The organism is Fictibacillus sp. B-59209 (assembly GCF_036216745.1).
GTDB lineage: Bacteria > Bacillota > Bacilli > Bacillales > Fictibacillaceae > Fictibacillus_C > Fictibacillus_C marinisediminis.
Genome location: NZ_JARMMC010000007.1, coordinates 1 through 57,310, shown reverse-complemented (window position 1 = coordinate 57,310; position 57,310 = coordinate 1). Strand labels below are relative to the sequence as shown.

Below are 57,310 nucleotides of genomic sequence, written 5' to 3'. Positions count from 1 at the left end.
TAAAGATTAAGGCAAAGATCGGACTTCCGATAATCGCTGTCAAGACACCGATTGGCAGCTCCGTCGGCGCGATGATCGTTCGGGCGATGAGATCAACCAGAACGAGAAACACCCCGCCCAGAAGCGTGGACAGCGGCAGCAGATGGCGATGATCTACTCCCCATATCATGCGGGCCATGTGGGGGATGACAAGGCCGACAAACCCGATGGTGCCTGACACCGCTACTGCAGATCCCGTCAGAAGCGAGGCCCCGAACAGTACGAGTGACGTATGTTTTTTCACGTCAACACCAATGGTTTTTGCATCCTGCTGGCCAAAGGAAAGCGCATTTAATTCACGAGCACTTGCCAGAAGAATCAAAAGCCCCGCGGCCAAAAACGGAGCGATGAGCTGAACATACGGCCATCCTCTCATGGATACGCTGCCGAGCAGCCAGCCGATGATCTGCCTTAATTCATCACCGGTCAGAGCGATTAAAAGAGACGTTACAGCACCTATAAATGAGCTGCTTAAAATCCCTGCCAAAATAATCGTCTCAACAGACAGGCTGCGCTGCACAAGGCGAGCAAAATATATAACCCCAACAAGGGTAAGAAAGCCGGTAATGATGCTCACCACCGGAAGTGTAAAACTTCCCAGTATAGGCAGCTGAATGCCAAAGAACAGCACAGCCACAGCGCCCAAAGCAGAACCGGATGAAACACCCAGCGTATAAGGATCGGCCAGAGGATTTTTCAGCAGCCCCTGAAATGCCGTTCCCGCCAGCGCCAATGAGCAGCCGACAAGCATAGCGAGCACGACTCGCGGAAAGCGGATCTCCATGACGATATTAACAATCGAAGAATCAATGGATGCTGGTACGGGATAGTGGAAAAGCTTCGCTCCTAAAATCTGCACCACATGAAAAAGGGGGATAGGTATAGAACCTACCGATATCCCCAAGGCAACAGCTAAGCCCAACAGCAGAAACACTGCTGTATATGAAACGATGATTTTACTTTTTGTATACTTCCGGATAGATGGCTTTTGCAAGCTCCTCCACTCCTTCAATCAATCGCGGTCCCGGACGTGTCACCTTATCAGAGTGCACATCATAAATTTCTTTGTTTTTTACCGCAGGAACGTCCTTCCAGGCTTTACGGGCCATAATCTGTTCCACCGGCTTTTTGGAGTAATAGCCGTACGTTGTGACGATCGCGTCCGGTTTGTATTTGACAGGCTGCTCTTCAGATACCTTCGCCCATCCCTTCAATTCCCCTGCCGCATTTTTGGCATGAATGGCGTTCAGCATTTCATCAATGAATGTACCCTTGCCGGCAGTAAAAATCTCCGGAGCTGGAGCAACCTCAACCCAAACTTTTTTTTCTTTCTTTACTTGTTTTGCTTTTTCCTTGATCGCTGACAGATCATCCTTCATGGATTTTACAATCTTGTCACCTTGTTTTTGAGTGCCCGTTGCTTTAGCGATCATGTCGATGGACTTGTATGTATCCGTAAAGTTCTGCGCATCATTGATCACAACTACTTTGATGCCGGCATTCTTAAGCTGATCAATTCCCTGCTTGGAAGTATGCGCACTGGAGGCATGAGCAAGGACGAGATCAGGCTTTAAGCCAACAATCTTTTCCACGTTAAAATCCAATCCGCCGATTTTAGGCTTTTTCACAGCTGCTTCTGGATAGTTGTCAAAGTCAGAAACGCCGACAATTTCTTTATCCAAGCCAAGTGCAAATGCGACCTCTGTATTACTCGGTATGAGCGAGACGATTTTTTTGGGTTTCTTATCAATTTTTACATTCTCGTTCGCCGCATCTTTTATCGTTACGGGAAATTCACTCTTTACCTGATTGGCACCGTTTTCCTTTTTGTCTGTTGACTGATTTCCAGCCGAACAACCGGCAATGATGGCGATTACGAGTATCAGCATCATCGCAATTTGTGTAAACTTCTTCAATTCCTTCACGCTCCTGTATGTATCATTTAGCTGGGATTGTGCAAAACAAAAAAAGCCCTCCCTTCGGAGAGCGAATCAACAGTTAATCAATAAATGATTACAATTGCTTCACCTTTTCCTCGAAGGTTCGCACAGGCAATTAAGGCAGGTCTCCTGACTCTCGATCAACAATCTTCTTTTCCTTCCCATCCTTTGACAGAACAGTGGAAACATAAGAAGATTTCCCGATTACAGTGGCGGGACCGTGCTGGACTTGAACCAGCTTCCCTTTTAACGTTTTATTTGAAATAAAACGGACCTTAACCGCATATTCAGCTATATCCATTATACCTCTTACCGGCAAAATGAAAAGTTTAATTTATGTTCAATGATGCCCGGGACTTCGGGCTGACTTCCAGCCAGTCGCTCTTGAGCAGGCCCATAACATGTATATCAAAATACTGATCTTTGTCAAAGTAGGCTTGCCTTCTGACGCCTTCCTTTTGAAACCCCAGGGATTTCAGGAGCTTCAGGCTTTTTGTGTTATATTCGTAGACCTCAGCATCAATCCTGTAGGTCTCATGCTGAAACAGGTGCTGAAAGATGCCTGCAAGTGCTTCCCCCATGTATCCTTTTCCTTGTTCGGCACCGAGTCCGAACCGAAGCCAGCCATAACGCTGCGAGCTTCCCATCCAGTTGAAACGGACGTACCCAACAGGCTGCGAGCTCCTCTTTTCGATGATCATCAAGTAAGATTCGTTCAGCTGGCTTAAGCTTTTCTCAATATCCTGCCTTTGATTGCCTTCATTAATTATGGTCATAGAACCAGTAGACATTTTCCGAAAGAGAGGGCCGCTTTTCCATTGTGCGATGACAGAGGCATCACTCACCGTAATTTCCCTGATCTTCAGTCTTTCAAATTCAAGCTTCATTTTCGGCATGTTCCAAGCCTCCCCGTTTGTACCGAGTATGAAATGATTTATTTTATCATAATATGCAGCTCCTCAAATTTAAAGATGATATCTCCTGTCTTTATAGGTTCCCGTGTGAGGGAGGTTTAGAGATTTGAGGATTTTCGCTGAAATAGAGGGAGAAGTCAATCCTAAAAATCCCCTGAGGTCTCGATTTGTAATTGTAGAGCTTACTAGAAGCTTATAGTCATCTAATGAATGGAGATGAGCGATCTTGGAGGAATGATCACACAAAGAGCAAATCCAGTTCGTATACAGCTTTTTCATACCTATAGAAGAACAAACTGGACAATGAACGCCCGTTAAGAGCTCATTAGGCTGTATTTGAAACTTTGATAGTATGTCAGGATTGAAGGGAATATGTTTTTTGTTGAATTGCTTTGCGGCTCTATTGACCTCTTTATTTGTCATAATTTGAGTTGTGTAACGGGCTTGTAAGCTGCTGATTACCGATGGGAGGTTGGCGCCATGGATAATATTGCGGGACAAATCAGGGGTAAGAGGATTTTTAATGAGGGTATAAGGACTGCTTACGACTATAAGGGACTCGATGGGAATGGGAGGTAGTTTTCTTACAGCTAACCAAGATGTTAGCTGGTTCTGCTGACGCTCTACCTGCAAAAGCGGATCAGGAAAAGCTTCTTCTTTTTCATTATTTACACGGATTAATTGTCGGTAATTTGTATCAAAGGTAAGAATGCCGGATAAGTTTTTCACTTCTAAGATTAAAAAGAAGAACGAAGATAGGATTAGGTAATCCATTTGAAAGTAATAGGATCCCTCTAGAAGCCGCAGCCCATGAAAAATTGTATACTCCTTTTTGGGAAGTCGTTCAAGGTAATATGCGATTGCCTTTTCACCCTTGTATCCTGCCATTTGTCTGGCATAACTCTGTTCAATTTTCGTGCGTTTTTGGTGATTTATCGGAAGCCTTCGTAATAAAGCCTCTAATTTCCGAATATATATGGGCAGTTTTTGTTCATTCACAATTTAGGGATCACATCCTTCATATGTTTTTTCCAGTTTATTTCGCTAAAAATCGCTGTTTCTCCTCTTCTGCTGTCTCATCAAATTTGTGTTTTGTAAATACGGTCCATTCTTGAGGATTTACATGCCGATCTCTCAAAAATACATGCCAATCTTCCTGAAATACATGCGGATCTCCCTAAAATACGCGCCAATCAACAAAAAACCGCTTGAGACTGATCAGGTCTCAAGCGGTTTACGTAAAATAGCTTATTTTTGAAGATTGTAGAATGCGCTCAATCCAGGGTAGCGGCTGATGCTTGCCAATTCGTCTTCGATACGAAGCAATTGGTTGTACTTCGCTACACGGTCAGTACGGGAAGGAGCACCTGTTTTGATTTGTCCAGCGTTAGTCGCAACAGCGATGTCAGCGATTGTGCTGTCTTCGCTTTCACCAGAACGGTGAGAAATTACTGCAGTATAGCCTGCGCGTTTCGCCATTTCGATCGCGTCGAATGTTTCAGTCAGCGTACCGATTTGGTTAACTTTGATAAGGATGGAGTTACCCACACCTTGCTCGATGCCTTGAGCAAGTTTGTTTGTGTTCGTTACGAAAAGATCGTCTCCTACAAGCTGGATTTTGTCGCCAAGACGGTCAGTCAATAGCTTGTGGCCTTCCCAGTCGTTTTCATCTAAGCCATCTTCAATGGAGATGATTGGGTATTTAGAAACAAGATCTTCGTAGAAAGCAACCATTTCTTCAGATGTTTTAACAACACCCTCACCAGAAAGATGGTATTTTCCGTCTTCTTTGTTGAAGAGCTCAGAAGAGGCAACATCCATTGCAAGACGAACTTCTTCACCTGGTTTGTAGCCAGCTTTTTCGATCGCTTCCATGATCGTTTGAAGCGCTTCTTCGTTAGAAGAAAGGTTTGGTGCGAATCCGCCTTCGTCTCCTACAGCTGTGTTTAATCCTTTTTCCTTTAACACAGATTTAAGGCTGTGGAAGATTTCAGCTCCCATACGAAGTGCTTCAGAGAATGTTGGTGCGCCGACTGGCATAACCATGAATTCTTGAATGTCAACATTGTTATCAGCATGCTCTCCGCCGTTTAGGATATTCATCATTGGAACTGGAAGAGTTTTTGCGTTGAATCCTCCAAGGTACATGTACAAAGGAAGACCAAGTAGATCAGCAGCAGCACGTGCTACAGCCATGGAAACACCAAGAATAGCGTTTGCTCCGAATTTTCCTTTGTTTTCTGTTCCGTCAAGATCGATCAACGTTTTGTCGATGCCGACTTGATCCAATACATCATATCCGATCAATTCTGGAGCGATTAGTGTGTTTACGTTCTCTACTGCTGTTTGTACACCTTTTCCCAGGTAACGGCCTTTGTCACCGTCACGAAGCTCAACTGCTTCGTATTCACCAGTGGATGCACCGCTAGGCACGATCGCACGGCCGAATGCACCGGACTCTGTGTAAACTTCTACTTCTACTGTTGGATTCCCGCGGGAGTCCAATACTTCACGAGCATATACTTCAATAATTGCTGACATGAATTTTCTCTCCTTATCAAACAAGATTTTATGGTGAGGAACAAGGCTGTTCTGCAGGGGCCCTCTTTCGATCAGCCTTTTCCTGATTTCAAAAATTAGCCTTTGATTAACGTTTCCCCAGTCATCTCTTTAGGCTGTTGGCCGCCGAGAAGTGTCAGGAACGTTGGTGCGAGGTCGGCAAGTTTGCCGCCGTCGCGAAGTTGGATATCTTTTTTCGTAACGATGACCGGCACCGGATTAGTCGTATGAGCAGTCATTGGTTTGCCTTCCATCGTTATCACTTCGTCTGCGTTTCCGTGGTCAGCCGTAATGATAGCATAGCCGTCTTTTGCAAGGATCGCATCCACGACTTTCCCTAGGCACTCATCTACTGCTTCAATCGCTTTAACGGTTGGTTCAAGCTTGCCTGAATGCCCGACCATATCCGGATTGGCAAAGTTCAAAATAATCGCATCATGGTTTTCGGCTTCGATCTCTTTTACAAGAGCGTCCGTCACTTCATAAGCACTCATTTCAGGTTTTAAATCATAGGTCGCCACTTTCGGCGAATCAATCAAAATCCGCGTTTCACCTTCAAACTCAGCTTCGCGTCCGCCGCTGAAGAAGAAGGTAACATGCGGGTATTTTTCAGTTTCTGCAATACGCAGCTGTTTATAATTTTGTTGAGAAAGAACTTCTCCCAGCGTGTTGTCCAAGTTCGTAGGTTTGAACGCTACGTCACCTTTGACGGTTTCACTGAAGTTCGTTAAGCACACAAAGTGAATGTCTTTCGGAAAATGATCTCCCCGGTCAAAACCGCGGAAATCTTCATTCGTGAAAACCTGTGAAATCTGAATGGCTCGGTCTGGACGGAAGTTGCAGAAAATGATGGCATCTCCGTCTTGGATGGTAGCAACCGGAGAACCGTCTTCTTTCTTCAGTACAGAAGGAAGCACGAATTCATCATAGATTTCATTTTTGTAAGAGTCTTCCACCACTTCGATCGGATCAGTGTAATCCGGACCTTCACCATAAACCATGGCACGGTAGGATTTCTCCACACGATCCCAGCGTTTGTCACGGTCCATAGAGTAATAGCGTCCGGATAATGTCGCGATTTGGCCTAAGCCCAGCTCGTCCATCTTTTTCAATGTTTGCTCGATATAGCCTTTTGCCGATTGCGGAGGAACGTCCCTGCCGTCCAAGAAGCCGTGCAGGTAAACATTTTCTACTCCTTGCTTTTTAGCCGTTTCAAGCAATGCAAAGATATGGTCGATGTGGCTGTGGATCCCGCCGTCAGAAAGAAGTCCGAAAATGTGAAGGTTTGTCCCCTTCTTCTTCACTTCATCCATTGCTTCAATAAAGGTTGGGTTTTCATAGAAATCCCCTTCCTTGATCGAAAGATTCACACGGGTAAGGCTTTGGTAAACAATACGGCCAGCACCAATATTCAAATGTCCGACTTCAGAGTTCCCCATCTGGCCTGGAGGAAGCCCTACAGCTTCTCCGCATGCCGTTAAATGGTTGTGAGGATATGTTTCCCAATATCGGTCAAAGTTTGGTTTTTTCGCATGGGCTACAGCATTTCCTTTTTCTTCGCTGCGGCATGCAAAACCATCAAGAATAATCAGTGCGACAGGTTTCTTAGGCATTGTTTACACCTTCCAAAAGCTGAAGGAACGATTGTGGCTCAAGGCTTGCTCCTCCAACGAGAGCACCGTCGATATCAGACATGCCCATTAGTTCTTTGATGTTGCCTGGCTTCACGCTTCCGCCGTATTGAATGCGAACTTGGTCTGCTGCTTCTTGTGAGAATTGTTCAGCGATCACGCTGCGAATGTATCCGCAGACTTCGTTGGCATCTTCAGAGGAAGCTGTTTTTCCCGTACCAATCGCCCAAACTGGCTCATAGGCAACAACAGTACGTTTAACTTGTTCTTCGGAAAGACCTTGAAGTCCTTTTTCCGTTTGTGTTTTTACAACGTCTTTTGTTTGATCTGCTTCACGCTGTTCAAGTGTTTCACCGACACAAACGATTGGAGTTAATCCGTGGTTAAAAGCAGCATGCGTTTTTTGGTTAACGAGCTCATCTGTTTCACCAAAGTACTCGCGGCGCTCGGAGTGTCCAAGAACAACATAGCCAACACCAAGGGCCTTCAGCATAACAGGGCTGATTTCACCTGTGAAAGCTCCATTATCCTCAAAATGCATGTTCTGTGCCCCTATACCGAGGTCTGTTCCCTTAGATGCGTTTACGAGTGCGTCCAAGAATAAAGCTGGTGCACAAACAACAGAATCTACTGTATCTGAAGAAGGGATCAATCCTTTCACTTCTTCAACAAAAGATTTTGCTTCAGAAAGGGTTTTATTCATTTTCCAGTTTCCTGCAATAATTGGTTTTCGCATGTTTTTCACCTTCCTAAGAACATACAGCATCCCCATAAAGTTCAGGGGACTTCACGGAAAGCTGTACTGCTCTTCGTCGATTTCTTTTCAAACGAGTTTTACTTGTCGTTTAATGCTGTAACGCCAGGAAGCTCTTTGCCTTCCATGAATTCAAGTGAAGCACCGCCGCCTGTTGAGATGTGGCTCATTTTGTCTGCATAGCCAAATTTCTCAACTGCAGCTGCTGAGTCACCGCCGCCGATTACACTGTATGTGTCTTTGGCTTCAGCAAGTGCTTCTGCAACAGAACGGGTTCCTTTAGAGAATGCTTCCATTTCGAAAACACCCATCGGTCCGTTCCATATTACAAGTTTCGAATTCTGAATGGTATTTCGGTACTTTTCAATCGTTTTAGAACCGATATCAAGCCCTTCCCAATCAGACGGGATGGCATCGATGCCCACAACCTTCGTGTTTGCATCGTTTGAGAAGTCATCGGCAACAAGAATATCTTCAGGAATGAGGAAGTTAACTCCCTTTTCCTTCGCTTTTTCCATGAAGCCTTTAGCTGTTTCAATCTTATCTTCTTCCAATAAAGATTTACCTACATCGTGGCCTAAAGCTTTGATGAACGTGTAGCCAAGCCCTCCGCCGATGATCAGGTTGTCCACTTTATCTAGCAGATTATTGATCACGTCGATTTTGTCTTTAACTTTGGCACCGCCAATGATAGCAGTGAAAGGACGGTCAGGATTGGATAGAGCCTTTCCAAGCACATCAAGTTCTTTTTCCATCAGGAATCCTGCAACAGCTGGAAGGTGTTTTGCAACGCCTTCAGTAGATGCGTGCGCACGGTGGGCTGCACCGAATGCATCGTTCACATACACGTCAGCGAGTTCAGCAAATTTCTGTGCTAATTCAGGATCATTTTTTTCTTCTCCAGGATAAAAGCGGACGTTCTCAAGAAGAATGACGCCTCCGCTGTCAAGGCTTGACAGCGCACTCTTCACTTCTTCGCCGTATGCTTCGTCCGTTTTTACAACTTCTTTGCCAAGGAGATCGCTTAAGCGCTGTGCCACTGGGGTCAAGCGAAGCTCTTCAGCCACTTGGCCTTTCGGGCGTCCGAGATGGCTCGCCAATAAAACTTTGGCACCTTGCTCTGTTAAGTATTGAATCGTTGGGAGTGCCGCACGGATTCGAGTATCGTCGGTAATTTTCCCATTTTCCATCGGAACGTTAAAGTCAACGCGGCAGAAGACCACTTTTCCATTAACATCGATGTCACGAACTGTTTTCTTGTTCATAAGTATAACCTCCTGACAGTCTTAAATTAGAGAAGAAGAGAATCCCTTTTACACACCCTAGTTTAACCTAAAATGCGCAGGTGAAAACGGGAAGTTCAGGTACTGCGCCCGGCTTCCGTAAATCTTAAGTTTAAAAGAAAAGCTTTTAGCAACATGAAACTGCTAAGAGTTCCTTACAAGGGAAAGAGGGTAAGGGCATCTTTCAACCCTTCCCCTCTACTTTAAATCTCTCTATTATTAAAGTCCTTTTTTAGCAATAAAGTCAATAAGGTCTACAACACGGCTGGAGTATCCAGTTTCGTTGTCGTACCAAGAGATCACTTTAACCATGTTGCCTTCCATAACCATTGTAGAAAGACCGTCAACTGTAGAAGAGTTAGTGTTGCCGTTATAGTCAGTAGAAACAAGCGGCTCATCGCTGTAGCCAAGAATGCCTTTTAGTGGGCCTTCAGCTGCTTCTTTCAATGCTGCATTGATTTCTTCTGCAGAAACTTCTTTGTCGAGTTCAGCAACAAGGTCTACTAATGATACGTTTGGAGTTGGAACACGCATTGCCATACCGTTTAGTTTTCCTTTTAGTTCAGGAAGTACTAGAGAAACAGCTTTTGCAGCACCAGTTGTTGTAGGAATGATGTTTTCTGCAGCAGCACGTGCACGACGGTAGTCTTTATGCGGAAGATCAAGGATTTGCTGATCATTTGTGTATGAGTGAACAGTTGTCATCATACCGCGTTTGATACCGAATTTTTCGTTTAGTACTTTAGCGAAAGGAGCTAGGCAGTTTGTTGTACAAGAAGCGTTAGAAATTACATCGTGGCTTCCAGCATCGTATTTGTCTTCGTTAACACCCATTACTACAGTGATATCTTCGTCACTTGCAGGAGCAGAGATGATAACTTTTTTAGCGCCAGCTTCTAAGTGTTTAGCAGCGTCAGCACGTTTTGTGAAACGTCCAGTAGATTCAACAACTACTTCTACACCAAGGTCTCCCCATCCTAATTGAGCAGGGTCACGCTCAGCCAATACTTTGATTTCTTTGCCGTTTACGATCAGCGCATTTTCGCCGACTTCAACAGTCGCATCAAGCTTTCCGTGTACAGTGTCATGCTTCAATAGGAAAGCAAGCATGTTTGCGTCTGTTAAATCATTAACAGCCACCACTTCTACGTTAGGGTTGTTTAGCGCTGCACGAAATACGTTACGGCCAATACGACCGAATCCATTAATACCAACTTTAGTTGCCATTTAAAATGACCTCCTTATAATTAGAAAGAAAAATATAGTTAAAGGGAAAACCCTTTAGTCACACAATAAGTTACATAGTCTTTCACAAGCTTGCAAGAAGTTTGTTTGCTGCCCCTTCATCGGTGATCAGCACCTTCTTGGGGCCATGCTTCATGAATGCCGCGATCGCTTCTGCTTTCGAAGCACCACCTGCAACAGCCATGATGAAATCACTATTTTTCAGGTCATTCAATTGAAGACCGATCGTTCGAACACGATGCACTACTTCTCCATGATGGTCGAAGTAATAGCCGAAAGCTTCCGCTACCGCTTTTTCGTGTTCGAGTTTTTCCAGCACAGCAGAAGAAGAATTCCTTCTGTTGGCCATTGTTTTAGCATCGCCAATTCCATGGATGACTATACTTGCTGAACGGATCAGCTCCATGACTTCTTTTACCCCGGGTTCCTCAATCAGTGAAAGGTAAGTTTCCTTACTAAGTTGATCCGGTAAATGAAGCAGACGGTACTCACCTCGTGCTTTTACAGCCATCGTTGAACAGATGGTGTTTGCCTGATTTTCTACCTTTTCGCCTAGACCGCCTCTGGCTGGGACAAACAGAAGGTCTTGGTCCTTGTTTCCAGGAGTCATCATTTCAGCAACAGCAGCGATGGTTGTGCCGCCGGTCACTGCAATGACATTATTGCCTGTTAACTCCTGTTTCAGCCTCATTACTGCCGCCTTGCCCATTTCACTTTTAATCCAAGGATCTTCATCACTGTCGCCAGGAACGATAATCACTTCAGACAGGTTTAAGTTTTCCCTTAACTTCATTTCTAAAACGCGAAGTCCGGCGAGTTCATTCATTAGAACTTCCAGCCGTTCAAGAACATCTAATCCATCAGGAGTAAGCGACATACCGCCCGGCAGGATGGAAAGCAGCCCCTGGTCTTTCAAAAAGCTGACCTCCGCACGGAGAACCCTTTCCGTCATATTGAGGTTGATGGCAAGGCTTCGTCTGCCGATGGGTTCATGAAAGCGAACAATTTTAAGTATGCTGTATCGTTTTCTCATAACCTCCAGAAGATCAGGCAAAAGCTTCTTCTGTATTTCTATCAAATCGTTCATCATGCATTCCCCTTGTCTTTTTGTACGGCAGAACATAAGAGGAGCCCAATACTTCTAGGGACATTTATCGTCCCGGTTAGCCATTTTACGTCCCAATGATGCTATAAAAAAATGACTATGTTTAAGTCTCCTTCATTCTAACAAAACATGTGACAACATTTCAACAAAAATTACTTATCAATTGTAAGTAAACGCTTTCTTAATGATTCCTTATGAATCTGCCCGTACTGAATCTCTTCATCCGCTACCGTAATCACCGGGATCATCATCCCATATTTTTCGATGAGTTCATCTGATCGGTAAATATCAACTTTTTGGATCTCCATCGGAATTTCCTCTTGAAGTTCCTCTAATATAGTATGCGCTTTATCGCAGAGCGGACAATGGTGTTTTGTATAAAATGTGATCGAAAGTGGACTCATACTCAACATTCCCTTTTCATCTTTTTTTATTCGTACTCCTGTTATCATTATAAATTAAAAACAAAGCACCTGGCTTGGCTTAATAAGAAAAGCGCAGGCGCCCAGTTTAGGTCCGACAAGCGCTGGAACTATTGCCCCGCAACACGCTTTTTGTGTTGAAGGGCAATAGTGAAGCATCGCTTCTACTCTCGGATGTCAGGAATATCTTTTCCGCTTGGAAGAGGAAGCGATGTTCAGCTCCTCTCTGTACTTGGCGACCGTACGCCTTGAGATGCTCAAGCCCTTTTCGCTGGCAAGCATTTCGGCAATCGCCTGATCAGACAGCGGCTTTGCTTTATCTTCTGCTTCAATTACTTTTCTTATGGCAAGCTTGGCGGTTTGTGCAGAAGCGTTCTCTCCGTTTACCGTTTCGATTTTTGCTGTAAAAAAATATTTCAGTTCGAATGCGCCTTTCGGTGTTTGAATGACCTTGTTTTTAACCGCCCGGCTGACTGTTGATTCGTGCATGCCGATCCGTTCAGCTACTTCCCTTAAGGTAATCGGAATGAGATGTTCAGGGCCCCTTTTTAAAAAGTTCTGCTGAACTGAGACGATCTCTTTGGCGATCATGATGAGCGTGTTCTTTCTTTGTTCAAGGCTCTTCTGCAGCCATTGAAGCTTTTGATAATGTTCCTGCAAGTACTGTGCAGCACCGCTGGCCTTTGATTTTAATAAATGAGCATAGCTTTCATTCAGCTGCACTTTGGGCGTGAAATGATCGTTGATGGCGAGTTTGTACGTTCCATTATCTTCAAAGACGGAAAGGTCTGGATACAAGTATCCCAGTTCACTGTGGCTGGACAGTTTTTGCCCCGGCTTCGGATCAAGAGTCAGAATAAAGTCGGCAGCCTGTTCTACAGCCTGTACATCCGTTCCAAGAGCAGCAGCAATCTGCTTAATTTTTCGGTCTGCGAGCTGATCAAGGTGAGTATCAGCGATAAGGTAGGACAGATCATCCTCCATGCCAAGCGATTTCAATTGCAGTAGAAGACATTCCCTAAGGTTACGGGCTCCAATGCCTGCCGGCTCCAGCTGATGAAGCCAATCTATGGCTTCTTCATATCTTTCGGTGCTGATTCCGAAACGCTGTTTAATCTCATCTTCCGTTATATCCAGGTATCCGGCCTGGTCTATATTTAAGATGAGATAGCGGACAACAGCTGCAATCTCATCTGATGCAGGTATGGCTAACGCTTGATGAAGCAGGCGGTCGTGCATGGTTTCTTCAGCAGGCTGCATCATCCCGATCACATCCGCATCTTGCGTTGTTTTACTTTTTTGAAGCGCTTTCTTTTTATCGGTATTAAAAAAGACTGGCGAATCCGCCAACTCAATGAGGGGATTTTCTACCGCTTGTTCTTGTAAAAATTGAGAAAGTTCATAGCAAGGATATTGCAGGATGGCAATGGCCTGGCGAAGCTCTGCAGTCATGACAAGACTTAAATTTTGTTGTTGAAATAATCCCAGCTCCATTATAAATCCCTCCTGTTACTATGATACTATAGAATGTCAGCAGGCAACACTGAAAAAGATTTGAAGTTCCTTCCATCAGGTTAACACTGCTGGAGTTTGCGATTTTTGGGCACAAAAAAAAGGACCATTACTGGCCCTTTTATCACGCTATTAAAGTTTAGTAACGTTAGCAGCTTGAGGTCCGCGAGCACCATCAACGATTTCAAAAGATACTTCTTGACCTTCGTCTAAAGATTTGAAACCTTCAGATTGGATAGCAGAAAAGTGTACGAATACATCGTCTCCACCTTCAACTTCGATGAAACCGAATCCTTTTTCTGCGTTGAACCATTTTACTTTCCCGTTTTGCATGGGTATATCCTCCTGTCGGCGCGTTAAAGCGCTTTAAAAATTGGAACCATGTGACAATGCTACAAAAACTAAAAGAAAACACATATTGTTTACATCCAGTCATAATAACACGTATATGGTCAGCACCACTATATCATGGTAATTTCCAATTGTCAAAACAAGGCGCTTAATTTATTCTTGGTGCCTGGCACCAAGAATATAATTTTCTGTTTTGGTGCCTGGCACCGGAATCTGATACTATATAAACAGTTGAAACGAAGGAGTGCTGCAACCATGGCTGAACAATTTTCAGTGGCTTTTTTTGAAGAAAATTTCAAACAATACATCGAACGGAACAAAGACGTGTTTACGAAATCGCACGCAATGAATGCCTATTACCGATCCATTGTCGGAACCCTCATCAATGACCATCTCAACAAAAACGCAGAAATCGTCCGCCGGATCCGAAATCTCGAAACAGCTTATACAAATGTAAAGAATAGCTGATCCTCTTTAACTATAAAACTTTTGACGTGCCATACGTTTAAAACCTGGTGTCGCGGGAATGATGATGATAGTCTAAACATATTGTTAAATAAAGGATTGTGAAGCCTCTACATAGAATTATTAACAAAGAAGCTTTTCGTTTGACCTTTTTTGACCTTTTTTGTATGATGTCAGTAACACATGAAAACACACCATAAAAGGAGGATTATTCATGAATTTAATTCCTACAGTTATTGAACAAACGAACCGTGGCGAACGTGCATATGATATTTACTCCCGTCTGTTAAAAGACCGTATTATCATGCTTGGAAGCGGCATTGATGACAATGTATCCAACTCTATCGTAGCTCAGCTGCTCTTTCTTGCTGCCGAGGACCCTGAAAAGGATATCTCCCTTTACATAAACAGTCCTGGCGGATCCATCACAGCAGGTATGGCGATTTATGATACGATGAACTTCATCAAGCCTAACGTTTCCACGATCTGCATCGGTATGGCGGCTTCCATGGGAGCATTCTTGCTTGCAGCCGGTGAAAAAGGAAAACGCTATGTACTTCCAAACTCTGAGGTTATGATTCACCAGCCTCTAGGCGGAACACGCGGACAGGCAACAGACATTGAAATTCATGCTCGCCGTATCATCCAAATGCGCGAACAGCTTAACAAAATTCTTTCTGAAAAAACAGGCCAGCCTCTTGAAGTAATCGAGCGCGATACAGACCGTGACAACTTCATGCTAGCTGAGGATGCTGTAAAATACGGACTTGTTGACCGTGTCATCTCTTCCGTAGAAGATCCTAAAAACATTTAATGAAATGAAAACAAGAAAGCCGCTCATCTTTTTACGAGCGGCTTTTATTTTGGGGAGATGATCATGAATCTATACAATGTCCTCGTTTCCATCGGAGTCATCGTCATCGTAATTTTAATATTGGCGATGTTTGCCCGGACAAAACGGTAAAGCTTCTTCGGTATCCGGGCTTTCAAGCAATGGAAGACAGTTTACATAATATGTGTTTGGCCAGTAACCGGCAATCTGCGAACCCTACATGCGGCAAAACGCCCCATAACAACACAAAAAACAGGGCAAAAGCTCTTCGATGATGATAGGATCATATCGAATCCGCTTTTGCCCTTTTACTTCTTCTATTTTCTTCAATAAAACCTAGTTCTGCTCCGTAATGAAGGCTTCAAGCCCCTTGATCGCTTCTTCTTCATCATGTCCGCTAACAGAAATGGTAATATCGACGCCAGATCCGATGGCCAGGCTCATGATTCCCATAATACTTTTTGCATTGACTCTTTTTCCGTCTTTTTCTACAAATACTTCAGAGTTGTAACGGTTCGCTTCCTGCACAAATAAGGCAGCCGGACGGGCTTGCAATCCGGTTTTCAATTGAACAGTTACCTTCTTCTCGATCATTGCTGTTCCTCCTTTTAAAGATTAGTGTGTAGTTTTGTTTTTATTTCGAAATGGGTTGTCCTAACCGAATTTTGTCAGCGATTTCATCAATTTTCCGAAGCCTGTGGTTGACGCCCGATTTGCTTACTGCGCCTGAAGAAACCATCTCACCTAGCTCTTTCAGGGTAATTTCCTGATGGGCGACGCGGAGTTCAGCGATCTCGCGGAGTTTGTCAGGAAGAACTTCGAGACCAACCTGGTTTTCAATAAATTTGATATTCTCGACCTGCCTCATTGCTGCACCCACTGTTTTGTTCAAATTGGCGGTTTCGCAGTTTACGAGGCGGTTGACGGAGTTTCTCATATCCTTCAAGATCCTGACGTCCTCAAAATAGAGCATAGCGTTGTGCGCTCCAACTAAAGTAAGGAACTCAGATATCTTTTCCCCGTCTTTCAAATAAATAATGTATCCTTTTTTGCGTTCAAGCATTTTTGCCTTTAGATCAAAGGTGTTCATCAGCTCGCACAGGGCTGCTGTATGTTCCTCATACATTGAAAAAATCTCAAGATGGTAACTCGTTTCCGGATGATTGATAGATCCTCCGGCAAGAAAAGCACCTCTCATGTATGATCGGCGGCAGCAGGAATTCTTTTGAATGTTTTCTGCGATCCCCCTGTTGAACGTGAAGGTTTCATCTATGATATTTAAATCCTCTAGAAGAGCTCTTGCTTCCTGAGTGAGCCTGACGATGTACACGTTGTTTTTCTTCAGCCTCATTTTTTTACGGACCAGGAGTTCCACATGAAAGGAATACACTCTCTTGATCAATGTATAGATAAGGCGGGCAATGGCGGCATTCTCAGTTGGAATATCCAGAACGATCTGGCGGTTCGAAAAAGAGATAGAACCATTCATTCGGATCAGCGCTGCCAATTCCGCCTTTGCACAGCAATCTTTCATCTCCAGTTGGGTCAGTTCTTTTTTTGTTTCTGCCGCAAAAGACATCTTTTTCACCCCTCTTCTATCCACTACGGTAACGTGAGGGTTAGATAGCTGTTATTCAGCCTTCAATTTCTGAAAAAACTACTCCTTTATCCCAGTAATGAAAGAAGCAGTTCAGATACACGTTTCGCATCATGGCGCACTAAAGTGCCATATTGAATTATATTATCACTAATGATCTTAAAACCAAAAGAATTTAAACGATCCATATCGCAGGTAACCTGTTCGGCTCCCTCTTCGCGATAGAGTTCCAAAAATTCTTCAGGAATAATTTCATTGTTAACGATCACGACATCAACAATTTTTTCGCCGACGTGATCAATCAGTGCCTGGACATGGTCACTTGCTGAAAAGTGGTTCGTTTCCCCTTTTTGAGTCATGGCGTTACAAACATAAACTCTAGGCACCGTTGACTTGAGAACGGCATCCCGAATACCGCCAACCAATAAATTGGGCAGGATGCTCGTATAGAGGCTTCCGGGTCCCACAACAATCAAGTCAGCCTCATTGATCGCGTTTACGCTGGCCTCTAATGGTTCGATATGGTCTGGCGTAAGAAACACACGCTTAATTCGTTTATTGCGGAGAGGAATTTTGGACTCCCCGGTAATAAATGAACCATCTTCATATTCTGCGTTTAAGATGACGCTTTTATTAGCCGCCGGCAGCACTTGCCCTCGGACATTCAGCACCTTGCTCAGTTCCCTGATCCCCATGACAAAATCCCCGGTGATGTCATGCATGGCAGCCAGCAGTAAATTCCCCAGGGAATGGCCGGTAATGCCGTCACCTGTCGTAAAACGATGCTGAAAAAGCCGTTCCACTAGAGGTTCAACCTCAGAGAGTGCAGCAAGGACGTTGCGCACGTCTCCCGGTGGAGGCATATCGTAATCTTTTCGGAGTCGGCCAGAGCTGCCTCCATCATCAGCAACGGTAACGATCGCCGTAATGTCTACGGGAAAGCTCTTTAAGCCTCTGAGAAGAACGGAAAGCCCGGTGCCTCCTCCCAGAACGACTATTTTAGATATAGGTTTCATTTAAGACTTATCCTTTCCCATGTCACGATGGCTGCTCAATGTAACAAACTCTTTGGACAAAGCATTCTTAATGTACTCTGCCAGAGCAACCGAGCGGTGTTTTCCGCCTGTGCAGCCAATTCCGATAATCAGCTGGCTTTTCCCTTCCCGCTTATATTGTGGAATCATAAAATTTAATAGATCGATAAGCTTTTCAAGAAAAGTCTTTGTTTCAGGCCACCGCAATACATATTCTGAAATATCCGGTTCTAGTCCAGTCCTTGGCCGCATGTGGTCAATGTAATGTGGGTTCGGCAAAAATCGCACATCAAATACGAGATCGGCATCGATCGGCATCCCGTATTTAAAACCAAATGACATGACATTTACGGTAAATGGATGGGACTTTTCCGAAGAAAATCGTTCAATAATCTTTTCGCGGAGCTGAATCGGTTTAAGGTCCGTTGTATCGATCACTTGCTGTGCACGGCCTTTTAGCTCTTCCAGCATTTCACGTTCCTGCATGATTCCCTGAAGAGGATTTCCGCTTTTCGCCAGGGGATGCGACCGTCTTGTTTCTTTGTATCTGCGGACGAGCGCTGCATCTTTGCTTTCAAGGTAAATAATCTGTGGCTGAATGTGAGAGTGGACTGGCAGCTGATCAAGCGTTGAAAACAGCTGGTCAAAAAACTCGCGTCCCCTTAAGTCCATGACAAGTGCCACTTTATTCAGCTTTCCATGTGACTCCTCCATAAGCTCAACAAACTTTGGCAATAATGCGGGAGGAAGATTATCAACACAAAAGAAGCCCAGGTCTTCAAAACTCTGCATCGCTACTGTTTTTCCTGCCCCGGACATCCCAGTTATAATTACCATTTGAACGTCCTGCTGCTCCATAACCGTTCCCCCCTCTTATTCTAAAAATCGTTAAAATATCGTTGATGTATTGTATGTGTTTAATCCTGTCGCCGTGTAAACTGCCGATCAAGCCGGATCGAGGCGATAGGACAGCAGTTCAAAATCCGGTGTATACGTGAACGTTCCAAAAATCATTCCCGTCCCGGTGAGAACATAATCCAAAATATGATGATCTCCAGGCGCCATCGGCAATGAACGTATTTCAGAGGCCTTTTTCCAAGCTAGAATCCCTTCATCAGACTCTTCCAGTGCCTCTCCTTCAGCTTCGGTTGCCAAAAAGGTGAACATCATCCATTCAGAAATAATCTTGTCTTTTTCTTTGATAATAAAATTAAATACACCCTTCAACTGAGGGTTTTTAATATAAACTCCTGTTTCTTCACGGTATTCCCGAATGACAGAATCCCTGATGGATTCCTCTGACTCCATCTTGCCGCCAGGGGCAACCCACCAGCCTCTTCTTGGTTTCTGCAAGAGAAGCACTTCGTTTTCTTTGACTAAAACACAGTTTGTTACTCTTTGCACAATGTTCACCTCAATCACCTGTTACATTAACTTTAGTATACTAAAAAATGCCACTCCTCACAATGAACACGTAGGATAGAACTAGTATTCCACAAAAAAAGGGCGCGGAATGCTTCCGCGCCAAAAGTCTTGCAATTTATAAAAAGGGGGTCAATTTCTTATTATTTATAGTACCCCATTTTTATTTCACCACTGTTACAGTCTGATTAAAACAGAATTACGAATTTATGCTTTCATTCTTTCTTTTAATTCCTCGACAAAATGCTGTGCCGATTGGGCGGCAATACTTCCGTCCCCCGTAGCTGTAACGATTTGGCGTAGTGTTTTTTCCCTTACATCGCCTGCAGCAAAAATGCCGGGAATCCTTGTTTCCATAAGCTCATTCGTTTCAACATAACCCGCTTCGTTTGTAATCCCCAAATTGACGAAAGCGCCATTCAAGGGAAGCATACCAACGTAGATGAATACGCCGTCTGCAGAAAACTCACGCTCTTCACCAGTCTCGGTGCTGACAAGCGTTAATTTGCTGACCTTATTGTTCTCACCGTGGATTTCTTTAACGGTATGGTTATATAAGAAATCGACTTTCTCATTATCAAAAGCACGCTGCTGAAGAATCTGCTGGGCACGCAATTTATCACGGCGATGTACGATGGTTACTTTGCTCGCAAAACGTGTAAGGTAGACACCTTCTTCAACCGCAGAGTCTCCCCCGCCGACAACAACGAGCTCTTTATTTTTAAAGAACGCTCCGTCACATACCGCACAATAGGAAACGCCGCGTCCGCCAAGTTCCTTTTCACCTGGAACTCCTAGCTTTTTATATTCTGCGCCCGTTCCTATAATGATCGATCTTGCTTTAAATTCTTTCCTTCCGGATACGACCGTTTTGTATTCCTCGCCGTCGATGATCTCTTTCACATCACCGTAAGCATACTCCGCGCCGAATTTTTTCGCATGTTCAAACATTTTATTGGACAGTTCAGGCCCCAAGATCGTTTCAAACCCTGGATAGTTCTCTACATCTTCCGTATTGGCCATCTGTCCACCCGGGATTCCGCGCTCAAGCATCAATGTGCTGAGGTTTGCCCTGGACGTATAGACAGCCGCAGTCATGCCCGCAGGACCTGCACCGATGATTATAACGTCGTAAATTTTTTCTTCACTCATCATGATCCACTCCTTTGATCCTTCCCCAGAACATCTGTCTGCAAATCTTTATATTGTAGTTACATGGTATCGGCCAAAGGCTTTTTCGTCCATAGATTTGCTCAATCTACCCGTTCAAGACCTCTTTTGATAAATTGAATGCGCGAGGAGAGCATGGAAACCGTTATCCCATACAGCTCGGCGATCTGGCGCTGAGTTGCTCCGTCTTTTCGTTTTCTGGATACATAATCAATAGCCGCAGCAATCGCCTTATCATTTCTGAGCAGCGAGCTGTCAGAACGAGCCAGAATCATCGTTTCCAGCCATAAGAACGTCACATCGTCATCAATGGAAGCTCCATATTCCTTCATGATAGAAAGGATGCTCAGCCCACTTGCAATGGTCGGAGAAACATTCTCTATGATCTGCTCTCCATCTTCTCCTTGAATGGAAACCTTTGTACCCGGACTCATCTCTACTAAAAGACTGGCCGCTACTTCTTTAAGGACGGTATGTTCATCATCCCTTGTGCAAAATTCCTGTAGGGTTTCAATGTTTTCTTCGCTATTATTCCCACGCAGTAAGGTTAAATGCACCAATTTACTTTTTTGCAGACCGCGTGCCACGTTATTAAAGCGCTGCATGAAATCCCTTTTTTGGGTATTCTCCTGTTTCACATTCGAAGGCGCCCGGTATTGATAATCAGCGCCCGTGACAGTCAGCTCGTCATTTTGTGCTTTCTCAAGATAATAAGAAGCGACCTGGCTTTTCGGATCAAGTTCCTGTGCCTTTGACCAGCAGTTCATTGCCCGCTCTGTCCGGCCAAGCGCATAGAATGAAACAGCCAGTAAATGAAGATAGGAAGGATCATTGTAGTAGTAATGTTTGTTGATGGATGCCAGCCAGCGGTTAGCCCAGGCATGCTCATTAAAGATGCCGAACGTGCTGCCGAGTTTATAGCGATGGTCCGGATGAATTGGATAGACCTTTTTCAACCCCTCAACCATTTCAGCAGCCTCTTCTTTTTTCCCCAATTGCTCGTAAAAAATAGCAAGATTACAGAGGGCATTCAAATTGCCCGGATTTTTATCCAGGATGGACGTGAGCACGTTCAATGCTTCCTCAAATTCATTTAAATAAAAATGAGTAAGAGCAAGATTGTTATACGCAGCCCAAAACGCAGGATGCTTGCTGATGAGTTCAGCCAGCTGTTTTTTTGCTTCCTTCAAGTCCCCTTTTTCAATACTGTGCCGGGCCTCTTCATGGCCGATGATCAATTCCTCTTCCTCTGTTAAAGCTTCACTTCCGGTCTCAAAATTGATCAAATCGATCAGTTCAAGTGCATCATCAAAAAATTCACCGTCAGGATCTTTTTTCATATAAAGCGAGGCATAGGTTTCGGCTTCTGAAAACATTCCCAAATGCGCATAGTTGTTTGCCATAAAAAAGTAACACTCACTAATGTCCTGTCCCATTGTTTCAAGCACCTGCACTAAATACAGGTTAGATTTATCATATTCACCCAGCTCGGCCAATGTGGATGCGAGCTGGCAATAAAATGCCGGTTCTTCGGGCTGCAGGTACACAGCTCGTTCAAATAATTTTCTTGCTTTATCTAAATCCTTCTTTTGGTAAGCTTTAATACCCCGGTGGAAATAATATTCTCCATCCTGCATGAAAGGAAGTATGCGCATGTCACTTTCCGCGTGATTTTCCTTTTTCATTCTTTCCTCCAATTTCTATGTAAAAAGCATATTACATAGCCTTTATTTCTAGCCGTTCGTTTTCAACCCAAAAAAGTATACCATACACCAAAAGCGTCTTACATACCCTTTTTAAACTTTGTCAATGAAACTTTCGACAAAGGTTTTATTAAGATTTCATTTTAATCTATGGATCTTTAAAAAACAGCAAGCAAATGGAAAAAATATTGCTGTTTTTGTCCAGAAGCTTCTTATGACAGAAAACCACCGTCTCCTGAAGCGGAAAACGGTGGCCTCAATTTATACAGTTAATTTAACAAACTTTCTTTTTCCTACTTGAACGATTGTATCATCTTTTATCTCAATCTCAAGTTTTACGTCTGACACCTTTTTTCCATTAAGCTTCACCCCGCCGTTCTGAATCATTTTCCGGGCTTCACTTTTGGAACTTAACAACTGCAGGTCAACAAGAAGTTCAACGACAGCAACATTTCGATCGCCATTCCACTTCACTTCCGGGATTTCTTCAGGCAATGCTCCTTTTTGGAAAACACGCAGAAAATGCTGTTCTGCTTTTTCTGCTGCTTCCTTTCCGTGGAACATCCGGACAAAAGTCTTGCCTAGCTGGATTTTCGCGTCACGAGGGTGAAGGGTGCCTTCTTTTAGATCTTCTTTCAGCTTGTTCTTTTCATCCACCGTGTAGTCTGTGGCCAAATCAATATACTTCGGCATCAGTTCATCAGGAATGGACATCGTTTTGCCGAACATCTCATTCGGCTCTTCATTGATTCCAATGTAGTTGCCTTTTGATTTTGACATCTTTTCAACACCGTCAAGACCTTCAAGTAAAGGCAGCAGGATCACGGCCTGCTTCTCTTTTTTATAGTGTTCCTGCAGGTGCCTCCCCATCAGCACGTTAAAATGCTGATCGGTTCCCCCGAGTTCAAGATCACTTTCCAGAACAACAGAATCGTAGCCTTGCATGAGCGGGTAAAAGAATTCATGAAGAGAGATCGGCTTGCCCGTAGAGATCCGCTCTGTAAAATCATTTCGTTCAAGAAGCCGCGCAACGGTTATTTTGCCTGCCAACTGGATGACATCCTCAAAGTTCAATTTAGAAAGCCAGTCGGCATTATAATGAAGCTCCACCTTTTCCATATTCAGCACTTTGCCGAACTGCTCAAAATAGGTCTTCGCATTGTGTTTCACTTCTTCATCAGTAAGCTGCTTCCGTACAGCGGATTTGCCGGTAGGATCCCCGATCTTGCCTGTAAAATCACCAATAATGAGCTGGATAATGTGCCCGTTTTGCTGAAACTGCTTCAGCTTCTGCAGAACGACCGTGTGTCCGATATGAACGTCCGGAGCAGAGGGATCCAAGCCAAGCTTTACTTTTAAAGGCTTATTCTTAAGCAAAGACTTCGCGATCTTCTGTTTAAACTCGTCCGCAGGAATGATCTCCTGTACACCATTGGCATACAGTGCATATTGCCGCTCCAGCTCGCTTTTTTGGTCAGCTGACAATCGTTGAATCAAGTCTTTCATCCTAATCATTCCTCCTTAAAAATTTAAAAAACCACATCCCTAAAAAAGGGACGTGGTTTTTACACGCGGTACCACCCTTGTTGAAGCTTAAAGCTTCCACTCAAGCGAATTAACGGTTCAGGCCGTTCTCTGCTACTGATCTGAAATGAATGACCGGTTCACAAAGAAAGTTCGAGGAGGTAATTCATACTTATCTGTGACCGGTTCTCACCACCCACCGGCTCTCTGAAACAGGGAGATAACTACTACTGATTCCTCTCATTACTTTTATCTCTTTTGGTTTTTAACTAGTTTAGTGTATTCAGCGGGAGAATTCAAGTTAATTCCAGGTGTTTTGGTTTGGAGGCGGTTGTTGTGGTGGTGAAGAAGTCTGAATAGTTAGATTGGATCAATTAAGTGCTTGTTTGGCTCAATTAATTTGAGTTAGACTCTAATTATTCTCCAGTTGGCTCAATTCCATCATTTCATCGCACAAAAAGGCCGCCGAACATCCCGGCGGCCCCACAATTACTCTTTATTTTCGATCCTTGGAAGTATGTCGCTCTTCTAATACGCCCAAAACTTCAGCAAACGGAAGCTTTTGTTCCTGCAAAAGGACAAGAAGGTGATAAATCAAGTCGGCGGCTTCCCATTTCAGTTCTTCTTTGTCGCGATTTTTCGCAGCAATGATCACCTCTGAAGCTTCTTCTCCGACCTTTTTCAATATCTTGTCCACACCTTTATCAAAAAGATAGGTAGTGTATGCTCCCTCAGGCATCTGCCGCTCTCGCTCGGCAATCAGCCCCTGCAGCACATTAAGTATTTCAGGAGATTTACTTCCTCCTGCTTTGCCCGGAACAACATCCCCGTAGGATGTTTTCCCTTCAGTGGCTGATCCATCGGTGACTGGCACCGAACCTCGCAGGGATGCTTCCCCAGAAAAACAACTCTCAGCCCCGGTATGGCACGCAGGCCCCTTCGGATCGACAAACACGACGAGCGCATCCTGGTCGCAGTCCATGCGGATGTCCACGACTTTTTGCGTGTTGCCGGACGTTTCACCCTTGTGCCAGAGCTCCTGGCGAGAACGGCTGTAGAATACCGTTTCACCAATCTCGAGTGTTTTTTTCAGCGACTCTTCATTCATATACGCAAGGGTAAGCACCGTTTTCGTACGGGCGTCCTGAACGATGGCCGGCACCAGCCCTTTTTCATCAAACTTTACGGAAGACACATTCATCGGATCACCACTCCTTTTTCTTTTAGCTCTTTCTTTACTTCTCTAACCGACGTTTCCTTATAATGAAAGATGCTGGCAGCAAGACCTGCATCTGCTTTTCCTTCTGTAAAAGCTTCATGGAAGTGCTGTGCATTCCCCGCTCCGCCGGATGCGATGAGAGGAACCGTAACTGCTTCACTTACTGCTTTCGTCAGTGCCAGATTAAAACCGCTCTTTTCTCCGTCCTGATCCATGCTCGTCAGCAAAATTTCGCCTGCACCCCGCTTGACCGCCTCTTTCGCCCATGCCGTTACTTCCCACTCGGTCGGTTTCCTGCCCCCATGAGTATAGACACGCCAAGAACCAAGAGATTCATCATACTTGGCATCGATCGCTGTGACAATACATTGGGAACCGAAGTAATCAGCGCCTTCTGTAATGAGCTCAGGGCGCAAAAGTGCAGCTGTATTAACAGAAACCTTATCGGCGCCTGCTCGCAGCACACGTTTCATGTCTTCCAGTGAATTGATGCCGCCACCTACGGTAAACGGGATGGCGAGCTGGCTCGCCACCCGGTCCACAACATCGATCATCGTCTGCCGGCCTTCATGAGAAGCGGAAATATCAAGAAAGACAAGCTCATCCGCGCCTTCCCGGTCATAAAAAGCTGCAAGCTCGACCGGATCACCAGCGTCAATGAGGTTGACGAACTGTACGCCTTTTACAACTCTGCCTTCTTTGACATCAAGACAGGGAATGATTCGTTTTGTCAGCATTTATTTCACCTTCTCCAGCGCTTCCTCTAGTGTAAATCTGCCTGTGTACAGGGCTTTCCCGATAATCGCACCGCCGATGCCGCGGTGGTCTTTTTTCAGCGCCTCAAGATCAGCCAGAGAGCTGATTCCTCCTGATGCGATCACGTTTTTACCCGTTAGACCGGCTAGCTGGCCGATCGCTTCGGTGTTCGGCCCTTGCAGGGTACCGTCCTTCGAAATATCTGTAAAAATAAACGTCTCTGCTCCTTCATTCGACAGCCGCTCAGCAAGATCAGCCGCTTTGATCTCAGACATGTTCAGCCATCCTTCAGTCGCCACATAGCCGTCTCGAGCATCAATGCCAATTGCAATCCGTTCTCCGTAAGTACGAAGCATTTTTAGTACAAACTCCGGATTGGAAATCGCCGCGCTTCCCAAGATCACACGGTTCACTCCCTCTTCCAGATAGAAGGCCACATCCTCTTCCGTGCGTATTCCGCCTCCTATTTGTACAGAAACCTGAAGTTCTTTGGCGACTCGGACAGCATGCTGGTGATTGACCCTCTCCCCCGCCTTTGCACCATCAAGATCAACCATATGAATCCATTTTGCACCTGCTTCTGCGAATTGCTTGGCCATGTCAAAAGGGGAATCTCCATAAACGGTTTCCTGATTATAATCTCCCTGCAGCAGCCTTACGCATTTCCCGCCGCGCATATCAATGGCTGGATACAATAAAAATTCACTCATGCCTTCGCCTCCTCTGCCAGATTGCAAAAATTGCTTAAAATCGTCATGCCGACTTCTGAACTTTTTTCCGGATGAAATTGTGTACCGAAAATATTGTTCTGTCCGACTACAGCGGGCACGCTTTGGCCACCGTATTGCGCCTGGGCAATCAAACAATCGCTGTCACCCGTTTGGACCGCATAGGAATGAACAAAATAAACATAGCCTTCATCCAGGTTTTCAATCAGCGGAGAAGTTCGGTTGTACTCAAGCTTATTCCAGCCCATATGCGGCACTTTGTACGTCTCACCGCTGCTCGTTTTTCCTGAGAAACGTTCGACTGTTCCGGGAAGCAGACCTAACCCTTTGGTGATGCCATTTTCCTCGCTTTCTTCAAAAAGAAGCTGCATGCCGAGGCAGATACCGAGCAGCGGCTTTCCTGCAGCGGCTTCTTCTTTAATAAAATCTGCCAGCCCTGTTCCGTTTAAAATGGCCATGGCATCCTTAAACGATCCTACACCCGGCAGGAGAAGCTTATCTGCTTTTGCCAGCTCTTCTTTTTGATCAGAAAGAAAGTAAGGCTGATCAAGGCGTTTGAGGGCGGAACTTACGGAGTGCAGGTTCCCCATCCCGTAATCGATAATGCCGATCATTTATAACATCCCCTTTGTTGAAGGAACACCCTTCACACGGGGATCGATAAGTGTCGCTTCATCTAACGCTTTCGCGAAGGCCTTAAAGACGGCTTCAATCATATGATGGGTGTTTGTTCCGTAATGCACAATCACATGAAGATTCATTCGTGCTTCCAGTGCAAGCTTCCAGAAAAACTCGTGCACAAGCTCCGTATCAAATGTCCCTACCTTTTGAGAAGGAAATTCTGCGCGAAACTCAAGATGAGGACGGTTGCTTAAGTCGATGGCCACTTGGGCAAGGGTTTCATCCATCGGCACAAAAGCGTTCCCATAGCGCTTAATCCCCTTTTTATCGCCAAGTGCTTCCTTGATTGCTGTTCCAAGACAGATTCCAACATCCTCTGTCGTGTGGTGATCATCAATCTCCGTATCGCCTGTGGCTTTCACCGATAGATTAAATAAGCCATGCCGGGTAAACCCGTCCAGCATGTGGTTTAAGAAAGGAACAGGTGTGTCGATGTCCGATTGTCCTTCGCCATCAATGGAAAACTCCAGGGCGATCTGCGTTTCTTTTGTATTTCTTTCTATTGAATAGGTTCGGTTACTCATGTTCGGTTTCCCCCAATCGCTTCTCTACTGCCCGTGCGTGTGCTTCCAGTCCTTCGAGCCGGGCAAATGCGGCTATCTTTTTAGCATTATCCTTAATGGCTGTTTCACTGTACATGATGATACTTGATTTTTTCGTAAAATCGTCCACATTGAGCGGAGATGAAAAACGTGCGGTTCCACTGGTCGGCAAAACATGGTTGCTGCCGGCAAAGTAATCGCCAACAGGCTCTGAGCTGTTCTGGCCAAGAAAAATTGCTCCCGCATGTTTAATTTGCCCCAGCAGTTCCATCGGGCTTTCCGTCATTACTTCCAAATGCTCGGGAGCAATCTCATTGATCAAATCAATGCCTTCTTTTAAGGTATCCACAAGATAGATGGCTCCATAATTCCGCACCGCTTCTTCTGCGATCTCTCTGCGTGGAAGCGTCTGCAGCTGCTTGTCCACTTCTTCTGCCACTTGTTCTGCCAGGACTTCTGATGTTGTTACCAAAACAGCCGCTGATCTCGGATCATGCTCCGCCTGTGACAGCAAGTCAGCCGCAATGTAGGAAGGATTGGCTGTCTGGTCCGCCAATAAGGCGATTTCACTCGGACCTGCAATCATATCAATATCGACCGTTCCAAATACTTCACGTTTCGCGAGTGCCACATAAAGGTTTCCAGGTCCAACAATTTTATCTACGTTCTGGATCGTTTCTGTTCCATAAGCAAGAGCCCCAATGGCCTGTGCTCCGCCGCTTTTATAGATCGCAGCCACTCCGCTTTCATTGGCGGCTACCAGTACACCAGCCGGGAGCTTGCCGTTTTTGTCAGGCGGAGAAATCAGCACGATCCGCTCTACGCCGGCCACCTTTGCTGGTGTTACACCCATAAGCACAGACGAAGGATAAGCTGCTGTACCACCGGGAACATACACGCCTACGGAATCAAGCGGTGTAATTTTCTGGCCAAGCACTGTACCATCCTTTCTAGTAAAAAACCATGATTGCTTTTTTTGCTGAACATGGTATTCCTCTATGTTCCTGGCGGCTTCTTTTATGATTTCAACCATTTCATCGTCGATTTCATCGTATGCCTGCTGAATTTCTTCTGGTGACACCTGCAATTCCTTCAGCTGCACCCCGTCAAACTTCTCTGTCAGCTCAAAAAGCGCGGCATCTCCCTGTTCTTTTACCTGGTTTAAGATACTTTTAACAGAAGAAAGCTGTGCTTCAGAATCCTGATCGATGTTTCGCTTTAAACTTTTTAAGTCTATCGCTCTCTCAATCTTCACAGTACTTCCTCCTTGCTCTCTACCACTTTGCTAAGACGTTCGACCAGATCATCAATAACCCCTGCTTTCATGCGGTAGCTCGCTGGATTGACGATAATTCTGGACGTAATTTCCCGGATTTTCTCCATTTCTACAAGGCCATTCTCCTTCAATGTTCTTCCGGTAGAAACGATATCGACAATGCGGTCCGCCAATCCGATCAGCGGAGCGAGCTCAATGGATCCATTCAATTTGATGATCTCCACCTGTTCTCCCTGCTCCCGGAAATACTGTGCCGCCACATTCGGATATTTCGTCGCAATCTTGGGTGCCACTGAGTTTTCTCTTTGTCCGGGAAGTCCGGCCACAGCCAGATAACAGTCGCTGATTTTCAGGTCCAGGACTTCATATACATCCCGTTCTTCTTCAAGCATTACGTCTTTTCCAGCGATCCCTGCATCTGCAACGCCGTGCTCCACATAAGTGGGAACGTCCATCGGCTTGGCCAGGATAAAACGCATCCCTGCTTCTTCTATTTCAATAATGAGTTTTCTCGAATCTTCAAATTCGGGAGGCAGCGGATAACCCGCCTGGCGCAAAAGCTCTACTGCTTCCTGAAAAATCCGCCCTTTTGGCATTGCTACCGTTAATAAGCTGCTCATTGTACCTCCCCTTTCTCCGGTTTGCCGATATAATAAATGACTTCTTGAAAACGGCCGCTGTATTCATCAACGTTGCCGACCCCTGAAATATCCTGAACAATAGCAGATAGCCCTTTTTCGCGAAGTTCTCTTGATTTTTCGATGGCTTCTTTTCTGCGTTCCGGACTAAAAACGATGCATGTCCGAGGGTTAAGTGGCTCTTTCACGTTCAATGCCTCGATCAAGTAATCAAGCCGGATACCGAAACCGATCGCCTGCGCACTCCTGCCGAATTCACCGAGCAGCTGATCATACCTCCCTCCGCTGCATAGCGGAAAGCCTAGCTCATTGGTATATCCTTCGAATACGATACCCGTGTAATAGCTCATATGGCTGAAGAGCGTAAAATCAAGGATGACTTTATCTTTTACTCCGTACAAATCTAAAATTGAAAAAAGCTCCTGTAAATCAGCAACTGCTTTTTTCCCTTCAGGTGCTGACATACCTTTGGCCTCATCCAGGATCTCTTCCCCCCCTCGCAGGTGAAGCAGATCCAGCAATCGTTTTTTATCAATGGACGACAGTGCCAGGTTTTTCACATGACTGGCGTAGCCTACATAATTTTTTTCATATAAATATCGCAAAAGTTCTTCTGTTCGCTCAGCGTTTCCGAGCACTTCAAGAAAAAGTTCATTAAGGAATCCAATATGCCCCACGGCCACTTTAAATTCTTGCAGTCCTGCCTTTGAGAGGGCTGACACCATGAGCGCGATAACCTCCGCATCTGCACTTGATGTTCCATCGCCAATCAGTTCGACTCCTACTTGTTCAAATTCTGCAGGGCGGCCTCCTTCCCGCTGCTGTGAACGGAATACAGCCGAATCATACGCCAGACGAATGGGATACGAAACATCTTTCATGCTCGAAGAAACCACTCGGGCGATCGGCGCTGTCATGTCTGGCCTGAGGACGAGCGTTTTTCCTTCTGAATCCATTAGTTTAAAGAGCTGCTGATCCAAGATCGCAGATGCTTCGCCTACTGTATCGTAATATTCTAAAGTAGGGGTTTGAATGAACTGATAGCCCCATCCTTTGATCTCTTGTTCCATCACCTTACGAACCTGCTGTTTTACTTGATATAACACGGGAAGAGTATCTCTCATCCCCATTGGTTTTTCGAAAACAAACGGCTTTGACATTGACTCACACCTTCACTTTGCTTTAGTTCGCTAATATACTACCGAGATAAAATATACGTTGTAGTCTACACCTCTTTTTGTCATTCGTCAACCGAAAGAGCGGGAAGGCAACACTTGCAGGCTTGACCCTTTTATCGATAAAATACGTTACAGAAGGATGAAAAAGGGAATACTTGATGGGAGCTAAAAACATAGGAATCACTGCAGTTAATTTAGTATTTCACAAAAAAACTCTACTATAAAGGAGAATACATATTGATTAATCGCATTTTTTTCATCGGAATTATACTAGGAATTCCTTTATCTGTCGCCGCCAGCCTGATGCATTGGCCGGCAGTTGCTTCATTTATTATTTACTGCGTAACGATTGTTGCCCTGGCTTCATTCATGGGAAGAGCGACCGAGAGCCTTGCCATTACAGTTGGCCCCAGGGTCGGAGGGCTGCTTAACGCCACCTTTGGCAATGCCGTAGAGCTGATCATTTCTATTTTCGCCTTAAAAGCTGGATTAGTTTCAGTCGTGCTCGCATCTTTGACAGGTTCAGTATTGGGGAACCTTTTGCTTGTCGGGGGACTTTCGTTCTTTATCGGCGGCTTGAAGTTTAAACGGCAAAAGTTTAATGTGCATGATGCCCAGCACAACGCGGGATTAATGATTTTTGCCATTGTTGTAGCTTTTGTTTTCCCTGAAGTATTCTCATTGACACTTGATAATCACGAATCTTTTACATTAAGCATATGGGTTTCTGCGATCATGATCGTCCTTTACTTGGCTGCCCTCTACTTTAAGCTTGTGACTCATCGCGGCGTTTATGCCTATGACGAGGAAGGCGGAGAGCATGATGAAGAAGAAGAAGCAGAGTGGACGAAGAAGAAATCAATCAACGTTCTATTCCTCGCAACCTTGGCTGTTGCGTACATTTCAGAAAACCTCGTGCATACGTTTGAAGAAGTAGGCAGAGCACTTGGCTGGAGCGAAGTATTCATCGGGATTATCATCGTCGCAATCGTTGGTAATGCAGCGGAACATGCTTCTGCTGTATTGATGGCCTACAAAAACAAAATTGGAGTAACTGTTGAAATCGCCGTCGGTTCAACACTCCAGATCGCCATGTTTGTTGCTCCTGTTCTAGTTCTTGCTTCCATGTTCTTTGAGAAGCAGATGTCACTTGTCTTCTCACTGCCTGAACTCGTTTCGATGGTCTTGGCTGTGTTCCTGACCATCTCCATTACGAATGATGGGGATACCAACTGGTTTGAAGGCTTGACCCTTCTCGCAGCCTACCTGATCATGGGTGTCGGATTCTATCTTTTGTAACAAAAGACATATTGTTTATCCAAGATGCTGAATTAGGGTATGTTTGGATTGAAGAGGCCTATAAAAAGCCAGCTATCCCAACCCTGCTGTAAATAAAAAATGACTTGAGGGGCTCTCTCAAGCATCAGTATGAGAGGTTTGACATGTCAATCGTAAAAAAAAGCTTCAACAGCGAGAACATGATGTTCCGCTGCTGAAGCTTTTTTCATCCGAAGAAGATGTCCATGATCGTCCCGAGCTGCCCTTTCTTCCCTTCCAGAATGGACGGATTGTAAACCTCCACATATCCGCAGTTCTCACACGAAACAAACAAATAATGGTTATGCTGGATATCGAGAAGCTTGCTTAAGCCCGATCCTGTCATGGCAAGTTCCTTCGTTTGGCATTGGTCATGCTGGCATTTCACACATTTAAATCTTGAGCGTATTTCATCCGTTACACGACTCATTATTCATCACCCTTTTTATGATTTTCTCTATCATACTTGTCCCTTACCGTGGATAAGGTAATAGTAATCATATGTTTTTAAGGAAGGCGGTTATGATCGATGCCAGAAGTTATTCAGCTGGGGCTCTTACACTTGAACACTCAGCTTTTGCTCCTATTGTTATCTGGAATGTTTGCTTATGGAGTGGCGCATTTTAAAGCCAAAGAGGAAAACAAAGGGTATGCAGAAATCAATCTAGTCTGGAATGCCGCAACCCTTATCCTTTTCATATGGAAAATAAGCTATTTTTTTCTACACCCGTTATTGACGATTAAGCACCCCAGTTACCTTCTCTATTTCTCAGGAGGCACTCCGGGGCTGGTTTTTGGGACGATCGCTGCTGGTTTGTATGTTTTAATTGCTCTGAGCAGAACGCATGCATCAGCATCCTCTTTATTATTCACTGGCACACTCTCCGGAACTGCCTTCTGCATGTTTTACGAGGGTGTTCATGCTTTCTATGAAAAAAGCATCGTGTCCGCTGCCTTTTCCACCGTATCATGCGGGATATTTTTTGTTCTTCTTTTCATGAAAAACAAACGTGTTCACAGACTCAGCTCGCTTGTACTAGCAGCTCTTGTTTTGCTTTCTTTAGCAGGAACCGCCACTATCGAGAATAAAAAGCTTCCAGCTGCTGAAGCAGGAGTATCAGGTTTGAAAAGAGGCAACACCCCGCCTGATTTCAAACTAAACTCTTTGGACGGGAAAACGATCTCACTTTCCCAATATAAAGGAAAAACAGTGTTTCTGAACTTTTGGGCCAGCTGGTGCCCTCCGTGCCAGGCTGAGATGCCGGAGATGCAGCGGTTTTATAAAGAACATCGAAGCAAAGATGTGGTCATTCTCGCCGTGAATCTTACATCAGAAGATTCACGTGAAGCGGCCAAGACATTTGCCAAAAAGCATCACGTCACCTTCCCTGTTTTATATGATGAAAAGGGGAAGGTGGGTGGAAAGTATCATGCGTTTACCTTACCAACGACGTATGTCATAGACAAAAGCGGCACGATCGCCCAGCTTCATATTGGTCCCCTGAACGCAGACATGATGGAATCACTCATTCAATAGATCATTCACAGCTTTTTTTCCAGGATGATCTTTGGCTCTCCCTTGTAAGCAAGCTTTTTCCCATCTGCTTTTCTTGCGCTTCATTTGTTTCACAAATCAGCCGGCTCTTATCATCGCCAGCTATCACCCCTTTTTCATGGAGAAAAAGACTTGAGGGCCTCTTTTAAGCATCAGTATGCGATGTCCATTATGATTGGAAATCAACAATATGCTTTAACAAAGCCAAACAAAATAAAAAACCAATGCATGTATCTGCATTGGTTTTTCTCAGCAAAATTTAATGTTTTCTGCGCAGCCTTTTAACTTTTACAAATTGAGATACGAATTTTTCCACTTCTAAATCCCGGCATAATAAATAAAACCGGTGATGGTGTCCGTCCTTCATTTCAGACAGAAGGCAATCCAGGTGTTCGTCCAATTCGTCCCGTGAAACGTTGACTGTATATTTTTTACCATGGTTCGGAATTTCGATGTTTACATGATTAAGGAAATGGAGTTCTTTCAGCAAATAAACCGTGGAATCAAGGAGTAGTTGGTACACTGCTTCTTCAGTGCCTAAGTAGTGTAAGTAGTCTTCCTTCCCGAGTGCAGAATGAGGTACTAGCCTGCGATAGGATGCATAATCACCATAATAATAGATACTGGCTTTATCATCATGCAGCTCATAGTGCTTTACAAATGCACTTCCTTTTAACCGGGAAACTGTAGTGCGAAAACGGTAAGCGTCTCTTGTTGCAAGGAGTTCTGTGTTGCTGCTGGCTTGGGATGCAGAATGTTGACCCATGGTGCTATCGTCCATGAGATGGCCTACTTTGAATGTATCTCTTACAAAAAATATAGAAAAAGATTTTCGATTCAAGTTTCTTCCCTCCTGCTTACCGAGTTGTCTTGTTTCTAGTATACTCCTTACGCAATAAAAACCCAAGAGCCGAAAGCACGACAAAATTCAACTTTTTTCCCGCTCCCGGCCTTCCATTTCTTCTTTCGTATAAATGATTTGCATGGGATTTCCGCCGACAAAGGCCCCTGCGGGTACGTCTTTATGAACGAGTGTGCCTGCAGAAATAACTGCACCATGGCCAATCGTGACCCCTGGAAGGATCGTGCTGTTTGCACCGATCATCACTTCATCCCCGATGGTCACATCACCAAGCCGGTACTCCCGGATCAAGTATTCATGTGCGAGAATCGTCGTGTTATAACCGATGACCGTATTTCGGCCAATCGAAATCCGCTCGGGAAACATGACATCCATCATCACCATCAGGGCGACCGCTGTATCTTCTCCTACCTTCATCCCGAGAAAAGTTCGGTAGATCCAGTTTTTCACGGGCAGAAAGGGAGTATAGCGCGATACCTGGATGGCAGCAAAATTCTTTGCCACCTTCCAAAAAGGCACCGTGGCATAGACCTGGTAAAGCGAATTTTTGCCTTGAACAGGGTACCGTTCCGTTTTTCTCACTTTATTTCTCTCCTAAAATGGCCAGCAGGTCCGTCATTTCATCCAGCATATAATCTGGTGAAAACTCCTCAAGATACTCACGGCCACGGATGGTCCAGGCCACTCCTGCTGTTTTTGTCCCCGCATTTTTTCCTGACAGAATATCATACTTGCTGTCACCAATCATAATGGCTTCCTCGGGCTTGGCATTCAGTAGAGCCAGTGCTTTTTCCACAGGTTCCGCATCAGGCTTGGCCCGCTCCACATCATCGAGCGTAACGATCGTATCAAAATAGCAGTCAAGACCGGCAAGTTTAAGCCCCAGGTTAACGGAACGTCTCATCTTTGTGGTCACGATGCCAAGTTTGTAGCCGTTTTTATGCAGCGTCTCGATCGTTTCAATCACCCCTTCAAACTCTGTAACGAGTTCATCATGGTGAGAAAGGTTATGGTCTTTGTACGTTTCAATGAGCTCTTTGACTTGGTTCTTGTCAAAGTGCTCCATCGTTTCGGTCAGGGGCATCCCCATCAGAGGAATAATATGTTCGCGATTGTATTGTTCAGGGAAAAACTTATCAAGCGTATGAAGATAGGAGGCAATGATCAGTTCGTTCGTGTTGATAAGCGTTCCGTCTAAATCAAATAAAGCCGTATTGATTTTCATAGCATGAGAGTCCTTTCGTGTTGTTCTGTCTGGCTTTTACTTAAAGGGCAGCCGAGAGGGCTTACCCTTCCAGGTAGCGCTTCTCAGACAGTCCCGCTTTGCGGCGGTAGATGATTAAAATGATTGACACGGCGATCAGTACGAGAGAGATCACTTGAGCAATCCTTAATGTTGAGGTGAGCATCAAGCTGTCCGTCCGCAGTCCTTCAACAAAAAATCTTCCGATCGAATACCAGATGACATAGCTGAAAAACAGCTCACCCCGTTTGAGATTAGCTTTTCTTAACAACATCAGGATCACAAATCCCGCCAAGTCCCAAAGTGATTCATATAAGAAAGTAGGGTGATAGTACGTTCCATTAATGTACATTTGATTCACGATAAAGTCGGGCAGGTGCAGGGTGTTTTCCAAAAAGCTGCGGCTGACGGGGCCTCCGTGTGCTTCCTGATTCATAAAATTGCCCCAGCGTCCGATTCCCTGGCCGAGTATGATACTGGGAGCCGCGATGTCCGCCAGTTTCCAGAACGAAATGCCACGGATTTTTGAAAAAATAAAAGCGGTTAAAAAAGAACCGATGAGCGCCCCATGGATGGCGATGCCGCCTTCCCAGATGGCAATAATTTTTTCGGGATGCTTACTGTAGAAATCCCATTCAAAGGCAACATAATATATCCGTGCACAGATAATGGCGATCGGCACTGCCCACATAACAACGTCCACGAACATATCTTTCCCAAGCCCGCGGCGTTCAGACTCCCTGACGGCAATCCAAAGCCCGAGCAAAGCTCCAAGCCCGATAATAACCCCATACCAATAGACGGTAATGGGGCCTAGTTCAAATGCAACCCGGTCAATCGGATGAATACTAGCGTCCACGATTCACACTTCCTTCTATCTATCTTTTTCTATGATTTAGGCTGTTTTTGTAAAATTTGTTGCCCTTGGGAGTAGTTGATTTCTGTTTCAGGATGCTCGCTTTCCGCGGGGCGGGCGGTGAGCCTTACCGGCGCAAGCGCCTACCTTCTCAGCGTATGCGCCTGTGGGTCTCACCTGTCCCGTTCTCCTAGCCGTAGTCTCGCCCCTTGCACTCCAATCAACCTATCAAAGAAGATTCTTTACTAAATCGTCCCAAAGCAAAAATCATTTAGAAAAGAGCCATGATTTATAAATCTTCTTCATCGCCAGACGCAATAGCATCTGTCAGTCTGTCGTTAAACTGCTTGGCAGCATTCATACCCATTCGTTTCAGGCGGAAGTTCATCGCAGCCACTTCTATAATGACAGCAAGGTTACGTCCCGGACGGACGGGCACCGTTAAAATCGGTACCTCAGCGTCCAGAATTGGCATGGTCTCTTCTTCAAGTCCAAGACGGTCGTATACCTTTTTGGAATCCCAGGTTTCCAGGTTGATAATGAGAGAAATCTTTTTATAGTTTCGAATCGCTCCCGCACCAAACAGCGTCATGACGTTGATGATACCGAGACCTCGGATCTCCAGCAGATGCTGGATCAGCTCAGGCGCACTTCCGACGAGAGTCTCTTCATCTTCCTGGCGGATTTCTACAGAATCATCCGCAACCAGACGATGTCCCCGTTTCACTAGCTCCAGCGCAGTTTCACTTTTTCCTACCCCGCTGTCTCCTTTAATGAGCACTCCGATTCCATATATATCAACCAATACACCATGAACAGCAGTCATTGGTGCTAGGCGGCTTTCCAAATAATTGGTCAGTCTGCTCGACAGGCGGGTAGTGGTCATTTTCGTCCGCATGATCGGCACGCCTGTCCCATGAGAGGCAATCAGCAGCTCTTTAGGCACTTCCATTTCCCTCGAGATAATAATGCCCGGTGTTTCATCCGTACACAGCTGTTCCATCCGCTCTATGCGAATTTGAGAAGGCAGCTCGCTGATAAAAGAAAGTTCTGTTTTTCCAAGAAGCTGAAGCCGTTCAGCAGGATAATAAGTAAAATACCCAGCCATCTCAAGTCCCGGACGGGAAATATCACTGGTCGTAATCGTGCGGTGCACACCTTCTTCCCCGCTGACCAGTTCAAGCTGAAATTTATCGATCAACTCTTTTGTATGTACTTTCGCCATGGTTTCCTCCTATTGTTCTTCCATTCAACTATTATTGTACACTAAGGGCAATAAGGTAACAAAATTCATTTTTCAAAAATATTCATATCCTTGCCATCCTGTAGCCTTAGTGTCTGCTATCATCCTGAAGCATATATACGAGTACGGCTTCCGTTAAAGAACACCGTTTTTTCATAGGCCATGCCGATTTTTTTTGCCACAGCAATGGACGCAGTATTCTTGGGATGAATAAGAGAGATCATCCTTCCATACTTCAGCTGAATCTTTCCGTAGGACATGAAAAAGGCAGCTGCTTCTGATGCAAACCCTTTCCCCCAAAAAGGTTTTGCGAGCCAATAGCCGATCTCCGTCTCTCTTCTCCCCTCCACAATCTGCCGGACCAGGCCAGCGTGACCGATAGGCTCCCCTGTCTCTTTATGCAGTATGATATAAAGGCCCAAACCATTTTTGTAGCCTGGAAGGATCCAATTCTCTAAACTTTTCGTGGCTTCCTTTTTTGTTTTTGTTAACCCTTTCCCTATGTATTGAACAACATCAGATTGTCCCCATAGAGAAGCATAAAACTCCAAATCCTCCATCGAATACTCCCTGAACTGCAGCCTCTGAGATTCCATTTTTCGCCTCCTTCTATTTGCTGTAAGCAAACTTGGTGCCTTGGTGCCTTGGTGCCTGGCACCGAACAAAAAAAGTTACCCCCTTGCAAAGGTGCCTGGAACCAAACCTCCCTGCTTTTTTTGTGCCTGGAACCACACCTCCTCGATTTAACTACCAAAAAAGCGCCCCTATCTGGAACGCTTCTTTTTTTGCATAGGTTCAATTATAAAATTTTGAATCAACAGGTTTAATACTGAGATAATGATCGCTGCCAAAAAGGCGGCGCCAAATCCGTCGATATTAAACTGATCTCCCATGACTTTCGCTGTCAGCATAAGCAGAATGGCGTTGATCACGATAAGAAACAGACCGAAAGACAATACGGTGACGGGGAGCGTCAGCAGGATCAGTATGGGCTTGATAAATAAGTTGAAAATGGAAAGGATGATGCTGGCTAAAAAAGCAGCACCGACCCCTTCCAGGTGAAAAGGCGGATAATAGCCTGCAACCACCATAAGAACTACAGTGTTCACAAGTAAAGAGATTAACCAGTTAAACATTTAGTGCACTTCACTTTCTTCAGGAATGATAAATATGGCAATCAAATAGCCGATAACAACAGGTGCTACAGCTGTCGCGATAAGGGCAACAATAACGATCAGACGAACAATTGCAGGATCAATGGCGAAATAGTCCGCAATGCCCCCGCAGACACCGGCTAATTTCCGGTCACTAGAACGAACAAGTCTTTTCATGATGTCACTCCTTATTTAACCTTCAGGATGGCAATGGAGCCTGTCTTGGCTTCCGCTTCCATACGGTAAGCCGGTTCGTTTCCTTTATTAGCAATAAAACGAAGAAACTTCTTGGTTACTTCCTTTTTTTGCTCCAAGACTTCCATTCCGTCAAAATCACTGACAAGACCGCCAACATAGGTTTTTAAACTAGCCTCGACTTCCAGTGATTCAGGTAATTCTGCTTCTATTTTACCCGTGACAGTTTTTAATGATGCATACCCTGTCGCCGGAGTGTCTAAACGATAATAAATGGAGCCGTTGATCGTTTCGATTCGAATGTCATCCACCTGCCCGTTCAGCCGCACGGGACCGTTCATCGTCTCGGCGATCAGCTCTTTCCATTGGCTTTCCTTTAAGGTGATGCTGCCGTTTGACGCTTCGGCCTTCAGCTTCTCTCCACTGCAATTATTGACGAAAAGTGAGCCGATCGTGGTCTTTAAGGCCATCTGCCGGCCTTCACAATCACCGATCTTAATTCCGCCGTTGAACGTGACGAGCTTTACCTCCTGATAGTTTTTCCTCGGTACAGAGATGACCGCATTCACTTTCTGATGTTTATTTCTTGCATAAAAGCGAAGGCGAGTCGCATCACAATCATAAAACGTTTCGTTGCGGAACTTTGTTTTTGCTGCTGTCCCTTCAGGAATCTTGTAAACTTCCGCCTCACATTCAATCTGGACATCATTCCTGTCCCATGGAACAATCGTAATAGATCCATTATAAATCTCGATATCTATGGCTTCAAACATGACATGCCGGTCTTCAAAAATGTAGTGAACGTCCTCATGCGGGCCAAAATTCAGATCAAAATCCACCGTCTTGATCCGCTTAACGACCCTGTTGAAGAATTTGCCCATTTTAAAGCCCTTAGAAGGATCCTTTTTTATATCCTTTGGTTTTTTAGTCAAAGTCCCGGATGGCAGCGTAAACGCTTTTTTATGGTTAACAGCAAGCAATAGCTTTTCAGCTTCCTCTGCTGAAATCTTGCCTTCATTAAGCATGTTTAAAATCATTTTTCGCTCTTCCATATGAAATTGACGCCCCCTTCAATGTTTTAAAAACCGGCGCCGGCTGATTCTAGGCTGCTGTCTTCTGTTCCGGTCAATGGATGCTGAACTGCATCTATCGGGTAAAAACTTTAATTCCCTGAATAATATTCCACACCATCACGGCAAACGAAGTAAGGCCGAATAGAATAACACTGATAATAATCGCCGTCATGTTGAATTCCGTTTCAGCTGAAATGATAATCCCGAGCGGTATAGCGATGAGTGGAAAAAGATGCGATAAAAATGAGCGTTTGGCATGGTAGGTAACACCCTGGTCCTGCACAGCGAAATAAACCACTGCCGGGAAAAGAAAAGGTGCAAAAAACAGACTGAAATAACAAATGGCCGATAAAATACGCTTTACTTTTGGATTCATGCTGTGTTTCCTCCTGAACTATAGAACAATGAAAAGGACTACTTCTTGTAATTCTACTTAAGAAATATACATCCTTTAAAAATTCACATGTCGATTTGTTTTTTTCCCTTATTATAGGCTATCTTAGATGAGGATACTTCTTTTTTGGCATCCAGACCTTCCCTAGCCATACTTGTAAGGGAAATCATATTGGAGGATAACATGTTTTCAACCCAAAAAGCGATAAAATCTTTCTTTACTTTTTTAACGATCCTTATGCTGGCCGGAATCATATTTGGAGCCCTGGGCGATTCCAGCGCCGATTATTCTGCAGGAGAAAGGCTCATCGCGGCTATTGTAGGTAGCCTGATCGTCCTGTTAATAAACTTTCTTATATACAAGCTATTACTTTTCCTAAAAAAATAGAAGAGCTCTGCGATTTATTTTATCGCAGGCTCTTAAATTTAAAGTGCCAGGCACCACCATTACACGCTTGTGTAATCGCGGTGCCTGGCACTCGCTGTGAAAAGATTTATTTAGCCACTGATTCTTTTTGTTTCAGAATAGCGTCCATGCGCTTCTTATCGCGTTTGATGATCGGAGCAAGATAGCGGCCGGTATGTGATTCAGGTATGCCAGCCAGTTTCTCCGGCGTACCTGCACCGACGAGTGTTCCGCCTTTGTCTCCGCCTTCAGGGCCAAGGTCGATCAAATAGTCACACTGCTTGATGACATCAAGATTGTGTTCAATGACTACAACTGAATCTCCATTATCGACTAAGCGCTGCAGCACCTTTAACAAACGGGAGATATCATCCACATGAAGGCCGGTTGTCGGCTCATCCAGAATGTAGATCGTTTTTCCGGTAGAGCGCTTATGAAGCTGGGATGCCAGTTTCACCCGCTGTGCTTCTCCTCCGGAAAGGGTAGTTGCCGACTGGCCAAGCTTGATATAGCCTAGACCAACATCTAGAATAGTAGCCAGCTTTCGATTGATCTTTGGAATGTTGACAAAGAAATCTACACTTTCCTCAACCGTCATATCTAGAATATCCGCAATGTTCTTCCCTTTATACTTCACTTCAAGCGTTTCACGGTTGTACCGTTTTCCGTGGCATACTTCGCAAGGCACGTACACATCAGGAAGGAAATGCATCTCGATCTTGATGATCCCGTCTCCACGGCATGCTTCACAGCGGCCGCCTTTTACATTAAAGCTGAATCGGCCTTTTTTGTAGCCTCTGACCTTCGCTTCGTTGGTGGAAGCAAAGACCTCCCGGATATCATCAAAAACACCTGTATAGGTAGCCGGATTGGAACGCGGTGTCCTTCCGATCGGCGACTGATCGATGTCAATGACTTTGTCAACATGTTCCAAGCCTTTAATTTCTTTATGAGCTCCTGGTTTATCCTTGGCTTTATGAAGCTTTTGAGCCAATGCTTTATGCAGGATTTCATTAACGAGCGTACTTTTTCCGGAACCGGAAACACCTGTTACCCCTGTAAAAAGTCCAAGAGGAATCTTTACCTTTACATTTTTCAGGTTGTTTTCGGAAGCTCCGATGACTTCAATGTTTCGGCCGTCCGGCTTTCTTCTCGCCTTTGGAAGCGGGATGAACTTTTTACCGGAAAGATACTGCCCGGTAAGAGAGTTCGGATCATCCATGATTTCATTCGGAGAGCCTTGGGCAGTAATGACGCCTCCATGAGCTCCAGCACCAGGGCCGATATCAATAATATAATCAGCGGCCAGCATCGTGTCCTCATCGTGTTCAACGACGATCAGTGTATTACCAAGGCTGCGCATCTCTTCAAGCGTGCGGATCAGCCGGTCGTTGTCCCGCTGATGAAGTCCGATAGAAGGCTCGTCCAAGATATACAGAACACCCATCAGCCTTGAACCGACCTGTGTTGCCAGACGGATACGCTGGGCTTCTCCTCCAGATAACGTTCCAGCTGCACGGTTTAGTGACAAATAATCCAGGCCGACGTTAACCAGGAACCCGATCCGGTCAACGATCTCACGTAAAATCAAGCGTGCGATCGCCTGCTCTTTTTCCGTCAGATCAAGATTTTCAAAGAATTCTTTCGCTTCTGTCACGGATAGAGCCGTGGCTTCACCGATATGCTGGCCGTTAATGAGAACAGCCAGCGATTCTTTTTTCAGACGGTAGCCTTTGCAGGCAGGGCAGGCTTTCTGGCCCATATACCCTTCCATCTGTTCCCGGATGTAATCAGAACCTGTTTCTTTATAGCGGCGTTCAACATTAGCCAGCACGCCTTCAAAATAAATATCATTCGTTTTAATTTGTCCAAAATCATTTTTATAACGGAAACGGATTCTCTCCGTGTCACTGCCATAAAGTACTTTATCCAGCTGCTCTTTAGGCAGGTCTTTAACAGGAGTGTCCATATCGATTCCAAAATGAGTGCAAACACTTTTCAGGAGCTGCGGGTAGTATTGGGAGCTCACAGGTGTCCATGGGGCAATCGCGTTCTCATTTAAGGACAGGCTCCAATCAGGGATGACGAGCTCCGGATCCACTTCAAGCTTCATTCCAAGGCCGTCACATGAAGGACATGCCCCGAATGGGCTGTTAAAAGAAAACAGTCGCGGTTCGAGCTCACCAATTGAAAATCCGCAATACGGGCAGGCATGATTTTGGGAGAATAACAGTTCTTCTTCTCCCATGACATCGACCGTAACCGTCCCACTGGAGAGGTTCAGCGCCGTTTCGAGGGAATCAGCGAGACGGGTGGCGATCCCTTCTTTTACGACAATACGGTCGATGACCACATCAATCGAATGCTTTTTATTCTTTTCGAGCTTGATTTCATCACCGATGTCGCGCAGTTCACCATCCACTCTGACACGAACATAGCCTTGCTTTTTAATGTCTTCAAGCACTTTAACGTGTTCACCTTTGCGTCCGGAAACCACAGGTGAAAGAATCTGCAGCTTGGTACGTTCCGGATACTCGAGTATGCGGTCGACCATCTGCTCGATCGTCTGGGATGTAATCTCTATTCCGTGATTCGGGCAGACCGGACGACCGATTCGGGCAAAGAGAAGCCGAAGGTAGTCATAAATCTCTGTAACGGTCCCTACAGTCGAACGCGGGTTGCGGCTCGTCGTTTTCTGGTCGATCGAGATCGCAGGAGAAAGGCCTTCAATCGAGTCGACATCCGGCTTATCCATTTGGCCAAGAAATTGGCGCGCATAAGCAGACAAAGACTCAACATAGCGCCTTTGCCCTTCTGCATAAATGGTATCAAAAGCAAGTGAGGACTTGCCTGATCCTGATAGACCGGTCAATACGACCAGTTTATCCCTTGGAATGGTAATATCTATATTCTTTAAATTATGGGCGCGTGCACCCTTTACAATAATGTTTTGGTTTGTAGACAACTACAATCACCTTACCCTTCAGCCTTAAGCTCAAGAATCATATCACGAAGCTCTGCGGCGCGCTCAAACTGCAGATTTCTTGCTGCATCTTTCATTTCAACTTCGAGGCGTTCAACAAATGCTTCGCGGTCTTTCTTGCTCATTTTTTGTTTTGGTGCTTTAGATGTATACTCCTCGGCTTCCTCAGCTGCTTGAGTGGCACTTATGACATCGTGCACTGCTTTTTTAATCGTTTGCGGCGTGATCCCGTGCTCCTCGTTATACTGCATCTGAACATTCCGGCGCCTCTGTGTTTCTCCGATGGCAATCTCCATGGATTTCGTAATACGGTCGGCATACATGATGACGTGGCCATTGCTGTTACGCGCTGCACGGCCCATCGTCTGGATGAGAGACCTTTCTGAACGAAGGAACCCTTCCTTATCGGCATCCAGGATCGTAACCAAAGATACCTCAGGAATGTCCAAACCTTCCCGCAGGAGATTGATCCCGACCAGCACGTCAAACACACCGAGCCTGAGATCTCTTATGATCTGAATCCGCTCCAGCGTTTTGATCTCGGAATGGAGGTATCTTACCTTTATACCCATTTCCTGCAGATAATCTGTCAGATCCTCGGACATTTTTTTCGTGAGCGTTGTTACGAGCACCCGTTCTTTCTTCGCCACACGATCATTGATTTCCCCGAGAAGGTCATCAATCTGCCCTTTGCTTTTCCTCACTTCGATGGTCGGATCAAGCAATCCTGTCGGGCGGATGATCTGCTGGATCGGTTCAGGGGCATGCTCCGCTTCATAAGGTCCTGGGGTTGCGGAAACGTATATATGCTGAAACTTATCTTTTCCTTCAAATTCATCAAACGTGAGCGGACGGTTGTCCTTGGCTGACGGCAGACGGAAGCCGTGCTCCACCAGTACATTCTTTCTTGCCTGGTCTCCGTTATACATTCCACGAATCTGCGGCAATGTAACATGGGACTCATCAATGACGATCATTGAATCATCAGGAAAATAATCAAGGAGAGTATACGGTGTAGATCCAATCGGGCGAAGCGTAAGATGCAGGGAATAGTTTTCAATTCCTGAGCAGAAGCCCATCTCGCTCATCATTTCAATATCGTAGCGCGTACGCTGTTCAAGGCGCTGGGCTTCAAGCAGCTTCCCTGCGTCATTCAGCTCCTTCAGCCTCTCCTCCAGCTCTGCTTCGATCCGCTGAATGGCTAATTTCATTTTTTCTTCACGTGTTACGAAGTGGGATGCCGGGAAAATGGCAACATGGTTCCGTTCGCCGACAATTTCTCCAGTGAGGGCGTCCACCTCGGTAATCCGGTCGATCTCATCACCAAAGAACTCTACTCTGAGGCAGCGTTCATCACGTGAAGCCGGGAAGATCTCCACAACATCTCCACGCACGCGGAAAGTACCGCGTGTGAAATTGATATCATTTCGGTTGTACTGGATATCTACCAAATCACGCAGAAGCTGGTCCCTGTCTCTTTCCATGCCTGTACGCAAGGAAATAACCAGGCTTTTGTACTCTTCCGGTGAACCCAGGCCATAGATGCAGGAAACACTGGAAACGATGATAACGTCCTTCCGTTCAAATAACGAAGAGGTGGCACTGTGTCTGAGTTTATCAATTTCGTCGTTGATGCTCGCATCTTTTTCAATGAACGTATCGGACTGCGGGATATATGCTTCCGGCTGATAGTAATCGTAGTAGCTCACAAAGTATTCAACCGCGTTATTCGGAAAGAATTCTTTGAACTCACTGTACAGCTGTCCAGCCAATGTTTTGTTATGGGCGATAACCAGCGTTGGTTTATTCACCTCTTTTATGACATTTGAAACCGTAAATGTCTTACCTGTACCTGTGGCGCCAAGCAGTGTCATTTTTTGCTTCTTCTCTTTGATTCCCTGAACCAGCTTGCGGATCGCTTTAGGCTGGTCTCCCTGCGGTTCGTAAGAAGAAACGAGCTGAAAAGGCTCACTCATTTCACAACCTCCGTTCCTAAATTTTGCTAATAAGATTATAACACAGCTGACCTGTGAAACTCTAATTTTTACGAACAAATATTCGTGCGTTAAATGCTGGAAAAGACATTTAAGTCTGTAAAATGTCTTTTCTTTACTTCTTCTTTTGGTGTACACTTTGAATGTTGCACAGAACGTCAAAAGGAGAATGCATCATGGATTTGCTCTATATTTTCCTGGGTCTTGCTGTTGGGATTATTTCTGGGTTTTTCGGACTTGGGGGAGGCTTTATTTTAACCCCTGTTTTAATATTGTTTGGCTATGAGCCGGTTACCGCGATCGCGACCAGTCTCATGTATTCGATCGGGACGAGTGTTTCAGGGGTATTTGCTCATCTTCGCATGAAGAATATCTATTGGAAAACAGCCATCACCCTTGGCTTGTCAGGAGTACTTGCCACACAGGCTGCACACCCTGTTGTCATGTGGCTTAGCGAAAAGCATTGGGATAAAATTGTAATACCGGCCTTATATATCATACTGATGGGATACTTTGCTGTTCAGCTGCTCAGGAAAAAGAAAAATACAACTGTTGCTGAGATGCCGGCGGAAAATGCCTTTTCAATGACGAAAGCGCTGATGATTGGGTTTACTGGCGGATTTCTTTCGACCACCCTTGGAGTCGGCGGCGGCTTTGTCATGGTTCCACTGATGATTTCCGTATTAAAACTTGAACCAAGAAAAGCAGTTGGGACAAGCCTTGTCAGTGTTTTTGCCATTGTTTCAGCAGGGTTCCTGACCTATGCACAATCGATCACGCTGAACTATCACATCGGCATCTTTTTAATCATCGGCGCATTGATCGGCGCTCAGCTGGGGGCCAGACTAACCTCGCTCTATCAAAATCATCAAATGGAAACGTATCTCGGCGGAATCTATGCCGCAACAATCGTATCCGTCTTTCTGCAGCTTTTACACTTCGGCCATATCGGCCTCGGCGTTGTTTCGGTCTATATTATCATACTGCTCCTTGTTTTTTTAAAGGATTCAGCTCGCTACTGGCGAAAAAAAGCGTCCGCCCCTTCTTGAGGCGAACGCTTTTATTTCATTTTACGCGCTTGTTTTTTATGGATGTTTAAACCGAGCCAATATCCGGCCAATACAGAACATAGTGCTGTTGCCTGAAGATACAGCGGCTGATTCAGGCCATCGAACGCAAACAGCAAAATTAGCAATGTAATCATGACAGGCAGATACTTTGAAAAGAGCACCCGGTTAAAAAGAAGCTGTAAAACAATCGGCAAAAGCGCTGCCAGTAAAACCTCAACCATACGTGCATACCCCTATCTGTTCAAATACTTCCTCATTCACTATACCACATCATTTAAAGCATAAAAAAACCAAAACCGTTATGGCTCTGGCTTAAAAAAGGGGGGTGAGTTGCTTCAAAATGCTTTTACCCTTCGCAGAACAAAATCAAACCTAAACCCTTTAAATTTTTTTGAAATAGGTTTTAAAGTATAACCATTGCGGGAATTAACAGAATATTCCCTTAAATTATTATTCTAAAACTGAGGAGGTCTGCCTATGAATACTCGCAGGGTTATTGGCATTTACCCATCAGAGAAAAAAGTATTAAACAAGCTGAAACTATTAAAAAAAGACGGAATGGACACGAAGCATATGATGATTGTAGGACCTTACGAAACAAGCAAGCTTCCGCCCTCTGAAAAAAACACCCACCAAAAACTGGTCAAGATTGGTGTATCTGAAAGCGAGGCCAAGTTATACTCGGCTGTCCTTGATCAAGGACAGTACATTTTACTGAACACTGTGATCCAGCAGGAATATCTGGCGTAGAAAAAAAAGCATAATGCCTCAACTCCTTCATAGATTGATATGAAGAGGGGGCACATAAGAAATGAATGAATCCGATCAGGTTAAAGCACTGAACCAACTGCTTGAAATCATCCATTATAAAGGCAATAAGAGAAGGCTGCCGTTTTTGCTTATGCAGCAAAAGAAGCGGAAACTGCCATACAAAACCCTGCGTCCTTGACGCAGGGTTTTATCATGTGATCAGTTCAATACCGTTAAAATATCCTTGGGATGGAAAACCATAAAATCCGGTTTTTCCTTTTCTGCAGCTTCCCTTGCGTCATAGCCCCAGCCTACCCAGATGATTTTAATGCCGCTTTTTCTGCAGGCGGCAATATCTCTGGCTTCATCACCGACATAGATCACTTCTTCCTTGGCCATTCCGTTCTTTTTAAGATAGCTTTTAATATGGCGATCCTTACCAAAAAGCCGGGTGGAGCAAATGATCTCTTCCATATGGTGGAGGCGGTTTCGGGATAGAAAGGCTTCAACATTCTTTTTTGAATTGGAAGATATTATGGCCGACTTGTATCCCCTCCTGTTTACTTCTGATAAAAGTTCAGCCATGCCAGGGACCAGTGTCACATCCCCTAATGCTTGATTATAAAGCTCGTAAAATTCAGCGCTCGATGCAGGTATTTTGTGCATTGGGAAATTCAGATGTTTTATCCTTTCCATCATCGAAAGCTTCCTCAAAAACTCCATCTCTTCAACATCTACTTTCCGAAAACCATGCTTTGCTGCCAGCTGATTAAACACCGATAAGAACACGAGCCTTGAGTCAGCGAGCGTGCCATCAAAATCAAAAATAACAGACTTTATCATAAATAAGGGTTCTCCTTATCGTACGGCTTATTGTGTATTATAGAGGAGAGACATCCTGTTTGTAATTTTTCCCACAAAAAAAGGCAAAATTTAACCGCCGGTTCCCTTTTTCTTCACGGGAATTCGGCGGCTATTTCATCATTTTTTCACTGCACCATTTAATGGCCGTGATTTCAGTACCCAAATTAAGAGTCGATTGAACATTGATGATATCCATTAATTTTTGGACCCCCGGCAAACCGGCTCCCAATCCTCCTGAACTCGTATATCCTGCTTGAAGCGCCATTTTAATGTCTTGAATACCTGGACCTTGATCAATGGCCGATACCCTGATCCCTGCCCGGTTTTCTTCCTCAATCGCTTCGACAATGATTTTACCCTCTCCTGCATAAAGGTAAATGTTTCTGGCAAGCTCGGATATCACGGTTTTGATCCGGACTTGATTAACGGAATTAAAACCGATGATTCTAGCAAGCTCTTTCCCTTCTTGACGGGCAATAGAGATATCCAATTCATTTTTTATTTCAACCGTAACCTGATGATAGTTCATGGTAAGCACCTCTATTCCTGTTTTATTGGTAGTGCTTACTTTCTATGGGCATACGGATTTTGTTTTATGGAATTTCAGTGAACGGCTACTGGATTACTTACCTTTCATACATTTCAACAATTTAAGTATTTTTCCTTTTTATTTCAACAAAATCCTTTCCTTTTGAGGACATCTTACTAGAGCAGACTTACATAAACGCCCGTTATACTAAATTCGACATCACGTTTTTATCTCCTTTAAAGAGCTAAAGGATTCCAACAAATTTCTATCTTATTTTACGTTCCTGATTCCTGAAAAAAACGAAAAAGACCCTGTCCTGGGACAAGGTCTAAAGATCAATGGTTATTTTTTCATAATTTTCATATCCTGGCAGCTGCTCATCTGGGGTTGACTGCCCACCTGCGGAATTGTTGTGATACGGGATAATGGCCGTCCGTTTTCCCGAAGCATCAGGCTAGGCTTTGTTTGACTGTGAACTGGCTGAGTTATCTTCATCTTCTTTACCAAAATCTCCAATCGAAACGACTTTCAGCCCCAAATCACTTAAATTATCATTTAATTTCCCGCGAAGATCTTTATCAAACGTTTCAGGGGCTTCTTCCGTATACTCAAGCAGAACATGAATAGATTTCATTTAATTTCTCCTCCTTTTAAAGGATTTGTTTATGCAACCTATTCCCGATTTTTCTTGTGATAAACAAAAAACACCCAGGCCTGGTGTCAATTTTTGTCAGGAAAGTACGGATTAATATGAATAAATACCTCAGATATATCCGGAAATCTATTTTGTATCTCGTCTCTTAAATCTCTTGCAATATCATGGCCTTCTTTAATGCTCAGATCATAATTGAGCGAAATTCTTAAGTCCAGAATGATGTAGTGGCCATGTGTCCTCGCTCTCATGCGGTCAATCCGCTTCACTTCTTTAAATTCCATGACAACTTTTCGGTACTGCGTAAGCAGCGGTTTTTCAATATTCTTATCCATCAATACATCAACGGATGAACCGAGCAGTTTCAGTGAGATTTTCAGGATAAGGAAAGCGACGATCAGACTGGCCGCAGCATCGCCGTATAAGAGATAAGGCAAGTTGAATTTATCCCCGATAATGGATAGTATGACGCCAAAAAAAGCAGCGAGGGAGGCTACAATGTCAGCTTTGTGGTCAAATGCGATCGCTATTATGGCTTTGCTGTTATATTTTTCACCCAGCTTCATGGAGTTATGGTAAAGCAGGTGCTTTGCAAAATAAGAAAATAGAGCGGCGAACAAGGCAATGTACTCAGGTGCTTTCGGTGTTCCGATTAAGCCCAGGATGCCTTCAATAACAATATATATAGAAACAAGAAATAAAATAATACCTACAAAGCCTTCACTAAGCACTTCAGCTTTACCATGTCCGAATGGATGGTCCTCATCAGGCGGCTTGTTGGAGATTCCTACCACGGCCAGTACAGCAATAGAAGCTACAATGTCTGCAGCGGAGTGGATACCGTCCGCAAAGACCGATTCACTTCCTGCAATCAGCCCGACCGCAACCTTTCCAATGGTTAATATACAGTTGCTGATCAGAGCCAGCCAGGCCACTTTTTTACCTATTCTTTCTCTTTCATGTACAATCTCCATGTTCCCCTCCTAAAATAATGTTTCCCAAAGGAAAAAAAAACCCTAAGCCGAAGGCGGCTCAGGGGAGGTATGTGATTTTGAATTTTGGGTTTTTCATATCCATCATCCTTATAATTTACGGCAAAAGTCCAGTTCATTAATCATACTCTTTTCACAAGAGAAAATCAATGAAACATAAAATTTTGGAAAATAAAACAAAACAGAACATAACTATTGAGTAGACCAAATGCTACAGGAGGAGATTCTTATGAACAACAAAGTGGGAAAGGATGATTTTGTCCAAGGATTTGTTCCCAACCACAATCATGGTTCCGTTGATTATACTTCCATGGCTGGAGACCACGTGCATCAATGCCTTGATGTCACTTCTCCGCCCATTCCAACACAGGACGGAGGCCACATCCATTTTACGGAAGGATATGTAATGTTTGAAAATGGCCATAACCACCATTACCGAGCCTATTCTGGTCCGCCTATTCCAGTAGGCAACGGCATGCATGTTCACTATTACGACTTTTACACAAGTGTAGACGATGGCCATCAGCATCATGTAAAAGGGATAGATCATCCCGCACCCGGAACGAAGTAAAGAACTGTTATTTAATTACTCCCGCGTCATAGTGCCCGCTTTACCAGAGCTGCTGCTCTCCGTAAACACGAAGCGTTTTTGTCCGGCATAATTCAGAACCGTATACAGTCCTGTTCCTATCAAAACAGCGGCATCTTTGGCAAAGTGTTTTGGCAGAGGAATTATTGCAGAGAAGGCCCAGTCTGCGATCCGAATTCCGGCATAATAGGCGATAAAATAGCAGAGAAGAATGACGATAGCAAACCGTACCATACTTCCCGCTACTGGTGAGGAGCTTTTAAACGTGAACATCCGGTTTAGCACATAGCTCACACATGCGCCAACTGCGTTTCCTAAAAATGTTGCCAGCCAATACGATACCTCTGCCGCATGAAGCAGCAGATAGATCACCGATAATCCGACCAATGTATTGATTACACCAACTATCAAAAAGCGTACAAATGAATGTTTCATTTCTCATCAGCCATCTCTTCCGGCTACTCCTTTTGCCATTTTTAGTCCATTTCTTCAGCACGATACAAATAAATCCTCCAAGCCGATTCCTTTTGAGAAAATGCTTTTACAAAATGCAGGTGATTTTCTTCTGCATTATCAATCGGAAGCGCGGAAAAGATATACCGGCCTCCCATTTGAGTAAAGACTTTCGTGTTCAGATGGAGATGCTGAATGCGTTTCTTTGAATGTTTCGTGTAATGGTACTTCTTTCCCAGCTCATCTGCAAAAAGATAGCACCGGTTTCCCCATTGATCAAAGTAATTTTTTAGCATCCGGTCTTTATCAAGTTCTTTGGCAATAATTCTTCGAAACTTATGCTTATAAGACAGCGGATAATAATTGTTGTATGTATCAAGGGTGTAAAAGCCGTTATACTGGGCGATGGCAGGATGGATCCCGATGCTCGCCACTCGATAGGAAGACTGCGGCTTTCCGATATAGTGTTCCATCTCCTCGAATTGTTTGACGGCATAAAACTCCTTGAAGGATGGTGCATGGACAACACGGTAATAAATCTCCTCATGAGCACAGCATAAAATAAAAATCTGTAGAGCCAAACCGGCCTTTATCCATGTCCGCCAGCCTTCTATTTTCCATAGAATCCAGCTTCCTAAAGCAAACAAAACATAAATAACGAGCGGGCGCAAAAAATGAAAACGTGCAAAATTGAACGTCGCAAGAAAAGAAACCTTCTCTTTTACAGGCGTCCAGCCCTTGTAAAACCAAAAGGCATACCAGACAGACAGCAAGAAGTTAAGCAAGAATAAGAGAAGGAACGATTTTTTAATCTCCCCACTGCTTCTATCTTTCCAAATCTTCCAAAGCGCAGCAAACATAATGGGTAAAATGACCGCTGTATGTAAAGTGAGGACATGCGTGTGGCCCAGAAAATAGTTTTTGAAAACAAGCCGTATCGTATGCCAGAACGAAAGCTTCGAGCTCATGAATTCATTCCGGCTTGTCGGTGCTTCCGGCACTACAAGCGAGTATACGAGTCTATATTCAATCAGCAAATAAAGGACCGTCATCAATACAATGCTGAATAAAAAGCGCATGTTCCACCGCTTTTTTGTAACTGCATCATAAAGCCAGATCACACCCACTGCAGTGAGAAAAAAGAAAAATCCAAGCACAAAACTGGAGTATAGGGGCAGGAGTACAAGCGTAAGCCATTCCCTCCAGGTTTCTTTGTGCTTTCTAATATTTAAAAATGCCCATAAAGCAAGGGGCTGCCCTAGCGTACTGAGCATTCCCGACGGCCAAAAGGGAGTCAGTGCAAAGGCAAGTGAAACCCACACGGTTATGGGATAAGCCTTTTCATCTTTCATAAAATGCTTCGACAGCAGCAAATACATCCCGATGAACGCAAAAATCCGGGTAATCCCCTGGCTTATGGCATAAGCTGTCATAGGCGGAAACCAGTGATGAAGCCATTGGATCAGACTGAACTCGGTTCCGAAAGCATTCCTGGGAAGGCCGTTGATAATTTGCGGAATGACGGTGTCCATCGGACCGAACAGCTGCCCGCTTTCTTTTAACACCTTGTACCACGCAATGTTGGAATCCATATTGTCATGTACTCGGATATGAGAATGCTCACCGAGAATAAACGGAGGGGCCATGAACAAAACCAGCAGCACCCATGCCAATGTCAGATGTTTATTTTCCGGACTCAAGGCTGACCAGTATTTCACAATCATGGAACCCCTTCTGTTTAGGATACGCCCTTAAATCGGCAATGGCTTACAGTTTTGGATCAGCCTGCACGTTCATCAGCTTTTCTTTTAAATAATGCATAAGAGGCTCGTTAAGCTCTTTGTTCTTCAATGCAAATTCAATCGTGGTTGTTATAAAACCAAGCTTGTCCCCTACATCATACCGATCACCCTCAAACTCATAAGCATATACGTTCTGTTCCTGGTTCAGCCTATGAATGGCATCGGTTAGCTGAATCTCCCCTCCGGCCCCGATTTCCTGGTTATCGAGAATGGAAAAGATCTCGGGAGTAAGAACGTAGCGCCCCATGATCGCCAGGTTGGAAGGAGCTTCGCCTTTTGAAGGTTTTTCTACAAAATTGGAGACCTCATACAGGCGTCCCGCTTGTTTTCTCGTTTCAATGATCCCGTACCGGCCTGTTTCTTCTTCTGGAACAGGCTTTACCCCGATAACAGATGATCCTGTTTTCTCATACTGCTGGATCAGCTGGCGAATGCACGGTGTTTCCGATTGGACAATATCATCACCAAGCAGGACAGCGAACGGCTCGTCTCCAATAAATTTCCTTGCACTCCATACAGCATGCCCAAGCCCCTTCGGCTGCTTCTGGCGGATGTAATGAATATCTGCCATTTCTGACGAGCGCTGAACTTCCTGAAGCAGCTTCACCTTTCCTTTGCTGAACAGACTTTGCTCCAGATCAAATGAATAATCAAAATGATCCTCGATCGCACGTTTTCCTTTACCTGTTACGATCAGAATATCTTCTATCCCGGAATTAATCGCTTCTTCCACAATGTATTGAATGGTTGGTTTGTCTACGATAGGCAGCATTTCTTTCGGCATTGCTTTCGTGGCCGGCAGAAATCTCGTCCCAAGACCAGCTGCCGGAATAATGGCTTTCTTCACTTTTTTCGTCATGTCTTCCACTCCTCATTGCCTAATAGTTTCCCTATCTATGTAAATGAAAGGATCGTCACCTTTAGTGTGACCAATGCACTCTCATCCAAACCCCCATTTTCATATGGTACGTACTATTTCATTCTCACAGCCTATCTAAACAAGAACTGCCCAGAAAAAACTCTGAGCAGTTCAAATCGTTTATTTTCGGTCGCTTGGATAGACAACACCAATCTGGCTGCGGACTTCATCCATAATCTCCATGACTGTAAGAGAATTTTCGTGAGAGTTGATGTCTGATTCCAGTTTTCCCTGCTGAATCAGAGAGATGAATTCTTTTGCTTCATAATACATCGGTTCATGTTGGGCTGTTTGAGAGACATCTTCCACCGATCCACCTCGATGGCGAATCTCAACCTTTTCCGGTGTATGAATCCGGTCAATGATGATGCTCCCTTTCTCCCCCTGAATTTCAGAAGGAAGGAACGAATCCGTAATCTTTGAATACGTAATGACAGCCTCCATCGACTCATACGTCAAAAGGACGCTGCCTTCCCCATCCACACCGGATTCCAGCATGACCCCGCTCGCCTTTACGCTGATCGGCTTGCCAAACAGAACTACAAGCGGATAGATGCAGTACGTTCCCAAGTCCATGAGCGCTCCATTTGAAAACTGAGGCTTAAACGCATTCAAAATGTTTCCTTCTTTATAGGCATCATAGCGGGAAGAATACTGGCAGTAGTTTCCCACGTATCTTCTTATGGTCTCGATTTTGGGCAAACTTTCTTGAATTGCTTTGAATCCCGGAAGCATGGTTGATTTTAGCGCCTCCATCAGAACAATCTTGTTTGCTTTTGCCGCTTCGATCATTTCTTTGACTTCCTCTGCGTTGGAAGCAAGCGGCTTTTCGCAGAGCACATGCTTGCCATGGTTCATCAGCGTGATGGCATGCTTCGAGTGAAAAGAGTTCGGGCTGGCAACATAAACCGCATCGATCACATCGGATTTTGCCATCTCTTCCACATCGGTAAAAACCGTATGTACCCCGTACTTGTCCGCGAACTCTCTCCCTTTCTCCACCGTCCTTGAATAGACGGCAGCCAGCTTAAGGTCTTCCAAGTCACCTGCTGCTTTCAAGAAAGCATCGGTAATCCAGTTTGTTCCGATTACTCCAAAACGTATCATGATATATCCTCCTTCAACTTACACTCTTATCATCATGAATTAATGTAGCATGTTTTATACGATTTTGCTGAATAGGAGATTGTGTGAATCGTGGTGTTGGCGGGCAAATATGCAATTTCCGCGGGTAAACAGCTCGTTTTGGCGGGTAACTTTTGCATTTCCGCGCGTATTTGTCCCAAAACGGCGGGTAAACCTCCGCCCGCCACTGAATCCAGCTTGCCAAACGTACCTAGATGCTGACGGTTTGCAGCACTTCCTGCTGAAAAGAAACTCGAATTTCCTCAATCGGCATGTTATAGCCAATTAAAATGAGGCATGTCCTGCAATTTTGATCTTCCATCCGCTCCATTTCTACTTCTTTCGATGCAAATTGGAATTGATAGAGTCCTGAGGGGGACGCCAGTGATACCATTCCTTTTCCTCGCAGCACACTTTCTGGCAGCTTTTTCAGCCATTTTTCAAACCGGATCCGTTCAACCGCCGGGAAATCTTCTATTTTAAATGCCTTAAATGGATGCTCGTGGTGGTGGTGATCTTCATGTTCATGATGAGAATAGCCAGCATTTCCTGTTTCCTTGCTTAACGATACCGCGACAGTGCTCATCCGTTTCTTCAGCAACTCGTCCAGTTCCACATCGCCATATACTGTCTCGATGATCTCTACTTCCGCTTTTAATTGCTTTCTAAGCTTTTTATTGATTTTATCTTTCGTTTTCTCGTTAACAAGATCCATCTTGTTTAAAAGAATAAGTGTAGCGCTCGTTATTTGTTCATTGAGCATCTCGCGTATCTCTCTTGAACTGGAGAATATGCTTTGATACTCAAGAAACTTACTTGCATCGGCCAGACTGATGATCGATTGCGTTTCAAAACCGTCACGAAGCCGCGGATCCGTCAGTGCTTCAAGAATTTCCTTCGGATTTGCAACTCCTGTACCTTCAATCAGCAAAATATCCACAGCGTTCTCTTCCTGTAAAAAGAACTGCAGTTCCTCGCGAAGGTCGTCCTGGATCGTACAGCAAATACAGCCATCCAGCATCTCCAGCATTTTTTCACCTTTGAACATATGCCCTTCTACATTCACTTGTCCGAGTTCATTCAGAACGATGCCCGGCTTGAGCCCCCTGCTTTTAAAATCAGACAGCATCTTCAGCAGCACGGTCGTTTTCCCGCTCCCTAAAAAGCCGCTTAATATATAGGTTGGTATCTTTGGTTGAGACATAACAGGATCCTCCTTAAACAAAATAAAACGTAATCATTATGTTTTATCATACCATGGTTAAACTACGGACTGCAGAAAATCAAACAATTTACATAAAAATCAAAAGACCCTATCCCGCTTTTGTGGGATAAGGCCTTTTCAGACAAAAGGTCACCCTTCATTCCTCTTGTCCGGATAAATTTTATGCCAGATGAAGAGTCCGATAACCCAAAATAAAGTCAATAGACTCCAATAGAAAGTGAACATGCGCTTTCCTCCCCTGTTTTTTTAAAAATTAAAATGACACTTTTCTTAATGATTGTTGCTTTAGTTGGGAGCATTTTTGTAAAGAAACCTTCATTGCTAAGTTGATTGGAGTGCAAGGTGCGAGACTCCTCGAAAATGAATTTCACATTTTCTTCGTGCGATATAACGCTGCCGAAGCCTTCCTTGTCCTGCGGGACGAGCGTGACAGGTGAAACCCGCAGGCGCAAGCGCCGAGGGGTTCAGCGCACGCCCCGCGAAAGTAGGCGTTTACGCCGGTTAAAGCGAGCATCCTGGAACGGAAATCAACCACTCACAGGAGCA

At 44.7% G+C, this 57,310-nt stretch carries 60 protein-coding genes, 1 riboswitch and 1 other annotated feature (1 of these 62 cut by a window edge); of the genes, 8 read left to right on the top strand and 52 right to left on the bottom strand.

The genetic code is table 11. The annotated features are described in order from the left end of the window. From P4361_RS05235 to cspD, 13 genes are all read right to left on the bottom strand, one after another. A protein-coding gene (locus P4361_RS05235; RefSeq protein ID WP_256224535.1) for a FecCD family ABC transporter permease crosses the window boundary here: on the bottom strand, positions 1-1,033 show its 5' portion. Its footprint begins 32 nt before the window's first position; only the first 1,033 of its 1,065 coding nucleotides appear in the window; it begins with the start codon at positions 1,031-1,033; its stop codon lies beyond the left edge, outside the window. Beyond that, complete coding sequence (locus P4361_RS05230; RefSeq protein WP_328088497.1) at positions 996-1,955, bottom strand: ABC transporter substrate-binding protein; 960 nt, start codon at positions 1,953-1,955, stop codon at positions 996-998. Before P4361_RS05230 ends, P4361_RS05235 begins: the two co-directional genes overlap by 38 nt. Positions 1,956-2,081: 126 nt before the next feature. Continuing rightward, positions 2,082-2,272: riboswitch (cobalamin riboswitch) on the bottom strand. A gap of 36 nt (positions 2,273-2,308) precedes the next feature. Beyond that, a complete protein-coding gene (locus P4361_RS05225; protein ID WP_256224538.1) occupies positions 2,309-2,875 on the bottom strand; it encodes a GNAT family N-acetyltransferase in 567 nt (188 codons plus the stop codon). A 69-nt stretch (positions 2,876-2,944) separates the two neighbouring features. Next, positions 2,945-3,892, bottom strand: a complete 948-nt coding sequence (locus tag P4361_RS05220) for a nuclease-related domain-containing protein (RefSeq protein ID WP_328088496.1) — start codon at positions 3,890-3,892, stop codon at positions 2,945-2,947. A gap of 249 nt (positions 3,893-4,141) precedes the next feature. Further along, positions 4,142-5,434 (bottom strand): phosphopyruvate hydratase, encoded by a 1,293-nt coding sequence (eno, locus tag P4361_RS05215; protein ID WP_053357097.1) that lies wholly within the window; start codon positions 5,432-5,434, stop codon positions 4,142-4,144. A gap of 95 nt (positions 5,435-5,529) precedes the next feature. Further along, positions 5,530-7,065 carry a 2,3-bisphosphoglycerate-independent phosphoglycerate mutase gene (gpmI, locus tag P4361_RS05210; RefSeq protein ID WP_053357096.1) on the bottom strand — a complete coding sequence of 512 codons (1,536 nt, stop codon included), beginning with the start codon at positions 7,063-7,065 and terminating at the stop codon, positions 5,530-5,532. Beyond that, positions 7,058-7,819, bottom strand: a complete 762-nt coding sequence (tpiA, locus tag P4361_RS05205) for a triose-phosphate isomerase (RefSeq protein ID WP_328088495.1) — start codon at positions 7,817-7,819, stop codon at positions 7,058-7,060. Before tpiA ends, gpmI begins: the two co-directional genes overlap by 8 nt. A gap of 98 nt (positions 7,820-7,917) precedes the next feature. Further along, positions 7,918-9,102: a phosphoglycerate kinase gene (locus P4361_RS05200; RefSeq protein WP_053357094.1), complete on the bottom strand. Its 1,185-nt coding sequence runs from the start codon at positions 9,100-9,102 to the stop codon at positions 7,918-7,920. A 237-nt stretch (positions 9,103-9,339) separates the two neighbouring features. Continuing rightward, positions 9,340-10,347, bottom strand: coding sequence for a type I glyceraldehyde-3-phosphate dehydrogenase (gene gap, locus P4361_RS05195; protein WP_053357093.1), 1,008 nt, complete (start codon positions 10,345-10,347; stop codon positions 9,340-9,342). A gap of 82 nt (positions 10,348-10,429) precedes the next feature. Further along, on the bottom strand, positions 10,430-11,452 hold the full coding sequence (locus P4361_RS05190) for a sugar-binding transcriptional regulator (RefSeq protein WP_053357092.1): 1,023 nt from the start codon (positions 11,450-11,452) through the stop codon (positions 10,430-10,432). A gap of 170 nt (positions 11,453-11,622) precedes the next feature. After that, entirely contained in the window at positions 11,623-11,874 is a 252-nt protein-coding gene (locus tag P4361_RS05185; RefSeq protein WP_053357091.1) for a glutaredoxin family protein, read from the bottom strand. Between the two features lie 195 nt (positions 11,875-12,069). Beyond that, entirely contained in the window at positions 12,070-13,386 is a 1,317-nt protein-coding gene (gene rpoN, locus P4361_RS05180; protein ID WP_328088494.1) for an RNA polymerase factor sigma-54, read from the bottom strand. Positions 13,387-13,536: 150 nt separating this feature from the next. Then, positions 13,537-13,737, bottom strand: a complete 201-nt coding sequence (gene cspD / locus P4361_RS05175; RefSeq protein ID WP_053357089.1) for a cold-shock protein CspD — start codon at positions 13,735-13,737, stop codon at positions 13,537-13,539. 273 nt (positions 13,738-14,010) lie between these two features. On the opposite strand from cspD, the gene yvfG reads away from it, so the two are divergent. Further along, the gene (gene yvfG / locus P4361_RS05170; RefSeq protein ID WP_053357088.1) at positions 14,011-14,223 is read left to right on the top strand and encodes a protein YvfG; all 213 of its coding nucleotides are present in this window, start codon (positions 14,011-14,013) and stop codon (positions 14,221-14,223) included. Positions 14,224-14,434: 211 nt separating this feature from the next. Next, the gene (clpP, locus tag P4361_RS05165; RefSeq protein ID WP_053357087.1) at positions 14,435-15,034 is read left to right on the top strand and encodes an ATP-dependent Clp endopeptidase proteolytic subunit ClpP; all 600 of its coding nucleotides are present in this window, start codon (positions 14,435-14,437) and stop codon (positions 15,032-15,034) included. A 354-nt stretch (positions 15,035-15,388) separates the two neighbouring features. On the opposite strand, the gene P4361_RS05160 is transcribed toward clpP, so the two are convergent. The 16 genes from P4361_RS05160 to P4361_RS05085 form a co-directional block, all read right to left on the bottom strand. Further along, positions 15,389-15,646 (bottom strand): HPr family phosphocarrier protein, encoded by a 258-nt coding sequence (locus tag P4361_RS05160; RefSeq protein WP_053357086.1) that lies wholly within the window; start codon positions 15,644-15,646, stop codon positions 15,389-15,391. Between the two features lie 40 nt (positions 15,647-15,686). After that, the gene (gene whiA / locus P4361_RS05155; protein ID WP_328088493.1) at positions 15,687-16,631 is read right to left on the bottom strand and encodes a DNA-binding protein WhiA; all 945 of its coding nucleotides are present in this window, start codon (positions 16,629-16,631) and stop codon (positions 15,687-15,689) included. Positions 16,632-16,717: 86 nt separating this feature from the next. Next, a complete protein-coding gene (locus P4361_RS05150) occupies positions 16,718-17,665 on the bottom strand; it encodes a YvcK family protein (protein WP_328088492.1) in 948 nt (315 codons plus the stop codon). Continuing rightward, positions 17,666-18,541: an RNase adapter RapZ gene (rapZ, locus tag P4361_RS05145; protein ID WP_053357083.1), complete on the bottom strand. Its 876-nt coding sequence runs from the start codon at positions 18,539-18,541 to the stop codon at positions 17,666-17,668. It lies immediately after the preceding gene. Positions 18,542-18,628: 87 nt separating this feature from the next. Then, complete coding sequence (locus P4361_RS05140; RefSeq protein WP_053358469.1) at positions 18,629-19,087, bottom strand: NUDIX hydrolase; 459 nt, start codon at positions 19,085-19,087, stop codon at positions 18,629-18,631. Between the two features lie 225 nt (positions 19,088-19,312). Further along, positions 19,313-20,257: a thioredoxin-disulfide reductase gene (gene trxB, locus P4361_RS05135; RefSeq protein ID WP_062237972.1), complete on the bottom strand. Its 945-nt coding sequence runs from the start codon at positions 20,255-20,257 to the stop codon at positions 19,313-19,315. Positions 20,258-20,358: 101 nt separating this feature from the next. Further along, positions 20,359-21,960, bottom strand: a complete 1,602-nt coding sequence (locus P4361_RS05130; protein ID WP_328088491.1) for a tetratricopeptide repeat protein — start codon at positions 21,958-21,960, stop codon at positions 20,359-20,361. Between the two features lie 279 nt (positions 21,961-22,239). Beyond that, positions 22,240-23,484: a tyrosine--tRNA ligase gene (tyrS, locus tag P4361_RS05125; RefSeq protein ID WP_328088490.1), complete on the bottom strand. Its 1,245-nt coding sequence runs from the start codon at positions 23,482-23,484 to the stop codon at positions 22,240-22,242. A 43-nt stretch (positions 23,485-23,527) separates the two neighbouring features. Further along, positions 23,528-23,755 (bottom strand) — a binding site (T-box leader). 243 nt (positions 23,756-23,998) lie between these two features. Continuing rightward, positions 23,999-24,703, bottom strand: coding sequence for a bifunctional phosphoribosyl-AMP cyclohydrolase/phosphoribosyl-ATP diphosphatase HisIE (gene hisIE / locus P4361_RS05120; RefSeq protein ID WP_328088489.1), 705 nt, complete (start codon positions 24,701-24,703; stop codon positions 23,999-24,001). Continuing rightward, on the bottom strand, positions 24,700-25,458 hold the full coding sequence (hisF, locus tag P4361_RS05115; protein WP_256224549.1) for an imidazole glycerol phosphate synthase subunit HisF: 759 nt from the start codon (positions 25,456-25,458) through the stop codon (positions 24,700-24,702). The genes hisIE and hisF overlap by 4 nt, the downstream gene beginning before the upstream one ends. Continuing rightward, positions 25,459-26,187, bottom strand: a complete 729-nt coding sequence (gene hisA, locus P4361_RS05110) for a 1-(5-phosphoribosyl)-5-[(5-phosphoribosylamino)methylideneamino]imidazole-4-carboxamide isomerase (RefSeq protein WP_062237963.1) — start codon at positions 26,185-26,187, stop codon at positions 25,459-25,461. It lies immediately after the preceding gene. Beyond that, positions 26,184-26,819 (bottom strand): imidazole glycerol phosphate synthase subunit HisH, encoded by a 636-nt coding sequence (gene hisH / locus P4361_RS05105; RefSeq protein WP_053357076.1) that lies wholly within the window; start codon positions 26,817-26,819, stop codon positions 26,184-26,186. Before hisH ends, hisA begins: the two co-directional genes overlap by 4 nt. Then, positions 26,820-27,410: an imidazoleglycerol-phosphate dehydratase HisB gene (gene hisB / locus P4361_RS05100; protein ID WP_062237961.1), complete on the bottom strand. Its 591-nt coding sequence runs from the start codon at positions 27,408-27,410 to the stop codon at positions 26,820-26,822. Next, complete coding sequence (gene hisD, locus P4361_RS05095; RefSeq protein WP_328088488.1) at positions 27,403-28,683, bottom strand: histidinol dehydrogenase; 1,281 nt, start codon at positions 28,681-28,683, stop codon at positions 27,403-27,405. The genes hisB and hisD overlap by 8 nt, the downstream gene beginning before the upstream one ends. Further along, positions 28,680-29,324, bottom strand: coding sequence for an ATP phosphoribosyltransferase (gene hisG, locus P4361_RS05090; protein WP_328088487.1), 645 nt, complete (start codon positions 29,322-29,324; stop codon positions 28,680-28,682). The genes hisD and hisG overlap by 4 nt, the downstream gene beginning before the upstream one ends. Continuing rightward, complete coding sequence (locus tag P4361_RS05085) at positions 29,321-30,502, bottom strand: ATP phosphoribosyltransferase regulatory subunit (protein WP_328088486.1); 1,182 nt, start codon at positions 30,500-30,502, stop codon at positions 29,321-29,323. The genes hisG and P4361_RS05085 overlap by 4 nt, the downstream gene beginning before the upstream one ends. 252 nt (positions 30,503-30,754) lie before the next feature. Between P4361_RS05085 and cax the strand changes: the two genes are divergently transcribed. Beyond that, positions 30,755-31,819 (top strand): calcium/proton exchanger, encoded by a 1,065-nt coding sequence (gene cax, locus P4361_RS05080; protein WP_328088509.1) that lies wholly within the window; start codon positions 30,755-30,757, stop codon positions 31,817-31,819. A 205-nt stretch (positions 31,820-32,024) separates the two neighbouring features. Here cax and P4361_RS05075 read toward each other — a convergent pair whose 3' ends face one another. Next, a complete protein-coding gene (locus P4361_RS05075) occupies positions 32,025-32,267 on the bottom strand; it encodes a zinc ribbon domain-containing protein (RefSeq protein ID WP_053357070.1) in 243 nt (80 codons plus the stop codon). Positions 32,268-32,366: 99 nt separating this feature from the next. Here P4361_RS05075 and P4361_RS05070 point away from each other — a divergent pair, with 99 nt between their 5' ends. Continuing rightward, positions 32,367-33,374 carry a TlpA disulfide reductase family protein gene (locus P4361_RS05070; protein ID WP_328088485.1) on the top strand — a complete coding sequence of 336 codons (1,008 nt, stop codon included), beginning with the start codon at positions 32,367-32,369 and terminating at the stop codon, positions 33,372-33,374. Positions 33,375-33,651: 277 nt separating this feature from the next. Here P4361_RS05070 and P4361_RS05065 read toward each other — a convergent pair whose 3' ends face one another. The 12 genes from P4361_RS05065 to uvrB all read right to left on the bottom strand — a co-directional run bounded on the left by P4361_RS05065 (position 33,652) and on the right by uvrB (position 45,776). Beyond that, positions 33,652-34,233 carry a hypothetical protein gene (locus P4361_RS05065; RefSeq protein ID WP_328088484.1) on the bottom strand — a complete coding sequence of 194 codons (582 nt, stop codon included), beginning with the start codon at positions 34,231-34,233 and terminating at the stop codon, positions 33,652-33,654. A gap of 87 nt (positions 34,234-34,320) precedes the next feature. Further along, entirely contained in the window at positions 34,321-34,836 is a 516-nt protein-coding gene (locus P4361_RS05060) for an acyltransferase (RefSeq protein WP_328088483.1), read from the bottom strand. Between the two features lies 1 nt (position 34,837). Then, positions 34,838-35,479, bottom strand: a complete 642-nt coding sequence (ppaX, locus tag P4361_RS05055; protein WP_062237938.1) for a pyrophosphatase PpaX — start codon at positions 35,477-35,479, stop codon at positions 34,838-34,840. A 61-nt stretch (positions 35,480-35,540) separates the two neighbouring features. Beyond that, complete coding sequence (gene lgt, locus P4361_RS05050) at positions 35,541-36,356, bottom strand: prolipoprotein diacylglyceryl transferase (protein WP_091002960.1); 816 nt, start codon at positions 36,354-36,356, stop codon at positions 35,541-35,543. A 286-nt stretch (positions 36,357-36,642) separates the two neighbouring features. Continuing rightward, positions 36,643-37,578 (bottom strand): HPr(Ser) kinase/phosphatase, encoded by a 936-nt coding sequence (gene hprK / locus P4361_RS05045; protein WP_062237934.1) that lies wholly within the window; start codon positions 37,576-37,578, stop codon positions 36,643-36,645. Positions 37,579-37,697: 119 nt separating this feature from the next. After that, entirely contained in the window at positions 37,698-38,192 is a 495-nt protein-coding gene (locus tag P4361_RS05040) for a GNAT family N-acetyltransferase (RefSeq protein WP_328088482.1), read from the bottom strand. A 168-nt stretch (positions 38,193-38,360) separates the two neighbouring features. Further along, complete coding sequence (locus P4361_RS05035) at positions 38,361-38,732, bottom strand: phage holin family protein (protein ID WP_053357062.1); 372 nt, start codon at positions 38,730-38,732, stop codon at positions 38,361-38,363. Further along, a complete protein-coding gene (locus tag P4361_RS05030; protein ID WP_328088481.1) occupies positions 38,733-38,927 on the bottom strand; it encodes a PspC domain-containing protein in 195 nt (64 codons plus the stop codon). Between the two features lie 11 nt (positions 38,928-38,938). Beyond that, entirely contained in the window at positions 38,939-39,997 is a 1,059-nt protein-coding gene (locus P4361_RS05025) for a DUF4097 domain-containing protein (RefSeq protein ID WP_328088480.1), read from the bottom strand. A 94-nt stretch (positions 39,998-40,091) separates the two neighbouring features. Next, the gene (locus tag P4361_RS05020; RefSeq protein ID WP_053357059.1) at positions 40,092-40,394 is read right to left on the bottom strand and encodes a hypothetical protein; all 303 of its coding nucleotides are present in this window, start codon (positions 40,392-40,394) and stop codon (positions 40,092-40,094) included. Between the two features lie 511 nt (positions 40,395-40,905). After that, positions 40,906-43,782 (bottom strand): excinuclease ABC subunit UvrA, encoded by a 2,877-nt coding sequence (gene uvrA / locus P4361_RS05015; RefSeq protein WP_425590224.1) that lies wholly within the window; start codon positions 43,780-43,782, stop codon positions 40,906-40,908. A gap of 11 nt (positions 43,783-43,793) precedes the next feature. Next, entirely contained in the window at positions 43,794-45,776 is a 1,983-nt protein-coding gene (gene uvrB / locus P4361_RS05010; protein ID WP_053357056.1) for an excinuclease ABC subunit UvrB, read from the bottom strand. A gap of 194 nt (positions 45,777-45,970) precedes the next feature. Between uvrB and P4361_RS05005 the strand changes: the two genes are divergently transcribed. After that, entirely contained in the window at positions 45,971-46,843 is an 873-nt protein-coding gene (locus P4361_RS05005; RefSeq protein WP_328088479.1) for a sulfite exporter TauE/SafE family protein, read from the top strand. A gap of 11 nt (positions 46,844-46,854) precedes the next feature. On the opposite strand, the gene P4361_RS05000 is transcribed toward P4361_RS05005, so the two are convergent. After that, positions 46,855-47,085, bottom strand: coding sequence for a DUF2198 family protein (locus P4361_RS05000; RefSeq protein ID WP_062237917.1), 231 nt, complete (start codon positions 47,083-47,085; stop codon positions 46,855-46,857). Between the two features lie 256 nt (positions 47,086-47,341). On the opposite strand from P4361_RS05000, the gene P4361_RS04995 reads away from it, so the two are divergent. Together P4361_RS04995 and P4361_RS04990 are read left to right on the top strand one after the other, a co-directional pair. Then, the gene (locus P4361_RS04995) at positions 47,342-47,614 is read left to right on the top strand and encodes a hypothetical protein (RefSeq protein WP_248253858.1); all 273 of its coding nucleotides are present in this window, start codon (positions 47,342-47,344) and stop codon (positions 47,612-47,614) included. 61 nt (positions 47,615-47,675) lie between these two features. Continuing rightward, the gene (locus P4361_RS04990; protein ID WP_156419044.1) at positions 47,676-47,813 is read left to right on the top strand and encodes a hypothetical protein; all 138 of its coding nucleotides are present in this window, start codon (positions 47,676-47,678) and stop codon (positions 47,811-47,813) included. A 20-nt stretch (positions 47,814-47,833) separates the two neighbouring features. Here the strand turns inward: P4361_RS04990 and P4361_RS04985 are convergent, their stop codons facing one another. The 4 genes from P4361_RS04985 to P4361_RS04970 form a co-directional block, all read right to left on the bottom strand. Beyond that, positions 47,834-48,457 carry an HAD-IA family hydrolase gene (locus P4361_RS04985; RefSeq protein ID WP_062237911.1) on the bottom strand — a complete coding sequence of 208 codons (624 nt, stop codon included), beginning with the start codon at positions 48,455-48,457 and terminating at the stop codon, positions 47,834-47,836. A 130-nt stretch (positions 48,458-48,587) separates the two neighbouring features. Beyond that, a complete protein-coding gene (locus tag P4361_RS04980; RefSeq protein WP_053357051.1) occupies positions 48,588-49,007 on the bottom strand; it encodes an anti-sigma regulatory factor in 420 nt (139 codons plus the stop codon). A gap of 454 nt (positions 49,008-49,461) precedes the next feature. Beyond that, positions 49,462-49,641, bottom strand: coding sequence for a hypothetical protein (locus P4361_RS04975; RefSeq protein ID WP_053357050.1), 180 nt, complete (start codon positions 49,639-49,641; stop codon positions 49,462-49,464). An 86-nt stretch (positions 49,642-49,727) separates the two neighbouring features. Continuing rightward, the gene (locus tag P4361_RS04970; RefSeq protein ID WP_328088507.1) at positions 49,728-50,627 is read right to left on the bottom strand and encodes a cation diffusion facilitator family transporter; all 900 of its coding nucleotides are present in this window, start codon (positions 50,625-50,627) and stop codon (positions 49,728-49,730) included. 253 nt (positions 50,628-50,880) lie between these two features. On the opposite strand from P4361_RS04970, the gene P4361_RS04965 reads away from it, so the two are divergent. Then, positions 50,881-51,222, top strand: a complete 342-nt coding sequence (locus P4361_RS04965) for a YmaF family protein (protein WP_328088478.1) — start codon at positions 50,881-50,883, stop codon at positions 51,220-51,222. Positions 51,223-51,237: 15 nt separating this feature from the next. On the opposite strand, the gene P4361_RS04960 is transcribed toward P4361_RS04965, so the two are convergent. The 5 genes from P4361_RS04960 to P4361_RS04940 form a co-directional block, all read right to left on the bottom strand. Further along, complete coding sequence (locus P4361_RS04960) at positions 51,238-51,675, bottom strand: GtrA family protein (RefSeq protein WP_328088477.1); 438 nt, start codon at positions 51,673-51,675, stop codon at positions 51,238-51,240. A 41-nt stretch (positions 51,676-51,716) separates the two neighbouring features. Next, entirely contained in the window at positions 51,717-53,417 is a 1,701-nt protein-coding gene (locus P4361_RS04955; RefSeq protein WP_328088476.1) for a DUF6044 family protein, read from the bottom strand. A gap of 43 nt (positions 53,418-53,460) precedes the next feature. Beyond that, on the bottom strand, positions 53,461-54,354 hold the full coding sequence (gene galU, locus P4361_RS04950) for a UTP--glucose-1-phosphate uridylyltransferase GalU (RefSeq protein WP_256224569.1): 894 nt from the start codon (positions 54,352-54,354) through the stop codon (positions 53,461-53,463). 180 nt (positions 54,355-54,534) lie between these two features. Further along, on the bottom strand, positions 54,535-55,521 hold the full coding sequence (locus P4361_RS04945) for a Gfo/Idh/MocA family protein (RefSeq protein ID WP_062237901.1): 987 nt from the start codon (positions 55,519-55,521) through the stop codon (positions 54,535-54,537). Between the two features lie 229 nt (positions 55,522-55,750). Then, entirely contained in the window at positions 55,751-56,743 is a 993-nt protein-coding gene (locus tag P4361_RS04940) for a GTP-binding protein (RefSeq protein WP_328088475.1), read from the bottom strand. Positions 56,744-57,310: the final 567 nt, after the last annotated feature.

Coding starts and splice junctions, on each gene's coding strand:
- yvfG (WP_053357088.1), top strand. CDS start 14,011: ATGGCTGAACAATTTTCAGTGGCTTTTTTTGAAGAAAATTTCAAACAA.
- P4361_RS04945 (WP_062237901.1), bottom strand. CDS start 55,521: ATGATACGTTTTGGAGTAATCGGAACAAACTGGATTACCGATGCTTTC.
- hisA (WP_062237963.1), bottom strand. CDS start 26,187: ATGAGTGAATTTTTATTGTATCCAGCCATTGATATGCGCGGCGGGAAA.
- P4361_RS05085 (WP_328088486.1), bottom strand. CDS start 30,502: ATGTCAAAGCCGTTTGTTTTCGAAAAACCAATGGGGATGAGAGATACT.
- gpmI (WP_053357096.1), bottom strand. CDS start 7,065: ATGCCTAAGAAACCTGTCGCACTGATTATTCTTGATGGTTTTGCATGC.
- P4361_RS05225 (WP_256224538.1), bottom strand. CDS start 2,875: ATGCCGAAAATGAAGCTTGAATTTGAAAGACTGAAGATCAGGGAAATT.
- P4361_RS04985 (WP_062237911.1), bottom strand. CDS start 48,457: ATGATAAAGTCTGTTATTTTTGATTTTGATGGCACGCTCGCTGACTCA.
- P4361_RS04955 (WP_328088476.1), bottom strand. CDS start 53,417: ATGATTGTGAAATACTGGTCAGCCTTGAGTCCGGAAAATAAACATCTG.
- rapZ (WP_053357083.1), bottom strand. CDS start 18,541: ATGGAGCAGCAGGACGTTCAAATGGTAATTATAACTGGGATGTCCGGG.
- tyrS (WP_328088490.1), bottom strand. CDS start 23,484: ATGAAAGACTTGATTCAACGATTGTCAGCTGACCAAAAAAGCGAGCTG.
- P4361_RS04975 (WP_053357050.1), bottom strand. CDS start 49,641: ATGAAATCTATTCATGTTCTGCTTGAGTATACGGAAGAAGCCCCTGAA.
- P4361_RS05075 (WP_053357070.1), bottom strand. CDS start 32,267: ATGAGTCGTGTAACGGATGAAATACGCTCAAGATTTAAATGTGTGAAA.
- ppaX (WP_062237938.1), bottom strand. CDS start 35,479: ATGAAAATCAATACGGCTTTATTTGATTTAGACGGAACGCTTATCAAC.
- P4361_RS05025 (WP_328088480.1), bottom strand. CDS start 39,997: ATGGAAGAGCGAAAAATGATTTTAAACATGCTTAATGAAGGCAAGATT.
- P4361_RS04965 (WP_328088478.1), top strand. CDS start 50,881: ATGAACAACAAAGTGGGAAAGGATGATTTTGTCCAAGGATTTGTTCCC.
- whiA (WP_328088493.1), bottom strand. CDS start 16,631: ATGTCTTTTGCGGCAGAAACAAAAAAAGAACTGACCCAACTGGAGATG.
- clpP (WP_053357087.1), top strand. CDS start 14,435: ATGAATTTAATTCCTACAGTTATTGAACAAACGAACCGTGGCGAACGT.
- eno (WP_053357097.1), bottom strand. CDS start 5,434: ATGTCAGCAATTATTGAAGTATATGCTCGTGAAGTATTGGACTCCCGC.
- hisF (WP_256224549.1), bottom strand. CDS start 25,458: ATGCTGACAAAACGAATCATTCCCTGTCTTGATGTCAAAGAAGGCAGA.
- P4361_RS04990 (WP_156419044.1), top strand. CDS start 47,676: ATGAATGAATCCGATCAGGTTAAAGCACTGAACCAACTGCTTGAAATC.
- hisH (WP_053357076.1), bottom strand. CDS start 26,819: ATGATCGGCATTATCGATTACGGGATGGGGAACCTGCACTCCGTAAGT.
- P4361_RS05130 (WP_328088491.1), bottom strand. CDS start 21,960: ATGAAAAAGGAAAATCACGCGGAAAGTGACATGCGCATACTTCCTTTC.
- P4361_RS04960 (WP_328088477.1), bottom strand. CDS start 51,675: ATGAAACATTCATTTGTACGCTTTTTGATAGTTGGTGTAATCAATACA.
- P4361_RS05070 (WP_328088485.1), top strand. CDS start 32,367: ATGCCAGAAGTTATTCAGCTGGGGCTCTTACACTTGAACACTCAGCTT.
- trxB (WP_062237972.1), bottom strand. CDS start 20,257: ATGAGTGAAGAAAAAATTTACGACGTTATAATCATCGGTGCAGGTCCT.
- P4361_RS04940 (WP_328088475.1), bottom strand. CDS start 56,743: ATGTCTCAACCAAAGATACCAACCTATATATTAAGCGGCTTTTTAGGG.
- P4361_RS05190 (WP_053357092.1), bottom strand. CDS start 11,452: ATGAACGATTTGATAGAAATACAGAAGAAGCTTTTGCCTGATCTTCTG.
- rpoN (WP_328088494.1), bottom strand. CDS start 13,386: ATGGAGCTGGGATTATTTCAACAACAAAATTTAAGTCTTGTCATGACT.
- gap (WP_053357093.1), bottom strand. CDS start 10,347: ATGGCAACTAAAGTTGGTATTAATGGATTCGGTCGTATTGGCCGTAAC.
- galU (WP_256224569.1), bottom strand. CDS start 54,354: ATGACGAAAAAAGTGAAGAAAGCCATTATTCCGGCAGCTGGTCTTGGG.
- P4361_RS05005 (WP_328088479.1), top strand. CDS start 45,971: ATGGATTTGCTCTATATTTTCCTGGGTCTTGCTGTTGGGATTATTTCT.
- P4361_RS05040 (WP_328088482.1), bottom strand. CDS start 38,192: ATGGAATCTCAGAGGCTGCAGTTCAGGGAGTATTCGATGGAGGATTTG.
- P4361_RS05020 (WP_053357059.1), bottom strand. CDS start 40,394: ATGAATCCAAAAGTAAAGCGTATTTTATCGGCCATTTGTTATTTCAGT.
- uvrB (WP_053357056.1), bottom strand. CDS start 45,776: ATGAGTGAGCCTTTTCAGCTCGTTTCTTCTTACGAACCGCAGGGAGAC.
- P4361_RS05035 (WP_053357062.1), bottom strand. CDS start 38,732: ATGTTTAACTGGTTAATCTCTTTACTTGTGAACACTGTAGTTCTTATG.
- P4361_RS05150 (WP_328088492.1), bottom strand. CDS start 17,665: ATGAAACCTATATCTAAAATAGTCGTTCTGGGAGGAGGCACCGGGCTT.
- P4361_RS05030 (WP_328088481.1), bottom strand. CDS start 38,927: ATGAAAAGACTTGTTCGTTCTAGTGACCGGAAATTAGCCGGTGTCTGC.
- tpiA (WP_328088495.1), bottom strand. CDS start 7,819: ATGCGAAAACCAATTATTGCAGGAAACTGGAAAATGAATAAAACCCTT.
- P4361_RS05160 (WP_053357086.1), bottom strand. CDS start 15,646: ATGATCGAGAAGAAGGTAACTGTTCAATTGAAAACCGGATTGCAAGCC.
- hisIE (WP_328088489.1), bottom strand. CDS start 24,703: ATGAATGTGTCTTCCGTAAAGTTTGATGAAAAAGGGCTGGTGCCGGCC.
- hisB (WP_062237961.1), bottom strand. CDS start 27,410: ATGAGTAACCGAACCTATTCAATAGAAAGAAATACAAAAGAAACGCAG.
- P4361_RS05000 (WP_062237917.1), bottom strand. CDS start 47,085: ATGGTTGAGGTTTTACTGGCAGCGCTTTTGCCGATTGTTTTACAGCTT.
- P4361_RS04995 (WP_248253858.1), top strand. CDS start 47,342: ATGAATACTCGCAGGGTTATTGGCATTTACCCATCAGAGAAAAAAGTA.
- hprK (WP_062237934.1), bottom strand. CDS start 37,578: ATGGCGAAAGTACATACAAAAGAGTTGATCGATAAATTTCAGCTTGAA.
- cspD (WP_053357089.1), bottom strand. CDS start 13,737: ATGCAAAACGGGAAAGTAAAATGGTTCAACGCAGAAAAAGGATTCGGT.
- P4361_RS05185 (WP_053357091.1), bottom strand. CDS start 11,874: ATGAGTCCACTTTCGATCACATTTTATACAAAACACCATTGTCCGCTC.
- hisG (WP_328088487.1), bottom strand. CDS start 29,324: ATGAGCAGCTTATTAACGGTAGCAATGCCAAAAGGGCGGATTTTTCAG.
- P4361_RS04980 (WP_053357051.1), bottom strand. CDS start 49,007: ATGAACTATCATCAGGTTACGGTTGAAATAAAAAATGAATTGGATATC.
- P4361_RS05200 (WP_053357094.1), bottom strand. CDS start 9,102: ATGAACAAGAAAACAGTTCGTGACATCGATGTTAATGGAAAAGTGGTC.